50 protein-coding genes and 1 other RNA gene (2 of these 51 running past the window's edge) are annotated in these 57,671 nt (G+C 34.0%); 39 read left to right on the plus strand and 12 right to left on the minus strand.

Features of this window, described 5'->3' with window-relative positions; genetic code table 11:
• The 5 genes from ACOQFO_RS14540 to ACOQFO_RS14560 form a co-directional block, all read left to right on the plus strand.
• On the plus strand, nt 1–208 hold the final stretch of the coding sequence (locus ACOQFO_RS14540) for a pyridoxal phosphate-dependent aminotransferase (RefSeq protein WP_421690382.1). It extends 986 nt beyond the left edge of the window; only the last 208 of its 1,194 coding nucleotides appear in the window; its start codon lies off the left edge, out of view; it ends in the stop codon at nt 206–208.
• Between the two features lie 45 nt (nt 209–253).
• The gene (gene asnS, locus ACOQFO_RS14545; protein ID WP_421690383.1) at nt 254–1,549 is read left to right on the plus strand and encodes an asparagine--tRNA ligase; all 1,296 of its coding nucleotides are present in this window, start codon (nt 254–256) and stop codon (nt 1,547–1,549) included.
• Between the two features lie 128 nt (nt 1,550–1,677).
• Nucleotides 1,678–2,394: a DnaD domain protein gene (locus tag ACOQFO_RS14550; RefSeq protein WP_421690384.1), complete on the plus strand. Its 717-nt coding sequence runs from the start codon at nt 1,678–1,680 to the stop codon at nt 2,392–2,394.
• Nucleotides 2,395–2,407: 13 nt separating this feature from the next.
• Nucleotides 2,408–3,067 carry an endonuclease III gene (nth, locus tag ACOQFO_RS14555; protein ID WP_421690385.1) on the plus strand — a complete coding sequence of 220 codons (660 nt, stop codon included), beginning with the start codon at nt 2,408–2,410 and terminating at the stop codon, nt 3,065–3,067.
• The gene (locus tag ACOQFO_RS14560) at nt 3,064–3,414 is read left to right on the plus strand and encodes a YpoC family protein (RefSeq protein WP_421690386.1); all 351 of its coding nucleotides are present in this window, start codon (nt 3,064–3,066) and stop codon (nt 3,412–3,414) included. Before nth ends, ACOQFO_RS14560 begins: the two co-directional genes overlap by 4 nt.
• 238 nt (nt 3,415–3,652) lie before the next feature.
• Here ACOQFO_RS14560 and ACOQFO_RS14565 read toward each other — a convergent pair whose 3' ends face one another.
• Entirely contained in the window at nt 3,653–6,298 is a 2,646-nt protein-coding gene (locus ACOQFO_RS14565) for a PBP1A family penicillin-binding protein (protein WP_421690387.1), read from the minus strand.
• A gap of 28 nt (nt 6,299–6,326) precedes the next feature.
• Nucleotides 6,327–6,950 (minus strand): Holliday junction resolvase RecU, encoded by a 624-nt coding sequence (recU, locus tag ACOQFO_RS14570; protein WP_421690388.1) that lies wholly within the window; start codon nt 6,948–6,950, stop codon nt 6,327–6,329.
• Nucleotides 6,951–7,109: 159 nt separating this feature from the next.
• Between recU and ACOQFO_RS14575 the strand changes: the two genes are divergently transcribed.
• The 19 genes from ACOQFO_RS14575 to ACOQFO_RS14665 all read left to right on the plus strand — a co-directional run bounded on the left by ACOQFO_RS14575 (nt 7,110) and on the right by ACOQFO_RS14665 (nt 30,011).
• Nucleotides 7,110–7,307: an endonuclease gene (locus ACOQFO_RS14575; protein ID WP_421690389.1), complete on the plus strand. Its 198-nt coding sequence runs from the start codon at nt 7,110–7,112 to the stop codon at nt 7,305–7,307.
• A 165-nt stretch (nt 7,308–7,472) separates the two neighbouring features.
• Nucleotides 7,473–7,844 carry a YppE family protein gene (locus tag ACOQFO_RS14580; RefSeq protein WP_421690390.1) on the plus strand — a complete coding sequence of 124 codons (372 nt, stop codon included), beginning with the start codon at nt 7,473–7,475 and terminating at the stop codon, nt 7,842–7,844.
• Nucleotides 7,831–10,110, plus strand: coding sequence for a DEAD/DEAH box helicase (locus tag ACOQFO_RS14585; protein ID WP_421690391.1), 2,280 nt, complete (start codon nt 7,831–7,833; stop codon nt 10,108–10,110). The genes ACOQFO_RS14580 and ACOQFO_RS14585 overlap by 14 nt, the downstream gene beginning before the upstream one ends.
• Nucleotides 10,111–10,116: 6 nt before the next feature.
• A complete protein-coding gene (locus ACOQFO_RS14590; protein WP_421690392.1) occupies nt 10,117–11,367 on the plus strand; it encodes a ribonuclease H-like domain-containing protein in 1,251 nt (416 codons plus the stop codon).
• 210 nt (nt 11,368–11,577) lie between these two features.
• Nucleotides 11,578–11,871 carry a cell division regulator GpsB gene (gene gpsB / locus ACOQFO_RS14595; protein WP_421690393.1) on the plus strand — a complete coding sequence of 98 codons (294 nt, stop codon included), beginning with the start codon at nt 11,578–11,580 and terminating at the stop codon, nt 11,869–11,871.
• A 62-nt stretch (nt 11,872–11,933) separates the two neighbouring features.
• Nucleotides 11,934–12,315, plus strand: an RNA gene (gene rnpB / locus ACOQFO_RS14600) — RNase P RNA component class B.
• 185 nt (nt 12,316–12,500) lie between these two features.
• Nucleotides 12,501–14,246: a putative bifunctional diguanylate cyclase/phosphodiesterase gene (locus ACOQFO_RS14605; protein ID WP_421690394.1), complete on the plus strand. Its 1,746-nt coding sequence runs from the start codon at nt 12,501–12,503 to the stop codon at nt 14,244–14,246.
• 9 nt (nt 14,247–14,255) lie between these two features.
• On the plus strand, nt 14,256–15,398 hold the full coding sequence (locus tag ACOQFO_RS14610; RefSeq protein WP_421690395.1) for a THUMP domain-containing class I SAM-dependent RNA methyltransferase: 1,143 nt from the start codon (nt 14,256–14,258) through the stop codon (nt 15,396–15,398).
• A gap of 91 nt (nt 15,399–15,489) precedes the next feature.
• Nucleotides 15,490–17,376, plus strand: a complete 1,887-nt coding sequence (locus ACOQFO_RS14615; RefSeq protein WP_421690396.1) for an ATP-dependent DNA helicase — start codon at nt 15,490–15,492, stop codon at nt 17,374–17,376.
• A 273-nt stretch (nt 17,377–17,649) separates the two neighbouring features.
• Nucleotides 17,650–20,838 (plus strand): BTAD domain-containing putative transcriptional regulator, encoded by a 3,189-nt coding sequence (locus ACOQFO_RS14620; protein ID WP_421690397.1) that lies wholly within the window; start codon nt 17,650–17,652, stop codon nt 20,836–20,838.
• Between the two features lie 162 nt (nt 20,839–21,000).
• On the plus strand, nt 21,001–22,272 hold the full coding sequence (locus tag ACOQFO_RS14625) for an ABC transporter substrate-binding protein (protein ID WP_421690398.1): 1,272 nt from the start codon (nt 21,001–21,003) through the stop codon (nt 22,270–22,272).
• A 210-nt stretch (nt 22,273–22,482) separates the two neighbouring features.
• A complete protein-coding gene (locus ACOQFO_RS14630) occupies nt 22,483–23,256 on the plus strand; it encodes an ABC transporter ATP-binding protein (protein ID WP_421690399.1) in 774 nt (257 codons plus the stop codon).
• Nucleotides 23,234–23,941, plus strand: a complete 708-nt coding sequence (locus ACOQFO_RS14635; protein ID WP_421690400.1) for an ABC transporter ATP-binding protein — start codon at nt 23,234–23,236, stop codon at nt 23,939–23,941. Before ACOQFO_RS14630 ends, ACOQFO_RS14635 begins: the two co-directional genes overlap by 23 nt.
• A 12-nt stretch (nt 23,942–23,953) precedes the next feature.
• On the plus strand, nt 23,954–24,817 hold the full coding sequence (locus tag ACOQFO_RS14640) for a branched-chain amino acid ABC transporter permease (RefSeq protein WP_421690401.1): 864 nt from the start codon (nt 23,954–23,956) through the stop codon (nt 24,815–24,817).
• A gap of 4 nt (nt 24,818–24,821) precedes the next feature.
• The gene (locus ACOQFO_RS14645) at nt 24,822–25,841 is read left to right on the plus strand and encodes a branched-chain amino acid ABC transporter permease (RefSeq protein ID WP_421690402.1); all 1,020 of its coding nucleotides are present in this window, start codon (nt 24,822–24,824) and stop codon (nt 25,839–25,841) included.
• Nucleotides 25,838–26,848 carry a 3-oxoacyl-ACP synthase gene (locus tag ACOQFO_RS14650; protein WP_421690403.1) on the plus strand — a complete coding sequence of 337 codons (1,011 nt, stop codon included), beginning with the start codon at nt 25,838–25,840 and terminating at the stop codon, nt 26,846–26,848. Before ACOQFO_RS14645 ends, ACOQFO_RS14650 begins: the two co-directional genes overlap by 4 nt.
• A gap of 12 nt (nt 26,849–26,860) precedes the next feature.
• Nucleotides 26,861–27,757 (plus strand): alpha/beta fold hydrolase, encoded by an 897-nt coding sequence (locus ACOQFO_RS14655; protein ID WP_421690404.1) that lies wholly within the window; start codon nt 26,861–26,863, stop codon nt 27,755–27,757.
• A gap of 13 nt (nt 27,758–27,770) precedes the next feature.
• Nucleotides 27,771–28,511: a 3-oxoacyl-ACP reductase FabG gene (gene fabG / locus ACOQFO_RS14660; protein WP_421690405.1), complete on the plus strand. Its 741-nt coding sequence runs from the start codon at nt 27,771–27,773 to the stop codon at nt 28,509–28,511.
• A gap of 15 nt (nt 28,512–28,526) precedes the next feature.
• On the plus strand, nt 28,527–30,011 hold the full coding sequence (locus tag ACOQFO_RS14665) for a class I adenylate-forming enzyme family protein (protein ID WP_421690406.1): 1,485 nt from the start codon (nt 28,527–28,529) through the stop codon (nt 30,009–30,011).
• Between the two features lie 82 nt (nt 30,012–30,093).
• Here the strand turns inward: ACOQFO_RS14665 and ACOQFO_RS14670 are convergent, their stop codons facing one another.
• The 4 genes from ACOQFO_RS14670 to ACOQFO_RS14685 all read right to left on the minus strand — a co-directional run bounded on the left by ACOQFO_RS14670 (nt 30,094) and on the right by ACOQFO_RS14685 (nt 33,125).
• Complete coding sequence (locus tag ACOQFO_RS14670) at nt 30,094–31,797, minus strand: b(o/a)3-type cytochrome-c oxidase subunit 1 (RefSeq protein ID WP_421690407.1); 1,704 nt, start codon at nt 31,795–31,797, stop codon at nt 30,094–30,096.
• A gap of 1 nt (nt 31,798) precedes the next feature.
• The gene (locus ACOQFO_RS14675) at nt 31,799–32,275 is read right to left on the minus strand and encodes a cytochrome c oxidase subunit II (RefSeq protein ID WP_421690408.1); all 477 of its coding nucleotides are present in this window, start codon (nt 32,273–32,275) and stop codon (nt 31,799–31,801) included.
• A gap of 34 nt (nt 32,276–32,309) precedes the next feature.
• Nucleotides 32,310–32,441, minus strand: a complete 132-nt coding sequence (locus ACOQFO_RS14680; protein ID WP_421690409.1) for a hypothetical protein — start codon at nt 32,439–32,441, stop codon at nt 32,310–32,312.
• Between the two features lie 225 nt (nt 32,442–32,666).
• Complete coding sequence (locus ACOQFO_RS14685; RefSeq protein ID WP_421690410.1) at nt 32,667–33,125, minus strand: chemotaxis protein CheX; 459 nt, start codon at nt 33,123–33,125, stop codon at nt 32,667–32,669.
• Nucleotides 33,126–33,461: 336 nt separating this feature from the next.
• Here ACOQFO_RS14685 and ACOQFO_RS14690 point away from each other — a divergent pair, with 336 nt between their 5' ends.
• From ACOQFO_RS14690 to ACOQFO_RS14705, 4 genes are all read left to right on the plus strand, one after another.
• Nucleotides 33,462–37,082, plus strand: a complete 3,621-nt coding sequence (locus ACOQFO_RS14690; RefSeq protein WP_421690411.1) for a dynamin family protein — start codon at nt 33,462–33,464, stop codon at nt 37,080–37,082.
• A 2-nt stretch (nt 37,083–37,084) separates the two neighbouring features.
• Nucleotides 37,085–37,894, plus strand: coding sequence for a sulfurtransferase (locus tag ACOQFO_RS14695; protein WP_421690412.1), 810 nt, complete (start codon nt 37,085–37,087; stop codon nt 37,892–37,894).
• A gap of 161 nt (nt 37,895–38,055) precedes the next feature.
• Nucleotides 38,056–39,012, plus strand: coding sequence for a stalk domain-containing protein (locus ACOQFO_RS14700; RefSeq protein ID WP_421690413.1), 957 nt, complete (start codon nt 38,056–38,058; stop codon nt 39,010–39,012).
• Between the two features lie 415 nt (nt 39,013–39,427).
• On the plus strand, nt 39,428–40,663 hold the full coding sequence (locus ACOQFO_RS14705; protein WP_421690414.1) for an NAD(P)-dependent malic enzyme: 1,236 nt from the start codon (nt 39,428–39,430) through the stop codon (nt 40,661–40,663).
• Nucleotides 40,664–40,746: 83 nt separating this feature from the next.
• Here the strand turns inward: ACOQFO_RS14705 and pepF are convergent, their stop codons facing one another.
• Nucleotides 40,747–42,543, minus strand: coding sequence for an oligoendopeptidase F (pepF, locus tag ACOQFO_RS14710; RefSeq protein WP_421690415.1), 1,797 nt, complete (start codon nt 42,541–42,543; stop codon nt 40,747–40,749).
• Between the two features lie 236 nt (nt 42,544–42,779).
• Nucleotides 42,780–44,153, minus strand: coding sequence for an NADP-specific glutamate dehydrogenase (gdhA, locus tag ACOQFO_RS14715; RefSeq protein WP_421690416.1), 1,374 nt, complete (start codon nt 44,151–44,153; stop codon nt 42,780–42,782).
• Nucleotides 44,154–44,323: 170 nt separating this feature from the next.
• On the opposite strand from gdhA, the gene ACOQFO_RS14720 reads away from it, so the two are divergent.
• The 3 genes from ACOQFO_RS14720 (at nt 44,324) to ACOQFO_RS14730 (ending at nt 47,254) form a co-directional block, all read left to right on the plus strand.
• Complete coding sequence (locus ACOQFO_RS14720) at nt 44,324–44,791, plus strand: YaiI/YqxD family protein (protein WP_421690445.1); 468 nt, start codon at nt 44,324–44,326, stop codon at nt 44,789–44,791.
• The gene (locus ACOQFO_RS14725; protein ID WP_421690417.1) at nt 44,788–46,110 is read left to right on the plus strand and encodes a D-serine ammonia-lyase; all 1,323 of its coding nucleotides are present in this window, start codon (nt 44,788–44,790) and stop codon (nt 46,108–46,110) included. The genes ACOQFO_RS14720 and ACOQFO_RS14725 overlap by 4 nt, the downstream gene beginning before the upstream one ends.
• 271 nt (nt 46,111–46,381) lie before the next feature.
• Nucleotides 46,382–47,254 carry a nuclease-related domain-containing protein gene (locus ACOQFO_RS14730; protein ID WP_421690418.1) on the plus strand — a complete coding sequence of 291 codons (873 nt, stop codon included), beginning with the start codon at nt 46,382–46,384 and terminating at the stop codon, nt 47,252–47,254.
• Between the two features lie 618 nt (nt 47,255–47,872).
• On the opposite strand, the gene ACOQFO_RS14735 is transcribed toward ACOQFO_RS14730, so the two are convergent.
• Entirely contained in the window at nt 47,873–48,700 is an 828-nt protein-coding gene (locus ACOQFO_RS14735) for a squalene/phytoene synthase family protein (RefSeq protein WP_421690419.1), read from the minus strand.
• A 229-nt stretch (nt 48,701–48,929) separates the two neighbouring features.
• On the opposite strand from ACOQFO_RS14735, the gene ACOQFO_RS14740 reads away from it, so the two are divergent.
• On the plus strand, nt 48,930–49,985 hold the full coding sequence (locus ACOQFO_RS14740) for an exonuclease domain-containing protein (RefSeq protein WP_421690446.1): 1,056 nt from the start codon (nt 48,930–48,932) through the stop codon (nt 49,983–49,985).
• Nucleotides 49,986–50,076: 91 nt separating this feature from the next.
• Nucleotides 50,077–50,907 (plus strand): type II pantothenate kinase, encoded by an 831-nt coding sequence (gene coaW, locus ACOQFO_RS14745; protein WP_421690420.1) that lies wholly within the window; start codon nt 50,077–50,079, stop codon nt 50,905–50,907.
• A 145-nt stretch (nt 50,908–51,052) separates the two neighbouring features.
• On the opposite strand, the gene ACOQFO_RS14750 is transcribed toward coaW, so the two are convergent.
• Nucleotides 51,053–51,442 carry a ribonuclease HI family protein gene (locus ACOQFO_RS14750; RefSeq protein WP_421690421.1) on the minus strand — a complete coding sequence of 130 codons (390 nt, stop codon included), beginning with the start codon at nt 51,440–51,442 and terminating at the stop codon, nt 51,053–51,055.
• Between the two features lie 167 nt (nt 51,443–51,609).
• Between ACOQFO_RS14750 and ACOQFO_RS14755 the strand changes: the two genes are divergently transcribed.
• The 5 genes from ACOQFO_RS14755 to ACOQFO_RS14775 all read left to right on the plus strand — a co-directional run bounded on the left by ACOQFO_RS14755 (nt 51,610) and on the right by ACOQFO_RS14775 (nt 55,026).
• Nucleotides 51,610–51,801, plus strand: a complete 192-nt coding sequence (locus tag ACOQFO_RS14755) for a zinc-finger domain-containing protein (RefSeq protein ID WP_421690422.1) — start codon at nt 51,610–51,612, stop codon at nt 51,799–51,801.
• A gap of 195 nt (nt 51,802–51,996) precedes the next feature.
• Nucleotides 51,997–52,881: a LysR family transcriptional regulator gene (locus tag ACOQFO_RS14760; protein ID WP_421690423.1), complete on the plus strand. Its 885-nt coding sequence runs from the start codon at nt 51,997–51,999 to the stop codon at nt 52,879–52,881.
• A 37-nt stretch (nt 52,882–52,918) separates the two neighbouring features.
• Nucleotides 52,919–53,593 carry a phosphopantothenoylcysteine decarboxylase gene (locus ACOQFO_RS14765; protein ID WP_421690424.1) on the plus strand — a complete coding sequence of 225 codons (675 nt, stop codon included), beginning with the start codon at nt 52,919–52,921 and terminating at the stop codon, nt 53,591–53,593.
• 95 nt (nt 53,594–53,688) lie between these two features.
• Nucleotides 53,689–54,204, plus strand: a complete 516-nt coding sequence (locus ACOQFO_RS14770; RefSeq protein WP_421690425.1) for a YbaK/EbsC family protein — start codon at nt 53,689–53,691, stop codon at nt 54,202–54,204.
• A gap of 63 nt (nt 54,205–54,267) precedes the next feature.
• Nucleotides 54,268–55,026 (plus strand): VOC family protein, encoded by a 759-nt coding sequence (locus ACOQFO_RS14775; protein ID WP_421690426.1) that lies wholly within the window; start codon nt 54,268–54,270, stop codon nt 55,024–55,026.
• A gap of 78 nt (nt 55,027–55,104) precedes the next feature.
• Here the strand turns inward: ACOQFO_RS14775 and ACOQFO_RS14780 are convergent, their stop codons facing one another.
• On the minus strand, nt 55,105–55,344 hold the full coding sequence (locus ACOQFO_RS14780) for a cold-shock protein (RefSeq protein ID WP_421690427.1): 240 nt from the start codon (nt 55,342–55,344) through the stop codon (nt 55,105–55,107).
• A gap of 163 nt (nt 55,345–55,507) precedes the next feature.
• On the opposite strand from ACOQFO_RS14780, the gene ACOQFO_RS14785 reads away from it, so the two are divergent.
• Nucleotides 55,508–57,181 carry a formate--tetrahydrofolate ligase gene (locus tag ACOQFO_RS14785; RefSeq protein ID WP_421690428.1) on the plus strand — a complete coding sequence of 558 codons (1,674 nt, stop codon included), beginning with the start codon at nt 55,508–55,510 and terminating at the stop codon, nt 57,179–57,181.
• A gap of 116 nt (nt 57,182–57,297) precedes the next feature.
• On the opposite strand, the gene ACOQFO_RS14790 is transcribed toward ACOQFO_RS14785, so the two are convergent.
• Nucleotides 57,298–57,671: the 3' portion of a hypothetical protein gene (locus tag ACOQFO_RS14790; RefSeq protein ID WP_421690429.1), read on the minus strand. The gene runs 205 nt beyond the window's last position; the window shows 374 of its 579 coding nt (coding positions 206–579); its start codon lies off the right edge, out of view; the stop codon is at nt 57,298–57,300.

Genomic DNA, 57,671 nt, shown 5'->3' on the forward strand with positions numbered 1-57,671 from the left:
CGTGAGTGAAGCAGCTGAAAAAACGGGTTACTCATCTGTAGATGAATTTGCAACTGCGTTATTAACTGAAGCAAACGTTGCAGTTATTCCAGGATCAGGGTTTGGTGTTCCAAATACAATCCGTTTAAGCTATGCAACATCATTAGAGTTATTAGAAGAAGCGGTTAAACGCATTGACAATTTCGTAAAATCTAAATGGCAACAATAATGACCAACTAATCATTATTAATATTTCATATTTTTTGGAGGCACTATGAAAAAAATTACAATTTCTGAAATGCCAAATCATATTGGTGAAACAGTAAAACTAGGAGCTTGGCTAGCAAATAAACGTTCAAGTGGTAAGATTGCTTTCTTACAACTACGTGACGGTTCAGGATTCGTCCAAGGTGTCCTTGTAAAAGAGGAAGTTGGAGAAGAATTATTTACAACTGCTAAAGGCTTAACACAAGAATCCTCTATGTATGTAACAGGTGTAGTTAAGGAAGATTCTCGTTCAAGTTTTGGTTGTGAATTAGCAATCACTGGAATTGAAGTTATTCATATTGCTCAAGATTACCCAATTACACCGAAAGAACACGGTGTTGAGTTCTTAATGGACAACCGTCATCTTTGGTTACGTTCTAGAAAACAACACGCTATTATGAAAATTCGTAATGAAGTAATTCGTGCAACATTCGAATTCTTTAATAATAACGGTTTTGTTAAGATTGACCCACCTATTTTAACTGGGTCATCTCCAGAAGGTACATCAGAGTTATTCCATACAAAATATTTTGATGAAGACGCGTATCTTTCTCAATCAGGTCAGCTATATCTAGAAGCTGCTGCAATGGCGTTAGGTAAAGTATTTTCATTCGGACCAACATTCCGAGCTGAAAAATCGAAAACTCGTCGTCACTTAATTGAATTCTGGATGATGGAACCTGAAATGGCTTTTGTTGAGCATGAAGAAAGCCTAGAAGTTCAAGAACAATACGTTTCTTACATCGTTCAATCTGTATTGAAAAATTGCAAAATCGAACTAGAAAGACTGGGAAGAGATACTTCAAAACTAGAAAATATCAAAGCACCATTCCCACGTATTACGTATGATGATGCAATTAAATTCTTACATGAAAAAGGCTTTACTGATATTGAGTGGGGTGATGACTTCGGAGCACCACATGAGACTGCAATTGCGGAAAGCTATGATAAACCAGTATTTATCATCCACTATCCAGTTGGTATTAAACCGTTCTATATGCAACCACATCCAGAACGCGATGATGTTGTATTATGCGCGGATTTAATCGCTCCAGAAGGATATGGAGAAATCATTGGTGGATCTGAACGTATTTATGACCATGAGCTATTAAAACAACGTATTGCTGAACACAATTTAGATGAAAAAGCATACTCATGGTATTTAGATCTTACAAAACATGGAGCTGTTCCACACTCAGGATTCGGTCTTGGTTTAGAAAGAACAGTCGCTTGGATTAGTGGTGTAGAACACGTTCGTGAATGTATTCCATTCCCACGTTTACTAAACCGACTTTACCCATAATAATAAAATAATCTATCAAATAAAGCGTCCGTTAATAGCGGACGTTTTTATTAGCAACAGCTAATAATATACTAACAACTCGTGCTCTAGTTGCATTGTGTTTTCTAACAGGAAGGAGAGAAATCATTGTGCATGAAAAAAATCATAGACTTCGTTTATGGACGGGACAAGAAACAGTATTAATTCCACAGTTTTTCTTTAAGCATTATAAGGAATTAAAAATCACGGATGATGAAGCAATAATTCTCCTGCATTTAATTGCTTTTCATGCAGAAAATAATGACTTTCCAACACCAAACGATCTAGAACAACGATTGCATAAAACAAATAATGAAATCGCTATTCAATTACAGAGATTACTACAAAAAGGCTTCCTTGAAATTACACAAGGTGTAGATGGAAGTGGTAAACTCTTTGAGAAGTATTCTGTCTATCCTCTATGGGAAAGAATTCTAGATTTATTAGAGTCCAATGAAAGATCGAATGAAAAAGTCGCGAAAAAAAATGAAGAAGGCAAATTGTTTACTTTATTTGAACAGGAGTTTGGCAGGCTTCTCTCACCTATGGAGATCGAAACAATCTCAATGTGGCTTGATGTAGACCGCCATACACCTGAACTAATTAAAGCAGCCTTGAAAGAAGCGGTGCTTGCTGGAAAAGTAAGTTTGAGATATATTGACCGTATATTATTTGAATGGAAAAAGAAGAATATTACTTCACTCAAACAAGTAGAGCAACATACACAACAATTCCATTCCAAAACGACAATAGCAACTACAAAAACAAATCAAGAACAACCAGCTCCAAAAGTTCCTTTTTATAACTGGTTAGATGAAAGAGAATAGGGGGGGAACGAGAGTGCTTACGAAAAAACAGTGGGAACATTGCTTAGAAGAGATGGATAAAATGTTTCCTGATGCACATTGTGAGCTCGTCCACGATAACCCGTTTGAGTTAACGATTGCTACTTTACTTTCAGCTCAATGTACTGACGTATTGGTAAATAAAGTAACAAAAGATTTATTTAAAAAATATAAAACACCAGAAGACTATCTGGCGGTTTCGCTAGAAGAACTTCAACAAGATATTCGATCCATTGGTTTATATCGTAATAAGGCGAAAAATATTCAGCTTCTCTGTGAGAAATTGATTAACGAGTTCAACGGAGAAATACCACAAACTCGTGAGCAGTTAGTTACATTACCTGGTGTAGGTAGGAAAACTGCAAACGTTGTACTTTCGGTTGCATTTGATATTCCTGCTTTAGCCGTTGATACACATGTTGAACGTGTTTCTAAAAGACTTGGTTTATGTCGATTAAAGGACTCGGTTTTAGAAGTTGAAGAGACGATCATGAAAAAAACACCAAAAGAAAAATGGTCAAAAACCCACCATCAATTAATCTTTTTTGGTCGATATCATTGTAAAGCACAAAATCCTCAATGCGGTACGTGCCCATTACTAGATCTTTGTCGAGAAGGTCAGAAAAGGTTGAAAAAAGGATTGGTGAAAATATGATTTCATTTAATGCGGCCAACATTCAAAAAGAAGTAGTGGAGCCATTATTTTTAGAATGGGAATCATTGAGCCAACAAATTCATCAAGCACACGATGAGAGAAATGGGCTTGCTCACACGTTGATGGAGCAAGGGATTGCCCTTTATGAAAGATTAATCGTTACGACATCAAGTGACTCATCTGAGGAATTAATCGAAGGTGAAGATTATGAAGTTTTACCATTAAATGGGAAGGAACGTCTTTCTTTCATTAAAGCAAGACCTGGTCAATATGCATGTTACAGGCAGTTAGATGAGTTATTTAAAGAAACAAAAAAGCGACTAGCACGTTTACGATTGAAAAAATAAATTGAAAAACACAACTCGATCAAGATGGATTGGGTTGTGTTTTTTTGTATCGAATCGGAGGGGTATTCGTGACGGTAATGTAGGTAATATAACTTGGGGTTCGTTGTTTACTAGACAATTTCATGAGGATTTGAAAAAAGTTGTCTAGAAAAACGTTTAAATTAACCTTCTACTCAAACTTAAGCGAACAAAAAAATACGGAAGTTTCATCAATATGAAACTTCCGTATTTTACTTTATCAGTTATTGTTGTTATTTCCGCGTCCTGGTTTGGATGGTGGAGTAGGGTTAGTTGGTTGATTTGCACCTTCACCTTCGTTTCCTCCATCTGATCCTTCAGTTGAACCATCATTATTTCCGCCATCATTTTCGTTATTGTCACCGTTGTTACCTTCATCATTCCAATCGCCATCTTCGCCATCTTCGCCATCTTCAGAATCTCCATCATCGATATTTGGATCTTCGATGGTAGGTTCTTCTATAGGGTCTTCCAGAACAATTGAAGTGGAAGCTGGTTCACTACGTACATCATCTGATATTGCTACAACAGAGAATGTGTAGTTCTTTCCATATTCGAGATTTGGAATTGTAACGTGTTTCGATTCAGTTGGTTCGAAGACTATAGTTTCGCCACCATCAACTGTCATAGTTACTTCGAATGATATTGGTACGGTTTGTTGATTTTCTCCATCATTTGAATCAGAATTCTCAATTGTTGGAGGTGTATAATCCCACATTAAATCAACTAATCCGCCAACTTCATTCGGCACTGCTTGTAAATTAGAAGGTGGATCTAATTCAAGTTTTTTGTATTTATCTGATACTTCAGTTGGTTCTGTACCTTTAACAAATAATTCTGTTGATTTTAATTCATCAGGTGTATACTCGCTTGCTATTTTTAAAGGATCTGTCCCAACTTCAATAGTAGCTTCAACTACACTGCTTGGTTTACTAAAACGTGGTGTCTCCACATTTGCCGAAATTTGAGACATTATAGACTTAAATAAATATTGTGGCAGCCAACGTTCTTCCCACGTAGTGATAGGCTCTTTATGATCTTTATAACCGCTCCAAATGGCAATTGAATAATTTGTCGTATATCCAGCGAACCAAGAATCTGGAACTGCAGAACTTGGTAAATCATATTTCTCAAAATCTTCAGAAGAATAGTTTGTTGTTCCGGATTTACCTGCAATATCTAATCCTGAAACATTCGCTCTAGAACCAGAAGCACCTGGTTTATTGCTTAATACGTCACGTAAAATATCTGTAACCATATATGCCGTAGAGTCTGCCATTGCTACAACTGATTCATTGTCATAAGATTTCTTAGAACCATCACGGTATATAATTTCTTTTACAGCATGTGGATCATTGTAAACCCCGTTATTCCCGAATGCAGCATATGAAGCAGCCATTTGAATAGGAGTAAGAGTAATATCTCCACCACCAATTGCATCTGATTCATAAACATTTTTAGCTTGAATACCTAATTTGGAAACGAACTGTTTAGCTTGATCAGTACCTACTTCTTGAAGTGTTTTTACAGCAGGTACGTTTCGAGAAGTATAAAGTGCTTCACGGATGGTCATTTTACCTAAATATTTATTATCCCAGTTTGAAATTGGTTGATTTGTACCTGTATAGGTAATTTTCTCGTCAACTATTGATTGACCTGTTGACCAATTTAAATATTCAATAGCTGGACCATAATCAAGTAAAGGTTTCATTGTTGAACCCGGTGATCTCGTTTTTAAATCATCTGCGAAGTTGTAACCACGTTCTCCATAATTACGACCCCCACCAATTGCTCGAATTGCACCAGTTTTTGTATCAATAACTGCAACACCAGATTGAATCGTTTCAGTAGGGAAGTTTGCCGCATTATTCATGACATTTTCAACTACTGTTTGAGCGTCTGGATCGAGTGTTGTGTAAACTTTAATACCTTCACTTAGCAGTTCGCCATCACCATTTTCTTCAAGTTCATTTAATACAACATCAAGGAATGCGTCATATTGTGAACCTGCAACAGATTCGCGGTCTTCTTCTGGTACTAAGCGTGTAGTTACGTCAATTTCTTTAGCAGCTGCAGCTTCTTCTGGTGTAATTTTTTCATGTTGTACCATTAAATCTAGAACTAGATCACGACGTTGTTGTGCACGTTCTGGATTTTTAAATGGATTATATCTATTTGGACTTTGTGGCATACCTGCTAGTAATGCCATTTCATCTAACTCTAATTCACTTAACTCTTTACCAAAGAAATATTCGGCTGCCGTAGCAAATCCATAGATTCTACCAGACATTAAAATTTTATTAAAATACATTTCGAAAATTTCTTCTTTTTCGTACTGTTGTTCTAATTGAATAGAAAGCCATGCTTCTTGTGCTTTACGTTTTAATGCCTTATCGTTACTTAAAAATGAATTTTTTACAACTTGTTGAGTGATTGTACTACCACCTTGTGCACCAAACCCATCTCTAAAGTTAGCTAGTACAGCACCCATTGTACGCCAAACATCTACTCCAAAGTGTTGGAAGAAGCGAACGTCTTCAGTCGCTAATATCGCATCGACTAAATCTTGCGGTATGTCCTTGTATTCGACATACTTCCTGTTTTCAGTCCCAATAGTTGCAAAAAGTTCACCATTTTTATCGTAGAATTCAGCAGATATTGGGTCTTTTAATAATTCATCATTTAATTCAGGTGCAGAGCTTGCATAGTATACGAAAAGTCCAACACCAAATAAAAATCCTGCTAAACCAATTGCTAATACTGATAAGATAATTCGTTTAATCCAAAGTTTTGCAGGTGTTTTTTGTTGTCTTTTTTTTGACGCGCGTTCTCGCTTTAGCTCTTCACGGGTCTTTCTTTCAGACATATTTATCTCCTCGCTTATATATAAACTACTATTCTTTTTCTATTATCATTTTTTCTATTGCAGTTAAATAATCAATACGGGGATTGAATCCTGGAGTAATTTCCATAGTACTAGATTCAAAGACTTTTAAAGGTATTGATTTTGATCCGCCACTTTCCATTTCTTTCCACGCACTCATTAATACTGTATATGGTAGAACAAAGTATCGGTCTAACTTTGAGAATCTTACAATCGTAAAAGCAATTCCATTCTGTAATGTGACATCTTCCATATGTTTGATTTGATGGGGGTGCATGTTTTTCAAAGGAAAGGATGTTTTACTCTCGGTCTCCTTTGCTTCAAAATCGATATAATAGCCATTCCAGACGCCATTGTAATCCGTTGTAGAAGCGGTGCGGAAATAAGCTTCTCGAATAACAGCTGCACTTCTTTTCGGATACTCTACTTTGACGATTTGAATCGGAACAGGTTTCTTATGAATAACAGCAATTTGTTTATTTAGGTAATAAATATTCGTATCATTGATTTCATCTTCAAGAGTTTTCCCACGATTACTAAAAGAAAGCTCTTTATCTTGTCTTTTAAGCTTATTTTCACTTTTCATTTCACCAGATCTCTTGTATACTTTGCCATTCGGATAGCGTATAGTCATGAAATCACCCTTATCAAAATGATAACCATTTTTTAGAATAATATTAACATAAAAGAATATCGAAATTCTTCTTCTTTTATCAACCTATGTCTAGTTTTGACACCACGAAAGGAATTTCCTTCTTTGCACTGAATGATATAGCAAAGGAGGTTGGTTAAGTTGAATAGATTACAGATGCTACTATCACAAATTGATTGTATCGATCAGATGCTGACCGCAAAAATTGAAAACGAACGTAATACTTTAAATGAAGCTTTACTATCAAGAATAGTAAACACTCACCAGAAAGTAAGCTTAGCAGAAAAGCAATTTCATGTAAAGAATACGTGTTCCCCTTATAGTAGTGATTTACGATAGTTTTTGGTAAACTAGAAACATCATAAAATAAAACTTTCTATCAGGTAATGATGGATTGTTCCTTTGCGGACAGTTTAGTCTCTCCTTGATCTTTAAAGAGGAAATAGGGCTTAATTGTCCGTAAAGAATTCATAAAATATGTTAATAGTTTGGGGTAACCAAAAAATGAGTTTAATAAATCAAACAAAACAATTAATCGAAGAGTGTGATGCTTCAGTCAATCGCTTCTTTAAAATGCGAGAGATAGATGCAGAACCTTTATTTTTTGATGAAGTAAAACCTTATGCTGATCAAATTCAAGCATTATTAAAAGAATGGCAAGATGAAGCAAATACTTGGATTCGAAAAAACCAGCCAAAATATATTCATGAAATTCAAATATCAAATGCAGTGGATGCGATGAATCAATTTGTAGTGCAATCTTTTTACAAAGAAACGAGCAAAAAAAGACTTTTGCAATCGATCCAATCTGTTCACTATACATTATCAAATTTATTACGCACCTTAGAGGAAGGAGATAAAGATGCAGCTAAATAGAAGTAAGTCAGTGGATGAGCTAATTCAAAGCTGGAAGAAAGATGAAGATATAAAAAATAATATTCTACATATGGAAACGATTGAAGCGAAGCCCGCTAAATATGCTTCATTTCCAGATCATCTTCATCCTTCTATTAAAAAAGCTTTAACAGAAAGAGGAATTGCTCAACTTTATACACATCAACGCCAGGCATTCGATTATGCAACTAGTGGGCAATCCTTTACTGCTGTTACACCAACTGCATCAGGGAAGTCACTTTGTTACCATTTACCTGTATTGCAAAAAATTTTAGAAGATTCTTCTAGTAGAGCAATCTATTTATTTCCTACTAAAGCACTTGCCCAAGATCAAAAGACAGATTTAAATAATTTAATAGAAGGTATGGGTGAGGAAATCTTCAGTTATACATATGATGGGGATACATCACCAGCGATTCGACAAAAAATACGAAAAGCAGGACATATTGTTATGACGAATCCTGATATGTTACATTCAGGAATTTTGCCACACCATACGAAATGGGTTTCGCTTTTTGAGAACTTAAAATATATTGTCATTGATGAATTGCATACATATAAAGGTGTCTTTGGTAGTCATGTTGCTCATGTAATTAGAAGACTAAAAAGAATTTGTGAGTTTTATGGAAGTAATCCTATTTTTATATGCACTTCTGCTACTATAAAAAATCCAAAAGAATTAGCAGAGAAGCTAACCAATACAGAACACCAACTGATTGCGGAGTCTGGTGCACCTGTTGGGAAAAAAACTTTCCTATTTTATAACCCACCAATTGTACATCCAACTTTTGGTGTGAGAAGAAGTAGTGTTCTAGAAGTTCGTGATTTAGCAACAAGGTTGTTTAAAGCAGGTATTCAAACAATTGTTTTTGCAAAGTCTCGTGTTCGTGTAGAAATGCTTGTAACATATTTAAAAGAATTAACAAAAAAGAAAATACAAGATGAAACTATACGTGGTTATCGTGGAGGTTATTTACCTACTGAACGCCGAGCCATTGAAAAAGGACTAAGAGATGGTACTATTCAAATAGTTGTAAGTACAAATGCCCTTGAACTTGGAGTGGATATCGGGCAATTACAAGCATGTATAATGACAGGGTATCCAGGTAATGTTGCAAGTGCATGGCAACAAGCGGGAAGAGCGGGGAGAAGACAAGATTCTGCATTAATTATTTATGTTGCCGGTGCAACAGCGCTCGATCAATATGTAGTAAATCACCCTATGTATTTATTAGGCAGCTCTCCAGAAGAAGCGTTAATTAACCCTGAAAATATTTTGATCCTAATGGAGCATTTAAAGTGTGCTTCTTTTGAATTGCCGTTTTCAATGACCGACACATATGGTGAATTTGAAGTACAAGAACTATTAGCCTTTTTAGAAGAAGAAGGGGTTTTAATTAAAACTAGTACGAACTGGCATTGGATGAGTGACCGATTCCCAGCACATGAAATCAGCTTACGTTCAGCTGCTCAAGAAAATGTAGTCATTATCGACTGGTCAACACCAGGAGCTACAAAAGTAATTGGTGAAATGGACACTTATAGCGCTATGACTCTTTTACACGATGAAGCGATATACCTTCATCAAGGAATTCAATATCAGGTAGAGAAATTAGACTGGGAAGAAAAGAAAGCATTTGTACGTGAGGTCAATGTAGATTATTTCACAGATGCCAATTTAGCAGTTGAGTTAAAAGTGTTAAGTGAAGACAAGCAAAAAAACTATCAATCTGCTACAATAGGTTACGGTGATGTAAGTTTATTAGCTATACCAACGATTTTCAAGAAAATCCGTTTTAATACTCACGAGAATATTGGTTCAGGAAAAATTCATATTCCACCACTTGAAATGCATACAAATTCTACATGGCTTTCTTTTGAAATGCCTGAAAATTGGTCGGAAGAAATGCTAACTGATGCTTTAACAGGTGCGGCCTATGCAATTGGGTCATTCATTCCATTATATATTCAATGTGATCGGAAAGATTTGTCCGTCGTACCACAAGTAAAATCGATCCATAATGAAAAACCAACTTTATTCATTTATGATAGCTATCCTGGAGGAATCGGTCTTAGTGAAAAAGTCTATGATATTTTAGACACCATCTTAGATGAATCCATTAAACATGTTGAGGCTTGTCCATGCGAAAATGGTTGTCCATCATGTATTGGCGCGCAAGACAGTTTGTTAAATGGGAAAGAAAAAGTATTAAAAATATTATCTTTATTGATCAATGAGATGAAGTGATTGGATATGTCGTATGAAAATAAAATAATGCAATTGAAGAAGATGCTTGGTGGTAAAAAGGAGAAAGTCGAACAAAAACCGTTTTTCCAAAAACCACCAAAACCCGATCATTTAACAAGTTGGAAAAATTGTGGGTTAACAGCAATTGAAAATGATTTTGGCGTTGTGTTAAAAAGAGAAATTGAGTATCCACTCGAGTATCAACATGGTTCCTATATGTTAGGAGCCTTTTATGACGCAATCGAGAAATGGGAGAATTCTAGTTTGGATCATCCATTTTCTCTAACATTTGATGAGGACATTTTGTTTTTTGATACAGAAACAACAGGTTTAAAGGGTGTTGGAACTCAAATTTTTCTTGTAGGTTTACTCGAAGGAAATGACAACGGCTTTCTTTTGACCCAATATGTATTAGCGGATCCTTCAAACGAGGCAGCTCTTTTATTTGAATCGAAGTTTTGGCAAAAACCGAAAACGATTGTTACGTATAATGGGAAAAGCTTTGATTGGCCACAGCTCGAATCTAGATGGACATTACATCAACGATTTCTACCGAAGCTAAGAGAACATAGACAAGTTGATTTATTTCATAGTTCAAAGCGTATTTGGAAGAAAAATCTCGAAAAAATGAAGCTAACAACTGTAGAAGAGGAAAAATTAGGATTCAAACGTAAGGGAGATATTCCTGGGTTTTTGGCTCCAATAATCTACGCAGATGCATTAAAAAGTGGAAATGCAGATACATTAATGAAGGTTTTATATCATAATGAGTGGGATTTATTATCTTTAATTACCCTTTATATTCATTCAACGAATTTGTTGTTTGATACAACTATGGGGGAAGCTGCTACAACTTTAACTAATGTAGGAAAATGGTATGGAGATTTAAAATTTGGCGATGAAAGTGAACGATTTTTACGAAAAGTGACAGATGATTACGGTGATAAGGAATCTTGTCTAGCTTATTTTTATTTAGCGATAGATCAGAAAAGAAAAGGCCAATTTGAAGAAGCAGCAACTTATTTTGAAAAAGCAATTATAAATCTAGAGGATAGAAAATTATTAAAAGCATATGAGCAATTAGCAATTCTATACGAGCATCAATTCAAATCATTTGATATAGCATTAAACTATTCATTAAAAGGAATAAGTTTAATTTCAAATTCAATCATTTACAATACAAATCAAAAAATGAACTTATTGGAACGTTGGGAAAAGAGAGTTCAACGAATAGAAAATAAAAGAAATATTTCCTAAAGAAATAAATTTCATTTCCCAGGTAAGCGCAGAATTTGACAAGAATATTCTACTTTAATGCGAAATTTTGACATGATTCCCGCTGAAACTGATAGAGGAATCTATTAAGAGATTGTGAAATTTTTGGTTGCCGTGTGTTTTCCTTCACTTTTCAACATGTTCATATGATATAATAAGTTTACGTATGTATTGTATGGAAGGGCGATGTGAATGGAAATAAAATTAAATTCAAAAATAATATTAGAGAAAGAATTTAAGAAAGTGATGAAAGGTTATAGTGTTGACCAAGTTGATCAGTTCTTAGATCAAATTATGGAGGATTATGACACTTTCGAGAAAATTCTGTCTGAACTTCGCGCTGAAAATACACGTTTAAGAGAAGAATTACAAAATACTACTAGAAGGTCTCAACCAACACCATCAGTTGGAAATACTAACTTTGATATATTAAAGAGACTTTCAAATTTAGAAAAACATGTATTTGGTAGCAAATTATATGAGTAATTAATTTAGTTACTGTCATTGAAATTAAAACAGTTTTCTAGTATAATGAGTTTATCAATGTGAAATTCGAGTAATCGCTGCAACTCTTCGAAGTTGTAGAGGAAAGTCCATGCTCACACGGATCTGAGATGACCGTAGTGTTCGTGCTTACTGAAAAAATAAGGTAAGGCAAGGCTCAGCCTTGACGGCGGAAGGAAAACCTAAGTCCTAGGATATGGTTGACACTTCCTGAAAGTGCCACAGTGACGGAGCTTCATCGGAAACGTTGAAGGTGGAACGAGGTAAACCCCACGAGTGAGAAACCCAAATTATGGTAGGGGCACTCTCCTGAAGGAAATGAACGGATGGAGGGACGCGGTCATTCGCGTAGATAGATGATTACTACCCGGTTCGTACGAGGCTTTGGCCGATTGAGTACTCGGGAACAAAACATGGCTTATTGAATTTTACTTGATTTAATTGATATACTATCTTTAAAATTAATCTAATTATTATTTACTAAGAAGACGATATGTAAATTTAATGCTATACTTGTCTAACGTATAGTTTGAAGGAGCAAAAAATACGCTCAAGTCTTGAAGGCTCTCCATAACAGTGGAGGGCCTTTCTTTTGGATAGGAGTTATTATTATGGAAAGTCATAAAAATTTACCACATATTGAACCGTGTGAGCCCACTTTTAATTACACTAGTGAGGTTGTAAAAGTAATATTAGAAAATGTTTCACAAGGTATTATGATCACAGATCATCAACTAAAAATTGTTGCAGTTAATCCTGCATTTGAATTTGTAACAGGATATAATCTGGAAGAAGTTAAAGGGAAAACTCCAAAAATACTTCAATCCGGTATTCATGATAAAAAATTTTACATAGAGATGTGGGAAAACTTAAAAAAGCATGGAATTTGGCGTGGTGAAATTTGGAATAGACGAAAAACAGGGGATGTCTACCCAGAACATCTAACCATTACTGAAATTAAAGACCAAAATGGAAATATCACAAATTTTTGTGGGATTTTTACTGATTTATCCGAAAGAAAAATGGTTGAAAATGAATTAGAGAGAAGAGCATTGACGGATGCTTTAACAGAAGTATATAATCGCTTTGCTTTTCTTGAAAGAATGAATAACCTATTGGAATCCTCTAAAAAAGTTTCCCATAAAGTATTTCATGCAGTGTTCTTTTTAGATTTAGATCGGTTTAAGCAAGTAAATGATACACTCGGTCATTCTATTGGAGATCAACTACTTGTTGAAGTTGCGAAACGGTTAAAAGGTTTATTAAAAAACAAAGACATTTTAGCAAGATACGGTGGGGACGAATTTGTTATCACTCTCACAAATATCACACATCCAAGAGAAGCAGCCCACTTTGCAGAGACAATCATCCGAATATTAGAAGAGCCTATTAACATCCACGGACATGAAATTTATATTTCAACAAGTATTGGTGTTAGTATTTTCCCCAATGATGGTAAAACTACAGATGAATTAATCCATCGGGCAGATAAAGCAATGTATTATTCCAAAAATACGAGACAAAATGGTTATTCGTTTTATTTTGATGATTTAAGTAATGATTCTAGACGATTACTTAAGTTAGATAGTGAACTAAGAAAAGCTATAGAAAATAAAGATTTTGAATTGTATTATCAGCCAAAAGTATGCTTAAAAACAAATGAAATTAAGGGAATTGAGGCGCTTGTTCGTTGGAACAATGAACAATTTGGTTATGTTTCACCTGCTGAATTTATACCGATAGCTGAGGAAACTGGACTGATCATTCCAATGAGTGAAATAATACTTGAAAAAGCTTGTGAAGATTTAAGAACGTTAAGATTAGCCGGATTCTCCAATATACTAATGTCGATTAACATTTCGAGTATTCATTTTCATCAAAATTCCTTTTTACAATCAATTAAAGAAATTTTGGAAAGAAATAATACGTCAGCACATAATTTTGAAATCGAAGTTACAGAAAGAACCATAATGAATAATGATTCTGAAACAATCAATAAGTTAGTTCGATTAAAACAACTTGGTTTTAAAATTTCAATTGATGATTTTGGAACGGGTTATTCTTCTTTAAGTTACTTAGTTCGTTTCCCATTAGACTATCTAAAGATAGATCGTAGTTTCATTCAACATTTAGGAAGTCTAGATGAAAAACAAGCGATAGTCGATGCCATTATTCAAATGGCACACCGTTTAAATGTGGAAGTTGTTGCAGAAGGTGTAGAAAGTGTACAACAAGTAAAAAAATTACGTGAATATGGTTGTGACTATATCCAAGGATATTATTACTCAAAGCCATTACCAATGGAACTGTTAATCGAGTTTTTACAGTTTTGGGAAGTTGAGTTGAAGGAAGGATAGAATAAAATAATGACTAAATTTCAATTAGTAGCGACTAGCGCAATGGGTTTAGAATCAATTGTAGCAGAAGAAGTCCAAAATTTAGGTTACGAAACAAGAGTAGACAATGGAAAAGTATATTTTGAAGGCGACGAAACAGCTATTGCAAGATGTAATCTTTGGCTACGTGTTGCAGATCGTGTGAAAATTGTTGTCGCACAATTTCCAGCAACGACTTTCGATCAATTATTTGAAAGTACGAAAAAAATTGAGTGGGAGCGCTATTTACCGGTAGACGCATCTTTTCCTGTATCAGGTAAATCAGTTAAGTCTAAATTATTTAGTGTTCCTGATTGCCAAGCAATTGTTAAGAAGGCAATCGTAGAGAGAATGAAATTTCACTATAAACGATTAGGGTTTTTAGATGAATCTGGAGCAACTTTTAAAATTGAGGTCTCAATTTTGAAAGATTTGGCAACAATTACAATTGATACCTCAGGTGCGGGACTACATAAACGTGGATATCGTACTTCACAAGGTGAAGCACCATTAAAAGAAACTCTTGCTGCAGCACTTGTAAAAATATCTAAGTGGAGTCCTAATAGACCGTTTGTAGACTTATTCTGCGGTTCTGGAACTATCCCATTAGAAGCGGCGATGATCGGTCAAAATATTGCACCAGGATATAATCGTGAATTTATTTCTGAAGAATGGAATTGGTTCAAATCAAAAATTTGGGATGAAGCTCGCGATGAGGCAGATTCATTGGCTAATTATGATCAAGAACTTATGATCTATGGTTCAGATATAGATCATCGAATGATTTCAATTGCCGAATCAAATGCCATTGAGGCAGGTTTTGGTGATCTCATTCAATTTAAACAAATGCAAGCAACAGACTTTACGACGAAGCTAACAGATGGCGTAATCATTTCTAACCCTCCTTATGGAGAACGTATTGGTGAGAAAGTAACGATCGAACAAGTCATTAAAAACTTAGGATTAGTTATGAAAAACTATCCTACTTGGTCTGTCTATATGTTATCTTCAATGGAAAATTTTGAAGAACTATATGGCAAGAAGGCTACAAAAAAACGCAAGTTATTTAACGGATTTATTCGTACAGATCTTTATCAGTTTTGGGGTCAAAAATCAAAACGAGAAGAAATATAATCTACTATCATGTGAGAATTAACATGGAAGGAGAAACCATCTCCTTCCTTTTCAATGTCTAAGATGGACATTTACGAAGGAGAAAACTTAAATGAGAAAATCTTTACCATTTGAATTATCAAAAGAAAAATCCTTTTTCGAATCATTAAGTGATTGGATCGGAGATGTTCTTTATGACGAATTACCTGAAAAAGGGTTGGAATGTCGTGATGAACAAATTTTTATGGCTTATCAAATTGAAAAAGCTTTAAAAGAAAAAAGTGTATTGTTTGCTGAAGCAGGTGTAGGAACAGGAAAAACAATAGCTTATTTACTACCCGCAATTTCTTATGCTCGCTATACTGGGAGACCGGCTTTAATTGCATGTGCTGATGAAACATTGATTGATCAGCTTGTTAAAGAAGGTGGAGACATTGAAAAACTTGAGAATCTCTTACAATTAAATATTGATGTTCGATTAGCTAAATCAAGAGATCAATATTTATGCTTAAAACGTTTTGAAGAAGCGGAAAAAGTGGAAGTCGATGATTGGATTGACGATATTGCAATGTCAATTCCAGAAAGTGTCTATGCAAAGGGTTCTATGCTTTCTACACAACCATACGGTGCACGAAGTGATTATCCATCAATAAGTGACGAGTCATGGCAAAAAGTAAACTACAATTCTCTAATGCAATGTGGTGTTTGCGAAATGCGTAACAGATGTGGCCAAACATTACACAGAGCGCATTATCGTAGTTCTAGTGACTTAATTATTTGTTCACAAGATTTTCTTATGGAGCATTTAGCAACGAAGGAATCACGTGAAAGGGAAGGTCACTTACCATTACTACCAGAGGTATCGATGATCGTTTTAGATGAAGGTCACTTGTTAGAATATGCTGCACAAAAGGCAATGACGTACAAAGTACAGAACTATACAATTGTGAACTTGTTAGATCGTCTAATGGTGGATGGTGTGCGTGAAAGTACACTATATGCAATGGAAAAATTACAAGAAGATCATGAGTTCTTCTTCGACCAGCTTCGTGAGGATATCATTCCATCTGAAGAGAATCGTAAAAGAATCAATAAATCCGATAGATTATTATCCTATGGAAAGCAATTAATTGCTGATGTTGATAAATTACTAGAGGAATTTGTATTCGAATCAGAACTTTATATGATTCCAGAGTATGAGTTAAATATGGCAGAAGAATTTTTAGAGCAATATGAAGCAGCCATAAAGATATTTACTGCGAAATCAGATGCGATTGATTGGTTAGAGGAGACGGACGGAGAAGAAACTTTAGTCATCATGCCTCGATTAATTACGGAAGTACTTGAGGAAAAACTATTTTCTAAAAAGTTACCAATCATCTTCTCTTCTGCAACATTATCGGTTAAGAAAGATTTCTCGTTTATTGCATCTAGTTTAGGAATTAAAGATTATATGTCATTTAGTGTCCCTTCTCCATTTGATTATGAAGAAGTGATGAAAATCTTTTTACATGAAAAGAATGAGAAAGATACTAAAGTGAAAGATTTACTGAAAAGTAAGCAGAAGACTTTAATTTTATTTAAATCAAAGCATTCAATGTTGAAATTCAAAAATAGTTTGTCATTAATGGACCGATTATCTATAGCTTTCGAAGGAGATCAAGAGTTATCCTCGACAATAAGAGAATTCCAAAGCGGTTCAATTAATACATTATGTTCCTATCATTTATGGGAAGGTTTAGATTTGCCTGAAGAAAGTCTAACAAGAGTCATTATTTATGATTTACCATTCCCACCTCAAGACCCATTGTTTGATGCGAAACGTGCCTTTTCAAACAATCCTTTTGAGGAAGTAGACTTACCATTTATGTTATTACGTCTTCAGCAAGGAATTGGTCGTTTAATAAGAACATCAAATGATTATGGTGAAATTCATATATTATTAAATGAAAAAGAACAATCAGTTAAGAATCGATTTTTAGATATATTACCAGTTTAATAAAAAATACCAGTACCCAACAATTTAGTGCATACGAATTGTATTGGGTAACTGGTTTTTTTAGTGTAAAAAGGTATATTTTTCTAAAAAGTATTTTTTCATTATTGAAAAAAATACAGAATATATTAATAATAGATAATAACTACATATTTTAATAGTAAGTATCAGTACATATATAGCCGCGGATAAAAATTATTGAATACAAAATGTTTAATCTAGTTTACAAAGCTCGAAGATTTTTACTATAAATTTTAGGCAAAGGAGGTTTGTGAAGTGCACAATGTTTTAATGTCCAAAATTATTCCACCAGATATATCTAATCATTTTATGCGACGAGCTAATTTGGCAAAAAAACTATCGAAAATATCACAAGCCAAATTAACTATACTTCAGAGTGGAGCGGGATATGGTAAAACTTCAGCATTAACACAACTTACTTCAGACCAAAATTTACTTTTCTCATGGTATCAAGTGTCCGAAGAAGATGATGATATATTACCTTTCATGAGGCACTTATTTTATAGCATAAAACGTGTTTATAGTCAGTTTGGGGCGAATTTAAATAATTGGGATAATCTATCAATGTTTCCTAAATTAGAGGAATTAAATAGATTATATAAGATGTTTGTAAACGAATTATATAAAATTGATAAACCATTATTTATCATTATTGATGATTATCATTTAGTGAACCATGTATTCCAAATCAATTATGTATTAAACAAAATTATAGAAAATTTACCTACTCATATACACTTTATTGTTGCAACTAGACAAAAAATAAATTGGAATTGTCTATTCCAATTAAAAATAAACGGACAACTAATCGAATGTACTGAAGAAGACTTTGTTTTTTCAGAAGAAGAGATTCAAGTTCTGTTTGAAGATTACTTTGAGTGTTTCTTAACGAATGAGCAAGTTAAAAAAATCTTAACGGTTACTGAAGGTTGGGCTATTGCTATTATATTACTTGCTTTACAGATTAAAGATTCTACATTAACAATTGATGAAATTACGAATCAATCATTAGATGATTTCTTTTCTTATTTATCAGAAGAAGTGTTTGAAAATTTGAGTGAAAAACAGCAGGAAGCCTTGTTAAAGTTTAGTATATTCCCTACATTTTCAAAAGAACTAATCGAACATTTTTATAGTAAAGAAATGGCTGAACTATTAATGGACCTCGTGAAAATACAAGGGTTTATCCAACCATTAATTGGACAAAAGGAATTTCGTTTCCATGCTTTATTTCAACAATTTTTAGAAATGAAATTGAAGGAAATAGATGAAGTTGAATACACAAACCTTCATATTAAGGCTGCTCATTATTTTATTGAAGAAAATAAACCGATGTTTTCACTTCACCATGCCAATAAAGCAAAAAATGAAGTACTCATGGCAGAAGTGCTCGTAAAGTTTGCTTCAAAATTTATCGAAGCTGGTCAGTTTGACTATTATTTAGAGCGGTTAAAAGAATTAACAAACGAAACAAAGGAACATTATTATGCTTTATATTTATATGAAGCAGAATGTTTACGTTATAAAGCGCAATACGAAAAAGCGAAAAAAACTTATGATCAATGTTTACATTTCGCCGAAAAAAAAGGTGATTTGTATTATGTATTAAAAGCTTATGCGGGGATTGCTCATATCTATCTAGATACGATTCAACCTGCATTTGCTGAAGATTATTTGAAAAAGGCTTTAAAAATTGCCCAAAATGTCAACATGAACAAAGATGAGCTTTATCTTTTACAAAGGCAGTATGCAGAAAATCTTGTAAACTTAGGAAAAGCTTACGAGTCTGAACAATGGGTTAAGAAAATGAACTTACCTGAAGAGGTATTATATCAAGGAAATTTAGATGTAAGAACTATGTTAAGACAAGGTAAGTTAAGCGAAGCAAGAGTATTGATAAAACTTAGAGAAGCAAAGGGTGTATTACCTTTAGATGCACATAGGGAATCTGATGTACTCAATTCACTGATTCTTTCTATGCTAGGGGAAATAGATGAATCATTTGTTCGGGCAAATACATGCGTGAAAAATAGTGAACGTGATTTTTCTCAATATGCAGAAGCAGTTGCGTATTTACGTAGAGGCCACGCATTACTTCTTCTCAATCCATTTGATGCGAAAGCTGCTGAGAAGAGTTATTTGAAGACTATCGAAATTATGGATGAAATTCACGTTACAAGAGCTAAAGCTGAATCTTATATGGGATTAGCATTAGTTTACAGCAGGATGGGTAATATTGAAAAAGCAAGATCCTACGCTGAGCTTGGATTATATGAAACAGAAAGAGTACAAGACACTTGGGTATCTGCGCTATTACTAACTACTTTTACAAAAATTTGTTTGGAAAACCAACAGTTAGCTGAAGCCTTACAATTTGCAAAGCGTGCTAAAGAGTCATTTATTCTTTGTAAAGATCAATACGGACAAATGGTTGCTTACTTTTGGTTATCTTATATTTATTTCTTACAAGATAAGAAACAATTATTTACAGAGGCCAATCGGCAATTTATTGAGTTATGTTTGAATAATCAATATGATTTCTTTTTACAAAAGGTCACATTACTTGGACCTAGAAATCTATTAATATTCCAACAATTGTACAACTATCAATTAGCTATATCTGACTTTAATGAAATGAAGAAAGTTGCACATCTAATTAAGTTTAAAGAGTCAGAGACCGTTCCGAAATATTATATTTCAGTAAACCTATTAGGTCCTTTTAGTATTAGTAGGGATTTTCAAGAAATTGACGATAAAGAATGGAAGCGAGAAAAAGCAAAGGAATTATTTTTATACTTGTTGTTAAACAAAGATCGCTATGTTTCTAAAGACGAATTATTACATGTACTTTGGCCAAATGGTAACGATGTAGCAATGGCACGGGATTTTAAAGTAATCTATAATGCTTGTTTAAAAGTATTAGAGCCTGAAAGAAATGCGCGGGAAGATAGTGCCTATATTTTACGAAAAAATTCTATGTATCAACTACATCAAAGTGTTGGTAGTTCAACAGATATTGATTATTTCAAAAGATTTGCGAACTTCGGATTAGAGGAAAAAGATCCTTATATTGCGATTGAATGGCTATTAATGGCAGTATCGTTGTATAAAGGGAATCTTTTAGAAGAGTATCCACATCTAGAATGGATTCAACCAAAAAGAGATGAAATATTCAACTTATATATCTTAGTGATAGAACGACTTGCTCAAAGTTATATGAGATTGAAAAAATATCAAGATGTTGTATTTTGGGCTGAAAAATTAACTCAATTAGATAATACGTGGGAAGAAGGTTACCGTCTTCTCATGCTAAGTTATTATCATTTAAATAATCGTCCGCAAGCTGTGAAATGGTACGATAAATGTGTTGATGTTTTAAATAGTGAATTAGGCATTCAACCAATGGAATCAACCTACGAAATTTATGAAATGATTAAACGTTAACGATTGAACAGGAGAGTGATTACTCCTTTTTAATCATTAACGTCTTTTTTTTCTACATTATGTATGATTTATTCACAAATTTGTAACTTATTTGTAACTAGGGTAGGTTATTTTATATTCAAAGCAAATGAAAGCGCTTTAAAACACAAAGGGGGTTATCTCATGAAAAAGTTATGGTATCTGTTTATGATGGCATTTCTAATTGTCATCCTTGCAGCTTGTGGTGGTGAACAGTCATCTACTAATACACCAAACACTTCTACTGATCCGGGGAAAGAAACATCAGAAGAAACTGAAGAGACAGAAAAAGAAACAACTGAATCTGGCGGCACTATTAAAATCGGTGTTCTAGCTTCATTAACTGGTGCTCTTGAGTCTTATGGAAAACAAACACAAAAAGGATTTGAATTAGGTCTTGAGTATGCAACTGGGGGAACAATGGAAGTTGCAGGTAAAAAGATCGAGGTAATTTATGAAGATACTGAAACAAAACCAGAAGTAGCAGTGCAAAAAGCTACGAAACTATTAGAAGATGATCAAGTTGATTTCTTAGTTGGATCATCAAGTTCTGGTGACACTTTAGCTGTTCTTCCATTAGCTGAAGAGTATGAAACAATTATGGTTGTAGAGCCTGCAGTAGCTGATAGTATTACAGGTTCTGAGTTTAATGAATTTATCTTTAGAACAGCTCGTAACTCTTCACAAGATGCATATGCTGCGGCTGCTGCAATCGCTGGTGAAGGTGTAAAAATTGCAACATTTGCTCCTGACTATTCATTTGGTTGGGATGGAGTAGCAGCTTTCAAAACTGCTGCATTAGAATTAGGTGCTGAAATTGTTGCTGAAGAATATGCTCCTGCAGATGCAACTGACTTCACTTCTAACTTACAAAAAATTATTGATGCAAAACCAGATTATCTATTTGTTGTTTGGGCTGGTGCAAACTCGCCTTGGGGACAAATTTCTGACATGAAGCTTCAAGAAAATGGTATTAAAATTTCAACAGGTGCACCTGATATTCCAGCTTTAATGACTATGGGTCAATTAGTTGGTATGGAAGGATTCTCTGTATACTATCATACTCTTCCAAACAACCCAATTAATGATTGGTTAGTAGAAGAGCATAAAAAACGTCACAATGGTGAAGTTCCTGACTTATTTACACCAGGTGGATTTGCAGCTGCAATGGCTATTGTAACTGCATTAGAAAAATCAGGTGGAGATGCTGATGGAAATAATTTAATTCCTATTATGGAAGGTATGTCATTTGAAACGCCAAAAGGAACTATGACATTCCGTGAAGAAGACCACCAAGCATTACAACCACTTTACTCAGTTCGATTAGAAGAAGTGGAAGGATTCGATTACCCAGTACCGGTTCTAATTCGTGAGCTTTCACCTGAAGAAACTGAACCACCAATTATGAACAACTAAGGGTTAATAATTGGAAACAGGCCAAATCATTATTTGGTCTGTTTCTCTTAAAATCTATTAGTGGATTCATTTAAAGAATATCAATTCATGGAGTATGAACCATATGGAGCTGCAAATGCTAGCTCTTTTAACGCTTCAATAGGTGATTGAGCGTCTTTTGCAAGCATTTCGTATTAATAGGTTTTAAGAGAAGCAGATAGGAGGAGAAAAATGGAACCAATTATTCGTACAGAAAATTTAAGTATTAGTTTTGGTGGCCATAAAGCCGTCGACGGGATAAATTTTGAAATGCCAGAAAAACATTTTAAATCGATTATCGGTCCTAATGGTGCTGGTAAGACTACTTTTTTCAATTTAATAAGTGGGGAATTAAAAAATACGGAAGGTGACGTATTTTTTAAAGGAAAATCGATTAATAACCTTTCATCTGTTGAACGAACAAGAATTGGGTTAGGGAGATCATTTCAAATTACAAATGTATTTCCTAATTTAACAGTATTAGAGAATGTTCGTCTTGCAGTACAGTCTAAAGAAAAAATTCGATTTAATCCTTTTAAACACTATTTACAATATAAAAATATTACTGAAGAAGCGTTTTCTATATTAGAACAAGTACTGTTATCCAATAAAGCCCATCACATTGCAAGTCAATTAGCTCATGGAGAAAAAAGGAAATTAGAAATTGCGATGTTACTAGCACTTGATACAGAAGTGTTATTACTAGATGAACCAACAGCAGGAATGTCTTTAGAAGAAGTTCCAGCAATTCTTGATGTTATTAAATCGATCAAGAATAGAGGAGATAAGACGATTCTATTAATTGAACACAAGATGGATATGATTTTAGATTTATCAGATTCAATTATGGTACTTTTCAACGGAAAACTTCTAGCTGATGGAACACCAACTGAAATTATGAATAATTCAACAGTTCAAAATGCTTATTTAGGGGGTCACTACGATGGAGAGCTTATTGAAACTTGATAATGTCAATACACATATAGGCCAGTACCACATACTTCAAGGTGTTCATTTTGAAGCTAAAGTAGGGGAAGTATCTGTTCTACTAGGTAGAAATGGTGCAGGAAAAACAACAACATTAAAAACAATTATTGGGTTAACACCTGCAACAGGTGGTTCCGTTACATTCATAAATCAGGACATTACGAAAAAGCCAACTTATGATATTGCCAATCTTGGAATCGGATATGTACCTGAAGACCAAGGAATCTTTGCTCAATTAACCGTTGAAGAAAATATTAAAGTTGCTATGAGAAAAGAAACAGATGAGAGTAAAGAAAAATTAGATTACGTTTTAGAACTTTTTCCAGACTTAAAAAAGTTTTGGAAAAAAGCCGGTGGAAATTTATCTGGTGGACAAAAACAAATGCTTGCAATGGCAAGAGCTTTTGTTAATGATAGTAAGCTTCTATTAATCGATGAACCTTCTAAGGGTCTTGCACCAATCGTTATTGAAAAAGTAATGGAAGCCATTATGGAGATGAAAAAACGTACAACAATTGTACTGGTAGAACAAAATTTCTATATGGCTAGTAAAATTGGTGATTCCTTTACTTTAATTGATGATGGAAGAACTGTTCATCATGGCGATATGAAGGAACTAATTGAAGACGATGAAATGAAGCATAAATACTTAGGGATTGGCTAAGGGGGGAATTACATGGATTTATTTATTAGTTTAGTTATAAATGGTCTTGCAACAGGTATGTTAATTTTCCTACTTGCTGCTGGTTTAACACTTATATTTGGTCTTATGGATGTTCTAAATTTTGCCCATGGTGGATTATTCGTGTGGGGGGCATACGCGGGAATATTTAGTTATGCTTTCACAGGTAGCTTTATCGTAGGTATTATAGCGGCAATACTAACAGGACTTATCTTAGGTTTTGTAATGGAGAAGCTCATTATTACACCAGTTTATGGAAACCACGTGCAGCAAATTCTTATTACTTTAGGATTTATGCTCGTCCTTCAAGAGATGATCAAAGTATTCTTTGGTCCGAATGTTGTTGCGGTAAAGGTACCTGAACTTTTAGCAGGAAGTTGGCAAGTGGGAGATATTATTATCATTAAATATCGTATCTTCATTATTATCTTTGGATTCATTGTATTTGGTTTATTCCACTACATTTTAACACGTACGAAAATTGGTTTAATTGTTCGTGCTGGTGTTATGAATAAAGATATGGTGCAGGCACTTGGTATTAATATTAAAAGAATTTTCTTATTTGTCTTTATGACAGGGGCTGCTTTAGCGGCGGTTGCTGGGGTTTTAATGGCACCTTATTCAGGCTCGATTTATGCGGAACTTGGTATGGAATATGCGATTCTAGCATTTATCGTAGTAGTAATCGGGGGAATGGGTAGTTTCCAAGGGTCACTATTTGCAGCTATTTTAGTAGGTTTAGCAGGAAGTTTTATGGCTTACTATGTTCCATATTTATCACTAGCAGTAAATATGATTATCATGGCTATTGTTTTAATATTCCGTCCTCAAGGATTGTTTACGGCGGCGAAGGGGTGAGAAGATGAACAAACCAATTTTACTTTCTAGATCAAATATTATTTTATTTATTATATTCCTATCCCTGATTGCATTTCCATTTGTATTGGACTCTCGTACATTAACCATTTTAGTTACTCAAATATTAATTTTCGGTATTTTAGCTATGAGTTATGATATTTTGCTAGGTTATACAGGCATAGTATCTTTTGGCCATGCAATGTTCTTCGGGATTGGTGCATATTGTACTGCCATAATGTTAAAAGATTTTGATTCAACGATTGGAATATTCATCGCATCAATTATCGTTGGAATGTTAATAGCTGCAGTTCTAAGCTTTATTGTAGGATTGCTAACTTTACGTTTAAAAAGTCACTTCTTTGCAATGTTAACAATGGCAATTTCGGGATTATTATTAGTCGTTGCTGAAAAGTGGCGTGATGTAACAAAAGGTAATGATGGTTTCACATTTAAAGCACCAGATGTATTTAAAGATCGTGTCGTATTTTACCTTGTAGTATTGGCTCTATTAGTTTTAGTCTTTATTGCCTTAAAACGATTTGTTAGTTCACCTTTAGGACGTGTACTCATTGCCGTTCGTGAAAATGAACAAAGAACAAAATCATTAGGATTTAAAACACTCTATTATAAAGTGATTGCTTCTATCGTAGCAGGTGTAATCGCAAGTTTAGCAGGTTCGCTTTATGCTGTTTCACTACGATTTGTTAATACAAGTGTTTTAACAATGGAAATCACCTTGGATGCATTATTAATGACGATTATAGGTGGAGTTGGTACATTAATTGGTCCACTAGTAGGATCGGTTGTAATTGAATCAGCTCAACACTATTTATCGGGATTAGCTAGAGATTTTCCTATCTTTGAAAGATGGATTATTTTCTTCGGTATCATCTATATTTTAGCGGTTATCTTCTTCCCTAAAGGAATTGTTGGTACTCTTCAAACGAAGTATTTTCAATGGAAAACAAAGAAAAGCAAATTAAATGTCGTTCCACTTTCAAAAAATAAGGAGAATTCGAAATGAATGTAGGGATTATCGGAATCGGGTTATATTTACCAACAGAAAGAATGACAGGGGAAGAAATCGCAAACATAGCAGATATACCTGTTCATATTGTGAAGTCTAAGATGGGTATAAACGAAAAAGTAATTGCTGGTAAAGATGATCATACCGTTCAAATGGGAATACGTGCAGCAAAAGAAACGATTCAAAATGCCAATATTGATCCAAAAGAGATTGATGTAATCATATATATTGGCGAAGAACATAAAGAATATCCATTGTGGACTGCGGCTATTAAAATCCAGGAAGAAGTAGGTGCCATGAATGCATGGGCATTTGATGCTCAGCTACGTTGTGGAACGACTATCATGGCAATGAAGTTAGCGAAAAGCTTAATGTTATCAGATGAAAATATTAAGACTGTTCTTCTAGCTGGCGGTTACCGTAATCATGATTTCATTGATTATAAGAATGAAAGAACGAGATTTATGTTTAATTTAGGTGCTGGTGGTGGTGCACTTATTCTTCGAAAAGATGTGAAAGAAAACATTGTATATGAAAGTGAAATTATTACAGATGGGTCTTTTTCTGAAGATGTATTAGTACCAGTTGGCGGAACGAAAGAACCTTTAACAAATGAGCATTTAGAAAAAGGGTTGTATCGCTTAGATGTTTTAGATCCTGAAGGGATGAAGAGTAGACTTGAACAAAAGTCGTTAGATAATTTTATCAAGGTTATTCGAAATTCGATTATTAAAAGTGGTTTTAATGAGAGTGATTTATCTTATATCGGAATGCTCCACGTGAAAAAATCTGCTCATGACTATGTGTTAAAAGCATTTAACTTAGATGAAGATCATTCAATCTATTTATCTGATTATGGACATATTGGTCAAATCGATCAAATTTTATCTCTTAAACTAGCACTAGAAAAAGGGAAAATTAAAGATGGCGATGTAATTACTTTAGTAAGTGCTGGTATTGGTTATGCATGGGGTGCAATTACAATACGATGGGGAAAAGAATAGGAGTGGGATGAAATGAAAGTGATCGAACAATTAAAAGAAGTGACTTTACCAAATGGTGAAACATTAACTTATCGCATGAGACCAGGTGGTGAAAAACTTGTTCTATTTATTCACGGGAATATGACTTCATCGAAACATTGGGACGTTTTAATGGAGGCATTTAGTGAAGAGTTCACAATCATTGCTCCAGATCAAAGAGGTTTTGGTGGCTCCACTTATAACAATAGAGCAAGTCATGTAAAAGATTTTAGCAATGATATTAAACTATTTGCAGATGCATTAAACTTGAAAAAATTCAGTTTAGTTGGTTGGTCTTTTGGTGGAACAGTCTGTATGCAATTTTGTGCTGATCATCCAGAATATTGCGAAAAGTTAGTGTTGCTAGCTTCAGGCTCCACACGTGGCTATCCACATTATAAGACAAATAGTGATGGTTCACCGGATTTGTCGAATCGATTTACTACAATTGAAGAAATTGAAAGTGATGCGATGAGAACTATTCCAATGCAGTCACTTTATGATGGGAAAAACAAAGACGGCTTAAAAATGGTGTGGAATGCTGCGATTTATACTCATAACCAACCAGATGAAGAAAAATACAACGAGTATGTTGAAGATATGATGACTCAAAGAAATTTAGCAGACATTTACCATGTTCTGAACACGTTTAATATTAGCCATGTTGACAATGTAGCTGCAAAGGGAACTGGCGAAGTAGATAAGATTAATATTCCAGTTTTAAATTTATATGGTGATCGAGATTTAGTTGTCCCATTCTTCATGACACAAGAAATTATTGATGATTTTGGTGATAAAGCAAAAAACGTACAACTTAAAGACTGTGGTCATTCACCATTAATTGATAATTTACACCAGTTAAAAACAGAAATTGAAAATTTTTTACAATAGGGGCGGTGATCTTTTGAGATTAAAAGATAAAGTAGCAATTATTACAGGTGGTGCCAATGGTATTGGTAAAGCTGCTGTTGAAGTATTTGTAAATGAAGGCGCAAAAGTTATCATTGCCGATTTTGCAGAGGAGCAGGGGAAACAATTAGAAAGTGAACTTCTTGAAAAAAATCATGATGTTCTTTTTGTTCAATTAAATGTTGCAAGCAAAGAAAGTGTTCAATCTATGGTTGATACTGTTCTATCAAGATATGGCAAGATTGATATATTAATCAATAACGCGGGTATTACAAAAGATGCCATGCTTGTTAAAATGACTGAAGAAGACTTTGACCGTGTATTGGACGTTAACTTAAAGGGTGTCTTCAATTGTACACAAACAGTTGTTCCACATATGGTCGCACAAGGTTATGGGAAAGTCATAAATACTTCATCTGTAAGTGGTGTATATGGAAATGTCGGTCAAACAAATTATGCTGCAACGAAAGCAGCTGTTGTTGGGATGACAAAAACATGGGCGAAGGAATTAGGTAGAAAAGGTATTAATGTAAATGCAGTCGCTCCTGGATTTACAAGAACATCAATGACAGAAAAGATGCCTGAAAAGGTATTGAGCTATATGGAGTCAATCATAAGCTTACAACGTTTAGGTGACCCAAAAGACATTGCAAATGCTTATTTATATTTAGCTTCAGATGAATCTAGTTATGTAAATGGGCACGTTTTACACGTTGATGGAGGAATTATGATGTGATTTGGGGTGTGTAATATGTTGAACGAGCAAACCTGGATATTAAATCGAGCAAAATTAACCCCTAAAAAAAGCGCGTTAATTGATATTCAGACAAAACGAACTTGGACTTATGAAGAACTAGCTTCTAACATATTAAATTGTTATAAGTCTTTTCATTCTTATGGACTTAAAAAAGGGGACCGGGTTGCGGTATTAGCTGAAAATTCGATTGATTTGTTCCCATTATTATTTGCATGCAGTTTAGGTGGATATATTTATGTCCCCCTAAACTTCCGATTAAGTGAAGAAGAACTCCGACATATTTTACTAGATTCAACACCGAGTGTACTTTTGACAGATAAGACTTATCAAGAGGTTGGAGATCGAATTTTTCCAGGTAACAAATCTATCATAAGTGAACTGATTAAAAGAAATGTAGAGTCAATCAGTCTTCTTGAACCAGCGAATTGTGACACTCAGGATCCTTGGCTAATGATTTATACTGGCGGTACTACGGGAAAACCAAAGGGAGTCGTTTTATCATTAGATGCAGTAAATTGGAATGCCATTAATACCATTTTAAGTTGGGGATTAGAAGAAGGTGATTGCACATTAAATTATATGCCTTTATTTCATACTGGTGGGATCAATGCTCTTTCAATTCCTATATTAATGGTTGGTGGGACAGTCGTCATTGGGAACAAGTTTAATCCTGAAGAAGCAATAAGGGCTCTTGATGACTATCAAACAACGATCTCTCTTTTTGTTCCAACAATGTATCAGGCCATGATCGAAACAGAATATTTCAATCAATCTAATTTCCCTTCAGTCAAACTTTTCCTTTCGGGAGGGGCACCTTGTCCTAAAACGATCTATCAACATTTTTTAAAGAAAGGATTAAAGTTTAAGGAAGGTTATGGATTAACTGAAGCAGGACCTAATAATTTTTATATACCTCCTGAAAATTCAGCTATCAAACATGGCTCCGTCGGAAAAAGTATGATGTTTAACTCTATCAAAATTGTGAATAAAAACGGTGAAATTTGTGAGCCTAATGAAGTAGGAGAGTTATATGTAACTGGTAAACATATGTTTTCATACTATTGGAATAATCCAGAGGAAACAAATAAAACAATTATTGATGGCTGGTTAAAAACAGGGGATTTGGCCAAAATGGATGAAGATGGGGATGTATATATTGTTGGGCGTTCTAAAGATATGATTATCACTGGTGGAGAAAATGTCTACCCTCAGGAAGTTGAACAATGTATCATCACACATCCAAATATAAAAGAAGTAGCTGTTGTTGGATTAAAAGATCCAAAATGGGGTGAAGTAGTTACGGCAGTAGTTGTAAGTGTTCAAAGTAGCGATACGTTATGTGATGAAATTAAATCATACTGTCGTAAGCAACTTGGTGCATATAAAGTGCCGAAAAAAGTATTTTTTACAAATGAATTACCAAAAACCTATGTTGGCAAAATTGATAAAAAGAAATTAGTAGAGATTTATGAACAATAAAAAGCCCTCCCAATCTAGTATGAGACTAGAAGGGAGGGTTTTCTACTAGGAAATGAATGGCTATTTAATTTTAAAGTATATATTATCGACCAATTAAGTGAGGATATCCAACTGATCCTAATGGAGCTCCATTAATCATTTCAAAAATTGGAACAGTATATGCGATTAGGATTAAAGCAGCTAGGATAATACCCCAAACTTTGAAGTTTTCTAAAATAGCAGGTGTTTTTGTTGCGCCTTCTGCAACTTCTCCAACTGGGAATTCTTGATCTCCTTTTGGAGCGTACCATAATAAATTAATGACAACACCAACGATAATAATAATTGCAACGAATAAAATCGTACCACCAACTGCTTGAGCAATTTGATAAGAAATCCATTCAGCAGCTTGTTCTGAACCACCATAAGTGGAATATTCAGAACGACGAGGTGCACCGAATAAACCAGCGATATGCATAGCACCAGACATGATAAGCATACCGATTGCCCATAAAATACCAGCAGTATTAGCCATATGGTTAATTCTTTGTGTTAATTTACGTCCAGTTAAGTGTGGAATTAACCAGAAAGCTGCACCAAAGTAAGTTAATACTACAGTTGTTGCTATAGTTAAGTGGAAGTGACCTGTAACCCAAATTGTGTTATGAATTAATTGGTTCATTTGGTAGGAAGCGTTTACAATACCACCAGCTCCACCAGGGATGAAAGCAACCATACCGATAAATGGTAATAAGAAACGGCAATCGTTCCAAGGTAAGTTTTTAAACCAACCGAAAATACCTTTTTTACCAAGTTCGCGTCCTCTCATTTCAAATGTAGCGAACATAGAGAAAGCAGTCATTAATGATGGAACAACAACAAATAGAGTTAATACTACTTGTAAGAATTTCCAGAATGCGTCAATACCTGGCTCTACTAATTGGTGGTGAATACCAACTGGAATAGATAGTAATAAGAACAAGATAAACGATAGACGAGCTAGTGCATCTGAGAAAATTTTACCACCGATAATTTTGGGAATTACTACGTACCAAATCATGTAAGCTGGTAATAACCAGAAATAAACTAATGCATGACCAAAATACCAGAATAGAGTACGAGATAATAATACGTCAACACGTTCTACAAAACCTAATGACCAAGGGATTAATTGTAATAATACTTCAGCAGCTACTCCTAATGTACAAACAAACCACATTAAGTTGTTAATAACAACCATGAATGATAATAGAGGAGTCGTTTGTCCTTTATGTTCTTTACGCCATTGAACGAAACGTATTCCTTGAGCTAAAGATAAAATCCAAGATCCTACGATAACTAGTGCTAACCCCGCATAATAAATCCAGTGTGCTTGAAGTGGAGCATAGAATGTATAAAGTACAGAAGCTTCATTTAACAGTACCATTACTGCAGCAGCTGCAGTACCAATTGTCATAATCCAAAAACCAATCCAACCAAGTTTACGTTGGCCGTTAGATAAAGCACCACAAGTACGACTTATTGCAGCAGTTTGGAAGCCCATAATAAAGAATGTTGTTAGAACTAAACCTAATAAAACACCGTGAACAGTTAAAACTTGATAATAACCTATACCCCAAGGTAATTGGAATTTACCAGAACGCACTAATACTTGAAGTAATCCACAAAGTCCACCAATGAATAATGCGATAAATGCGACATAAAGATTAGCTAGTGCGAGTTTTGCGTCTTTGCGGTTTACTTTTGTAACCGCTTCCTTAGAATTTGTGGATTTAAAAACTTTTGTTTCTTTAATTGCAGTTGTCATCTTACTCCACCACCTTTAAAGTTGAATACATCATTGCGTGACCAACACCACAGTATTCGTTACAAACGATTGTATATTCGCCAACTTTATCAACTGTAGTGATATATTCAGATACATAACCAGGCTCTAACATCATATTGATATTTGTTTCTGCAACCTGGAATCCATGAATAACGTCTTTAGTTGTAGCAATGAATCTTACTTTTGATCCGACAGGAATTTCAATTTCCATTGGGTTATAGTTAAATGCCGAAGCAACTAAAACTACTTCATAATCCCAATCCTTACCTTCAACTTTGTGAACACCAGGATTGTCGAAAGGTGCAATAGTATCCACTTCTTCGTAATTAATCGTCCATTTTGAATTGTTTGGATGAGTACTGCCGTGAACAGCGCTCACACCCACGATTGCAAGAAAAGCAACTAGCATTGCTGTACCGAATGATAGCCACCACTTTTCATATTTATGTAAGTGCATGTTTTTTTCCCCCTCTTAAATAAAGGATTTTAAATTAGAATCGATCAAGAAATAAGTTAAAGCAAAGTGCCCAAACGATGATAATAAAGAACCCTAACCCGAAAGTCATATAAAGAGTTCCTTTTAAATTATCCTCTGAATGTTTTTTATTGTTATTACCAGCCATTGTCTCTCCCTCCTAGTTAATCAGAATGGTAATCTACGCATTTATCTTATTAAAATTTCTTTTTCCGAGATGTGATAAAAATCACACTTACGTATTGGAATTGTGAAATAAGTGTGAAAGTAAAAAAGGAAATAATTACAAAAGGGCTGTTAGGAAAATTCTTTTCCTAATAGCCCTTAATGTGCTTTATTTGTTGAATTTTGTTAACACCACAGCGAAGAATTTTTAATCTTCATCATCAATTGTAAATAAAATCGTTAGCTCTCCAACTCCATCAATCGTTACAGGTAAATGGCAAGCTTTCTCGAATCCATATAGTTTTGTATTACCTACCATTACTGTTGGTGGGGTAATATCGATATTAATATTTTGAGAACCAACATATGTACATATGTTACCGGCTAACATATTACCAAACTCACCAGTAAACGATTCTAATATTTCCCCTTCAATTGGCATGCCGAACATATTAGCAGCTAATTGGCTAAAACTTGTTTGAAGACCATCAATAATTATTCTTCCTCGTATATCTCCTATAAAGCCGATCAATACGCCAATTTCTTGCTGGTTATAAGGTTCATTCATAAAAAAAGATGGATGAATGTTCATATTTAATGGAATGATTGTTCGTATGGCATTGCTGGTTCCATCTAATATTAATTGATTGTGAATTGAATTTTTCATTTAAGCTGCACCTTTCACCGTTTTGTTCTATAAAATAGTCAAAAATTTAAATGTAACGTTATGTGTTTAATGATTAAGCGCTTTTGTGTTATTTTATTATAACTTGAAAAGATAGAATAGTATGTGTATTTTTAGTAAAAATTGTCGGTTTTTGTGTAATTGTTTTTATTAACCATTTTTGTATCGTATTATTTCCTATAAAAAAACCAAACTTTTTCTTATAAAAAGTTAATAATTAAACTTTTCTATTATTTTTTAAATAGCAGGCGATTTTCATTTAATTTCATGATAGTATATAATGATTGTGACAAATTTAAGACAAAGGGGTATTAGTCAATGAGTTCGTTTGATGAAAAATTACAGCAACTATTTTCACAAACTGCTGTGCAATACATAGTGTATAAAAAAAATGACGATACAGCTCGTATGGAGAAACTGCAATTATTTGCACGAAAATTATTAAAAAAAGAATATACAATCGCCTTCGCTGGACATTTTTCTGCAGGAAAATCGAGCATGATTAATGCACTTTCTGGTGAAGATATTTTGGCAGCTAGTCCGATCCCAACTTCTGCTAATATCGTAAAAGTGCATAAATCTGACGAGGATTATGCCATTATTTATATGCACCATGAACAACCTATTAAATTTGAAGCAGGATATGACTTTAAAACTGTAAAAGAGTTAAGTAAAAATGGTGAGCTAGTATCCCTAATTGAAATTGGACATCATGATTCTACTTTACCGCCTGGTGTTACTGTAATGGATACACCTGGTGTTGATTCTACTGACGACGCACATGCAATGTCTACGGAATCCGCATTACATATAGCAGATATCGTATTTTATACAATGGACTATAACCATGTCCAATCTGAGTTAAATTTCCAATTTACAAAACAATTATTAAAATATAATCCAAATCTTTATCTTATCGTGAACCAAATCGATAAACATAAAGAAAATGAATTATCTTTTGAAGAATATAAGCAATCAGTTTATCAGTCATTTGCAGCATGGGGTGTTGAGCCGAAAGGAATTTTCTTCACTTCATTAAAGCAATTAGATCATCCACATAATGATTTTTCAACTGTTAAGAAAATTGTTGCTGATTCTATGAACAACTGGCAAGAACAACTGCTTTTAGCAGCTGAAAGTACATTAAAGAAGATGCATGACGAGCATATCAACTATTTAAATGAAGAAAAAGTTCAATTACTTGATGGATATGATGAAATTCTCTCAGAAGATGAATGGGAAAATCGACAAGATTTACTAGAACAATATGAAAAACTGAAACTACAAACGGAGTTATTTTCATTTGAAAACTGGAATGACACATTTAAAGAAAATAGAAAAGAACTTTTAGACAATGCTGCGATTATTCCAGCTGATTTCAGAGATAAACTACGCTCTTATTTAGAAAGTCAGCAACCAGGATTCAAAGTTGGCGGATTATTCTCTGCGAAGAAAAAAACAGAAGAAGAAAAAATTCGCCGTAAGAACGATGTTTATGAACAATATAAATCGATTGTTCAATCTCAAATCATTGGTCATTTGAAAGCATTAATGAAGCAATCTTTAAAAGATGTTGGTGCATTGACAGAACAAGCAGCACAACAAATTGATGCGATTGAATTTTCTTTACCATTCTCACTAATAGAAGACCAAATCCATCAAGGAGCACTGATTACCGGAGATGCTGTCTTGAACTTTGCGAATCGGGTAGCTGAAGGGACAAAACGATATTTTGTTCAGGAAACAGAGAACTGGAAAGATAATCAAAAAGAAGTGTTAATCGAGGTTGCTCAAAATGCAGAAGCACCTGTTTCAGATAAATTAAACACACTTTCAAAGAAAGTTTCTGCTATTGAAAGTATTTTAGATATGGATCGTCGCAAACAATTTGCGGAGAAACAAATGAAACAAGTAAATAAAGAAACAAGAGACGAAGCCAATAAACAAAGTAACAAATGGAAAAAAGAGTTAGAACAAGACTTAAGTGAAATCCGTTTATTTGATCCATCTATGTTGAATCAAAGTAAAAACGAAGTAGAGAATTTTGAGGATCTTTCGAATCATACAGTAGTAGAGAAAATGAATGGAGAAGAAGTGATACATGCTGCGATTAGAACTGCTAATGCAGTAGGAAAAATCAACGGATTTGAAGAAGTATCAAGCTTCTTAAAGAAAAAGGTAGAACGTCTTAAACAACAAGATTTTACAATAGCCCTTTTTGGTGCATTTAGTGCAGGTAAGTCTAGTTTTTCAAATGCATTATTAGGAGCTAAAGTATTACCGGTTTCACCGAATCCTACAACTGCAACGATCAATAAAATTCGCCCTGTAACTCTTGAACATCCACATGAGACAGCTGATGTACAGTTAAAAACAGCAGATCAATTACTAGATGATATACGAAACGCTTATGAATCTATCGGGCTAAACATTTCATCATTAGAGGAAGCTTACGATCGAGCTGAAGAAGGCTTAAATGTAAAGTTAACCGATGAACGATTAAATGTTCATAAATCATTTATTCGAGCTTATGCGAAGGGCTATTCGACTTTTAAGAGTCAGTTAGGACAAAAAGTCCGTGTAAACCGTGCTGATTTTGAATTATTTGTTGCAGAAGAAAGTCGTTCTTGCTTTGTAGATAATATTGATTTTTACTATGACTGTCCATTAACTCGTATGGGCGTTACACTTGTAGACACGCCAGGTGCTGATTCGATCAATGCAAGACATACTGGGGTAGCTTTCGATTACATTCGTAACGCGGATGCCATTTTATTTATTACTTATTATAATCATGCATTCGCAAAAGCAGATCGTGAGTTTTTAATTCAATTAGGTCGTGTAAAAGATGCCTTCGAATTAGACAAAATGTTCTTTATCGTAAATGCAATTGACTTAGCAGCTACAAAAGATGAAGAAGAAGACGTAAAAGATTATGTAAGAAATGAATTACAACGTTTTGGAATTCGATTCCCTAAAATTTTCGGTGTTTCAAGTTTAAATGCATTGCGTGAAAAAGTGGAAAATAGTGATTACCAATCTGGTATGAAGCCATTTGAAGAATCCTTCTATCAATTCTTGAAAGAAGATTTAACATCTATTGCAATTCAAGCTTTAAATGAAGAAGTGGAAAAGACTCACCAGAGATTATATTCTTTAATTACACAAACGGAAGAAAATCTACTTAGAAAAGATGAGCGTCTTGCTGAACTTAGTCAGCTAGAAGACAAAATTAGGAAAATTTATGCTACTGTTTCAACAACAATGCTTGAAAGTGATGTTAAACAAGAATTAGATGAGCTTTTATATTATGTGTTACAAAGGGTTTATTACCGATATCCAGATTTCTTTAGAGAAAGCTATAATCCTTCTACATTTGCTTCTAAACAAGCGCAAGTAGCACTAAAGCAGGCTTTAACTGAAACGTTAGATGCATTAAAATTCGACTTCTCACAAGAATTACGTGTAACGAATTTCCGTTTAGCGCAGTTTATACAAAAGAAAATTAAAGAACGATATAAAGAAGATGTCCGTACACTGAAAGAAATGAATAATAGTTTTTCGTTCATCGCATATGAGTCAAACGAACCAAACCTATTGGAATTCGTTGGACCGTTTAAACAATATGAAAAATATGAATCGGTAAAATCTTATTTTAAAAATACAAAATCTTTCTTTGAAAAGAATGAGAAAGAACAGCTGAGAGCAGCTTTAGAAGAATTAACTAAACCTGATGCTGAGAGTTATTTAAATGAAGAGAAACAAAATCTACTTTCTTGGGCTAATGGCTTTATTAAAGAAGAAGCAGAAAGACTTAGAGAACATATTTCACATGAAGCTATAGCACAAATTGAAACGGAACGATTATTACTACAAGAAGAAAGTCGATTATCAGCTTGGAAAGAAATCTATTCAGATTTACAAAAAGCGGGGGTATAAAAATGGGGAGAGTATTTGTTGACGCAAACGAAGTAAAAAAAGAGGGGCGTTTCATTGATACGCGATTTAATTTGCAAGATAAAACATGGGGACAAACAGTATTTAATGAAGGACATATCGAAGGTGCAGTTTATTGGGGTTTAGAAAGTGATTTGTCTGATATGTTAGGTAAAGAAGGTCGCCACCCAATGCCGACAAAAGAGCAATTAACAAATTTGTTTGAATCGGCAGGATTACAATTTGAAGATACTATCTATATTTACGATCAAGGTGCTGCACCATTTTCTGCTCGAGCATGGTGGATGTTAAAATACGCTAACTTCCCGAATGTTTATATTGTAAATGGTGGGATGATTGCTCTTACTGAAGTTGGATTTGGTGTGACAAGCGAGACTAAGACGTATCCGAAATCAACCCTTTCGATTCAGTGGAATGATAAGATTTATGCAAATCGAGACGATGTGAAGCAAATTGTTGATGGAAAAGAGCAGGCTACTTTACTTGATGCTCGCGCGGCAGTTCGTTATAAAGGGGAACACGAAACGATCGATGTAAAAGCTGGCCATATTCCGACAGCAAAAAACTTTGATTGGGAGCAACTGAAAGTCGATTCAAATTTAAGTGCCAATGAAGAGTTGCTTAATCGATTTAAAACTGATGATTCGATTGTCGTTTATTGTGGATCTGGAGTTACTGCTTCACCACTTTATGCTGTGCTAGCTGACTCAGGATATGAAAATATTCGACTTTATGTCGGAAGTTTCAGTGATTGGATTACACAATATGAAGTGGAAACAGGCGAAAATGAATAATTAATGTAGAGATAGGATTGGAGAAGGTGACTTTTCTAATCCTATTTTCTTTAGCAAATTAAGAAAACTAACCTGAAAAAACAAAAATATTTTCATTTTCAAGAAACTTTTTCCAATCATGGCCGACTAATGTTATGTACAGCTTGAAAGGAGAGAGAGAAATGAAGAAAAAATCATTATCTATTATTGCTAGTTCATTATTAGCAACTTCTATTATTGTGCCGACAGCTTCAGCTCAATATATAGAGGGTCAAGAGATTACAGAAACAGAGGGATTAGAATATCATACTCTAATTGTAGATGATAGCGGGTATGAAACAATCTCAGTTGAAGATCAAGTAGAATTTGAAAGGTTTATTCAAATTAGTGGAACGATCAGCAAAATTACAAAAGAAACGAGTGGTAATTACTTTGTAACTGTTGATGGGGAAGAACCATTCGGGTTTTATTTCGATGAAAAAACGACTATTTTAAACAATATAGGTGAAAAAGTGATATTGAAAGAAGGTATGGAATTTACTGCCTTTGTTGATGGGAATAAACCAATGATCATGATTTACCCTCCTCGATATTCACCAGAAGTAATCATTGCACAAACTGAGGAAGTAGGAACAGTTCAATTAGATCAATTTGACGATAAGTTCTTAAACAAAAACAAAGATTTAGTCATTAATGTTGATGAGAATACACCAATTACAAATTTATCTGGGGAAAAACTAACTGCAAAAGATATCGTAAATAAGGATGTTATTATTTTTTATGAGTTCGTGCTTGAAAGTTTCCCAATGCAAACTGGTCCATCAAAAGTAATTGTCTTAGAACCATCTAAAGAAAAAGTTGCGAAACAAATTGCAGAATATAACAATTTTGAAGTGAATGGAGTAAAAATGATTCCATTACGTTTAATTGCTGAGCAATTAGGCTATGAAGTAGACTTTACTGGTGATGGCGCATTCATTACAAAAGGGCCAGTTAGTTTTACAATTGCGATAGGGCAAAAAATGTATGGATACAACAAATCATTACGTTATTTTGAAGAAGCTCCAGTTGTTTCAGAAGAAGGCGCGACGTATGTATCATATGAGTTTTTAGAATTACTACTTGAACTAAATAAGTAAATGATGAAAATCTATGGGGTTATTCGCTCCATAGATTTTTTATGTGTTTTAAAATATGAACATTTTGTGAATTTCCATCTATGTCCTTATATTAACTCATCCGTGTAGATTGTGAAACTTTTCATATTTCATATAAAAAGTAAAACGTGTTTTTTTTCACAAAATAATAATATGTCTTATATATGTTTCGAATACATAATATATAACCTATTTAATATACTAAGATAATAAAAATGTTGATATAAATGTACTCTCAAAGTGTGTGAAGTTCTGCACTAATGACGATAAAATGCATAATTAAACAAGGATGACTAATATCTTTATGAATTTTCAGAAAATTATATTGACTTTAATTAACTAAAGCAATATTATACAAAATTATATATCGGTTTTTATTCTGGAAGGGATGATTGGAATGGATCTAATGAAAAAATCAATCGAAATGCATGAAATGAATAAAGGGAAAATGGAAATTCAATCTAAAGTTCCAATTGAAAGTACATTTGATTTAAGTTTAGCCTATTCACCTGGAGTAGCAGCACCATGTATAGAAATTAAAAAGTATCCATCAAAAGTTTATGACTATACGACCAAAGGAAATTCTGTTGCTATTGTAACAGACGGTACTGCAGTTTTAGGACTTGGTGATATCGGACCAGAAGCTGCATTACCGGTAATGGAAGGAAAAGCACTACTTCTTAAACGATTTAGTAATGTCGATGCATTTCCGATTTGTTTAGATACAAAAGATGTTGATGAAATCGTTCGTACAGTAAAAGCAATTTCACCGACATTTGGAGCAATTAATCTTGAAGATATTTCTGCACCACGTTGTTTTGAAATAGAAAGCCGTTTACGTAAAGAATGTAATATTCCTGTTTTCCATGACGATCAACACGGAACAGCAATTGTTGTTGCAGCTGGATTAATGAATGCATTGAAAATTGTAGATAAGAAAATAGAAGTCATTAAAATTGTTATTAATGGTGCAGGTGCAGCAGGTATTGCAATCTTAAAATTATTACTGCAAGTAGGTTATAAAAATGTAATAATGTGCGATTCATCTGGAATTATATACAGTGGTCGTCCTTACGGAATGAATCCAATAAAAGAGCAAATTGCTCAGCATACGAATATAGAAAATCTACAGGGTAGTCTTGACGAGGCATTAAAAGGTGCAGATGTATTTATAGGTGTATCTGTTGCAAATCTTTTAACAGAAGCACATATTCAATCGATGAACGTCGACCCAATTGTATTTGCATTAGCGAATCCGAATCCAGAGATTACTTATGAAAATGCGAAAGAGTGGGGCGTTAAAATTATTGGAACAGGAAGATCAGATTATCCAAACCAGGTAAATAACATGCTAGCATTTCCAGGTATATTTAGAGGTGCATTAGATGTAAGAGCTTCTGATATTAATGAAGAGATGAAGTTGGCAGCAGTTAATGCAATAGCATCCATTGTTTCCGAAGAAGAATTAAGTGTAGATTTCATCATCCCAAAATCATTAGATGAAAGAGTAGCAAAAGCAGTAGCAAAAGCAGTAAGTCACGCTGCAATTGAAACAGGTGTTGCAAAAATAGATTTAGAAACTAACAAACTTGCTGAAGTTAAGGAGCATAGATCTAATATTAGTACACGCTAGCACTTAGCGGATAACCCACGTTGTTGGTTTAACTAAAAAAGAGATGTAAAAGCACTTTATTCTGCTTTTACATCTCCATATAATTATCCTTCGATTTCTTCAGTTAATTGTTCTAATTGGTCAATTAAAGAACCGATGAAAGCAATTGTATCTTTAAGTGGTTGATCTGTTGTAATATCAACACCAGCCATTTTTGCAAGTTCAACTGGATTTTTAGTTCCACCTGTTTTTAATACTTGAATCCAGTCTTCAACAGCTTTGCTACCTTCTGTTTGAATACGTTGGTAAACTTGAGTAGCGATAGTAAGACCAGCTGAATACGTATAAGGATATAATCCCATATAATAATGTGGTTGACGCATCCAAGTTAGTTCTGCACCTTCGTTGATTTCAACTTCGCCACCCCAGAATTCTTCAAGCACACCTTTTTTCAAGTCATTTAAAATGGAAGCATTAACATTTCCACCTTGGTCGATGATTTCGTACACTTTTCTTTGATAGGCAGCTTCAAGTAAGTGAGTAACAAAGTTATGATAATAAGTTCTAGCAATAATTGTTGAAATAACCCAACGTTTAAAACGAGCATCTGTTGAGCTGTTTAATAGATAATTAGCCATTAACATCTCATTCATTGTTGATGGAGCTTCAATGAAGTAAAGTGATGGTCTTGAGTTGAATACATTTTGATTTTGATGTGCTAAATAGAAATGTCCTGCGTGACCTAATTCATGAGCTAAAACAAACACTTCGTTCATACGGCTTGTCCAAGAAATTAATACATATGGATGGTAACCATAAGGGCTTGAACAAAAGGCACCAGTAGATTTTCCTTTATTTTGAGCGAAATCAATCCAACGTTCATCAAATGAACGATCAATCATATTTACATAATCTTCGCCCATAATAGATAAACCATCTTTCATATATTTACGAGATTCTTCAACCGAAATCGTAGGTTCGTAGGATGGGTCTAAAGGAATTTTCAAATCAGCAAAAGTCATTTTGTCTAAGCCATGTACTTTCTGTACAAGTTTTGCATAACGGCGCATATGTGGTGCAAGTTCTTTCATAATGACATCGATTTGGCGATTATATAAAGATCGATCTACTTCTTGACTAAATAGTAATGATTCAAAGATTGATTCATAACCTCTTAAGTCAGAATTTGTTTTTTCGATTTGTAAGTGCATATCATACGTTTTCGCTGTCGTATGTTGATAGTCTCTTAGTTTTTCTGAGAAGGCTTTGAAAGCAGCTCGACGTTTTTCTGTATCGTGCTCTAATTCCCAATCACCTTCAAACAAATTATAGCTTAAAGGATATTTCGTTCCGTTCACTTCAAAGTCATCAAATTTCATATCAACTAGTTTTGTTGTATTGTATAATTCATATGGTCCGTTAAAAGTTGTCCCAAAAGCAGCTAGAGCTTTTTCAGCTGCTGGGTGTAATTGATAAGGTTTTTTGCGGATTAATTCTTGAATCATAACAGCAAATTCTGGTGCTTTGTTACTTGCTTCTTTTAATAAAGACTCATCAAGTTCAAGTAATTCACTTGTTACAAATGAAGTATCTGCGCTAATGGAAGCCATTACTTGTCCTACTTTTGCAGCACGAAGCGCCGCAGCATCATTTGTTTGATCGACACTTAATGAAAGATTGGCATATGTTCCAATTGGAATTAGCTTCTCATATAAATTCTTATATGCAGATATTACATTTACAACTGATTCAACATCCGTAATCTTACCTTTGTAAGAATCTACTAATGTTGAAGTTTCTTCTTTAATATCTTCCAATGCTTTCTCAAAATCTTCGTTTCTTTGGAAGAGGTGGGTTAAATCCCAAGTTTCTTCAATCTTCACGTCACTACGATTAATCATACAAATCCCCCCAATAAAAGTTACTAGAATTTAATTCTAACAAAAAAATGGAAGTACTACCATGAAAATTTATGAAAATTTCAGAATAATAGAAAAAGGTGAGGGCAGGAATCCTTCTAAGACTCCATACTAAAGTTTCGCGACGTTAGATTTGAGTAGAGCATAAGTGGTGGTAAATCCGTAAAAAAGTAAAGGGGTTGTCTTGAAAGTTTATTTTCAAGACAACCCCACATTTATTAATAAACCCCTTCTTTTAATAACCCATCTGCCACTTTTACAAACCCTGCGATATTAGCTCCAACAACTAAATTGCCTGCATAACCATATTTCTCTGCAGCTGTTTTACATTGTGTATAAATTGATTTCATAATGTCATGTAATTTTTCATCTACTTCATTAAATGACCAATAAACACGACTTGAATTTTGCGCCATTTCTAATGCTGAAGTTGCAACACCACCTGCATTTGCAGCTTTAGCTGGACCAAATAGAACTCCGTTATTTAAGAATTCATTGATTGCTTCAATATTTGAAGGCATATTTGCACCTTCTGCAACTACTTTTACACCATTTGCAATTAGAGTACGTGCAGCTTCACCATCAATTTCATTTTGTGTAGCACATGGTAAAGCAATATCACATGGAATTGTCCATATGCCAGAACAGCCTTCTGAGTATACTGCGTCTGGTCGATAGTTCACATAGTTGCTAATGCGTTCTCCGTTTACTTCTTTAAGCTCTTTCACAACTTTAAGATCGATACCGTTTGGATCGTAAATATATCCGTTTGAATCAGAGCAAGCTACTACTTTAGCACCGAAATGTTGTGCTTTTTCCATAGCATAAATCGCTACATTACCTGATCCTGAAACTACTACCGTTTTGTTTAAGAAAGATTCTTTTGCATCTTGAAGCATTTCTTCTACGAAATAAACTAACCCATATCCTGTTGCTTCTTTACGAGCAAGAGAGCCACCGTAGCCCGGTTGTTTACCAGTAAGTACGCCTGCTTCATGTGCACCGCGAATTCGTTTATATTGGCCATATAGGTAACCTACTTCACGTCCACCAACTCCGATATCTCCAGCAGGAACATCGACATCTGGACCAACATAACGGTATAATTCAGTCATGAAGGCTTGACAGAATCTCATAATTTCTGAATTTGATTTTCCTTTAGGATCAAAATCTGATCCACCTTTAGCTCCACCAATCGGAAGAGTTGTTAATGAGTTTTTGAAAATTTGCTCAAAAGCAAGGAATTTCATAATGGATTCATTAACAGTAGGGTGGAAGCGTAGACCGCCTTTGTATGGTCCTACAACATTACTAAATTGGACGCGATAGCCTCGGTTTACGTGAACGTTGTTTTGATCATCTTGCCATGTTACTCGGAATGAAATAATGCGATCAGGTTCAACGATGCGTGATAATACGTTGTTTTTAATATATTCTGGGTGCTGCTCAAATACAGGAACTAAAGAAACAAAAACCTCTTCCACTGCCTGTAAAAACTCATTTTGGTGTGCATATTTCAATTTTAGTTGTTCAAAAACTGAGTCAATATAAGTTTGAGCTTCTGATTTTGCATTTACATATGGTGTCGTCATCATGTTACCTCCAAGTGATTGATGACTGTATCGTACAGATAATTTTCAAACTATTCAATCTTGTTTTTAGATAAATATAATATCGAATTTAGATATACCCTGAAACGGTATTATATTAATATAAATTAAATTCCTTGTATTACCAAAATTCTAATAGGATGGTGATTATCATTTTACAGTTATTAATAGATGCTGATGCATGTCCAGTTATTGATTTTGCACTTTCCATTTCATCTCGTTATGAGATAAAACCTATCCTGTTTTGCGATACTTCTCATAGAATTGAAAGAGAAGGTGCAATAACAATTATGGTGCCGAAGGGTCCCGATTCGGTAGATTTTAAGCTAGTGAATGCGGTTACAAAGTTTGATATTGTTATTACTCAAGATTATGGATTAGCTGCCATGTGTCTTGCAAAAGGTGCACTTGTAGTGGATCAAAATGGAAGGGAAATGACAACAGATAATATCGATCAACTATTAGCATTTCGATATGAAAGTGCAAAATTTAGACGTGCTGGTGGAAGAACAAAAGGTCCTAAAAAACGAACTAAGGAAAATAATTTAAAGTTCGTAAGGAATTTTCAACAAATTTGTGAACGCGCGATATTATTGAAAAGTGAGGTCGAAAAAGAATGAACGAAACGAATTTGAAAAAATTATTACAAAAATTCCCACTAATCAATGATTTAATCGAACAAAAGACTGTGTTATGGGAGAATGACAAGTATTTAAAAAATCCATCTTCATCTACACAAGTAGGTTTGAATGATGTGACTGATGCAGCTAAACGTCTCGAAAGATTTGCAGCGTATATTCAATTAGCTTTTCCGGAAACGGAAAAAAATAATGGATTAATAGAATCTAGTATTATCGAAATACCTAACATGAAGATGTTAATTGAAGGAAGACGAGGTCTTAGAATTCCAGGAAAATTAATGTTGAAATGTGACCACGCGTTACCTATTTCGGGTTCAATTAAAGCACGAGGTGGAATATATGAAGTATTAAAACATGCTGAAACTCTCTCAATTAATAATGGCTTATTGAATTTAGAAGACAATTATTCAAAACTAAACGACGATTCTTTTAGACAATTCTTTAGTCAATATAAAATAGCAGTTGGTTCAACAGGTAACTTAGGTTTGAGTATTGGAATAATGGGAGCAAAATTGGGGTTCAATGTAACTGTGCATATGTCTAGTGATGCGAAAGAATGGAAAAAGGCATTACTTAGAGAAAAAGGGGTTACGGTTATTGAATATGAAAGTGACTATAGTAAAGCCGTAGAAGAGGGTAGAAAACAGGCAGAAAGTGATCCGATGTGCCATTTTATCGACGATGAAAATTCAAAAGATTTGTTTGTCGGATATGCTGTAAGTGCATTTCGTGTACAGCAACAGTTAAAACAATTAAATGTTAAAGTCGATAAAGATCATCCTTTATTTGTCTACTTACCATGCGGTGTAGGCGGTGGACCTGGTGGAGTAGCATATGGACTGAAACAAATTTACGGTGAAAATGTGCATATATTCTTTGCGGAACCAACTCAGTCACCATGTATGCTACTTGGCATGATGACAGATCTACATGACAAAATAGCCGCACAAGATATAGGTCTTACAAACAAAACTGAAGCAGACGGATTAGCTGTTGGTAGAGCTTCATCTTTTGTAGGGAAAGAAATGGAGCCAATTTTGAGCGGTTGTTACACAGTAGATGATAGTTTTCTTTTTAGAAGTTTAAAAGGTATGTATGAACAAGAAAATATCTTTATGGAACCATCAGCCCATGCAGGAATTTATGGACCAATTATTCTATTGAATGAAGGAAAAAGTTACTTGGAGAAACACGGTCTACTATCTAAACTGGAAAATGCAACCCATTTAGTTTGGTCAACGGGTGGAAATATGGTTCCACAGGATCAGCGTCAGTTATATTTATCGGATAGGATTTAATAGTGATGAATTTTAAATGCTCAGATTTTAACTCTGAGCATTTTTGATGTTTTATGGAAGTTTAGAGTAATAAAGATTATTCCCAAACTATTAGGAAATATAGTTATAATAGGTAAAATATGTTATATTATTATTTGGATAATCTATATGGAGGTGAAAAAGAAAATAGATTGTTAGTTTTATTTGGATAGAAGGCCAATCGAGAATGAAATTCTTTAGGGAGGAGATTAAATTCTACAAATCTAGGACCGAATCAAATGAATTAAAGATAATGAGATCATTAAACAATCGTATGAAACTATCTAAAAATGATAAACAGTACTATTACAATTTAAAAAAGGGATATGAAGGAGAAGTACTATTTGATTCTTACTTAGATAATCTGCAGTGTGATTGCCTAATATTAAATGATTTATTGTTTAAAATAAATAAGAATACTTTCCAAATTGATTCTCTCATTCTAATGTCTGAAATGATCTATTTGTTTGAAGTGAAAAATTTTGAAGGAGACTATATTTACAAATTAGAATCTAATCAAATCATCCCCAAGTCTAGAGAAATTGAAATTCAAAATCCGCTGATTCAGTTGCAAAGAACTGAATCATTATTACGTCAACTCCTTCAGAGTCTCGGAATAAAAATTCCAATTAATTCTTCAGTTGTTTTTGTTAATCCAACTTTCACTTTATATCAAGCCCCAATTAATAAACCGTTCATATTACCAACCCAAATCATTCGTTATATAAAACAAATTGAAACAAAACCAACAAGAATTACAAATAATCAAAAGTTTTTAGCAGATAAATTAATCTCTCTACATAGGAATGAGTCAGATTATTCACAAATTCCTACATATGGATACAATGAATTAGAAAAAGGAATCACATGCGAAAAATGCTATTCATTTTTAGTGTATATTGAAGGGCACAGATGTATCTGTAAGGAATGTGGAAATATTGAATCTGCTGCATTATCGATTATTCGAAGTGTAAAAGAATTTAAGTTACTTTTCCCAGAGCGGAAAATTACAACAAATGAGATTTTTGAATGGTGTAAAGTGATTGGGTCTAAGAAGCGGATTCTTAGGGTACTTGAAAGCAACTTTAAGCTTGTAGGTAAAAATCGTGGGGCATATTTTGAATAAGTAGTTGATGTTTATTTATAAAATATTATAAGTTTAAATTTTTACGAGACATTTGGGGCTGTTTAACAAACCGAAATGTCTCGTTATTTGATTATAAACGAAATTTCCGGATGGTTTTTTAGGGGAATTTAAGTGAGAAGAATATTTGTGGCTTTTGGGTGTGCAAAATTTTACAAAAAATTCTAAACAAAGAGTGGTTGAGACATTTTGGATTGATTATTACCTCAAAATGTCCCAAACCCCAAGGAAATGGGACATTTGGGATCAATCCGAATCTTAAAATGTCTCAAAACCAATGGAAATGAGACATTTGGGAACGAGCCCAGCCTCAAAATGTCCCAAAACCCGAGGAAATGGGACATTTGGGATCAATCCGAATTCCAAAATGTCTCAAAACCAATGGAAATGAGACATTTGGGAACGAGCCTAGCCTCAAAATGTCCCAAAACCCGAGGAAATGGGCCATTTGGGATCAATCCGAATCTCAAAATGTCCCAAAACCAATGGAAATGAGACATTTTGGAACAAGCCTAGCCCTGAAATGTCCCAAAACCAAAGAAAACGAGACATTCGGGAATGATTCAATCTCCGAAATGTCTCGTTTTCTCCAAACGGTTCTTACTCTCCTTGAATCTCATGGACAGTTTGTTCAACTTCAGCTCGGGACATTTTTTCTTTTCCTTCTTTTAACGCTTTTAACGTTTTATGTGCTAAAGCAAGTGGAAGTTTGCAGAATAATAAAATCGATTTTTTATTAATATCTTGAATATATAGGTTTGCTTTTGCTAAATTTTCTTCTGCATATTCAAATAATTGATCACGAGTCCAACCATCTGGAACAAAACTAACTCCACGTTCAGTTAAATCTTCATGTTGATTCCGAAGAATATTAACAGCTTGTAATCCGCGACCAAAACCAACTGCTAAATCTTTATCTGTTTTGACACCAGCATTCCATTCCCATAAATCTGAAAGCATAACACCAACAAGTCCAGCAACGTAATATGTATATTCATCTAAATCTTCTCGTGTTGAAACTTGCCAATTTTGTTTTGACCATTTTGCCATTCCACAAGCCATTTCACTAGTTGAGCGCTTAATTAAATGCTCTGCACCAGTTGGAATTAGGCGGATCCAATCTCCTAAACGCATCGTTACTTCTGGCATGAACTGTTCATAAGGAGCAAGTAGTTCTAAATATTTTTTCTCATCAAAAGTAGATGCTTCTATTAATCCTGAGACTTCATTTAACAATTTAAATTTAACGTCATTTGTCACTTCAACGTGTTCATTGTCTTCAATTTCATCAATGGCACGCATCATTAAATAAGCTGTTACTACTGCCATTTTCAATTCCTTTTGTAAAAATGTAATTGGAATAAAAAACGTTCGACTTGTTTCTTTTAATACGCGCATTGCTTCCTTTTGGAGTTCTTTTTCATTCATTTATTGTTCCTCCGATCTTACACCATCTGTATTATGGTACATTAATTTTCAAGGAATTTAAAATAGAAACGTTTATTTATTATTAATTTTTCACCTTTTCACACTTAATTGAACATAAATTAAGTAGAAAGGGTGTCTAATCTATGAAAGTTAGGTACAATATGAAAGGAAAAATAAATAAGTAGATAAATAGAAAACAGAAAGATGAAGGTGTATCATTTTGCATCATATGGACACATTTATATTTTTGGATATTGAGGCGACGTTAATTAACGGAAAGCAACACATCATTGAAATTGGTGCAATAAAATGGATGCCTAACAATACATTTGAAACATTTGAACAGTTAATAAAACCTATAAAATTTAAAAGATTAAATCGACATATTCAAGATTTAACAGGGATTACAACAGAAGAGTTACAAAATGCCAAACCATTTAAAGTGGTTATCCAAGACTTTATTGAATGGTGTGGAGGATATGAAAAAGAAAAAATTTTCGTCACTTTTGGGGAATTTGATCGCAAAGTATTAGAAGAAGAGTTTTCACGCCATCAATTGATGAAAGAGTTTTTATATCCAATTGTAGATTATCAACAAAAATATATGATTGCACACCATGAAAAAAATCAACCTAGCTTGAATCGTTTAATGGAGACTTTTAATTTAGAAAATGAGCAACAACATCGCGCGCTAGCTGATGCAAATAGTTTATTAAAAATATTTCTTGCAACAGATGGTCTTCGATTGGTTGAAAATCAAAAGACTAATAATTTTTCTTGTATACTATGCGATATGGTACAAAAAGAAAATTTTTATGAAGTGTATTTAACTTATATAACTGGTACTATTGAAAACGAATACATAAAGATAAATGAAATAAAATCATTAAAACGTCATTTAGTCTATCAAATTCAAGAAGTAGAAAAAGTATCGCCCGATGGAGAATTGTCAATTGCTCAAGTCTATAACTTCCAATCTAATCAGGAAATTCAGAGCTTTTTACATCAATTTACCGAACATTTAGAGAACCATGTTCTTATTACACTTGGTGGATTAAAACATCTCTCTAAAATAGTCCGAATTCATGGGATTTCAATTCCAAAAACGGAAACGATGACTTTAAAGCAGCTCATTAATGATGAAAACGAATTAAGTCAATTTAAGTTGTGTAACGGTTTAGAAAATGATGAATTAAAATATCTTCGATTATTTGAAAAGTTCCAAAATGAGATTATAGATGAATTTAAAAGACGAAATTTGTTCAAAGACGAAGTTAAAAAATAGAATTGATTACTAGTAAAACTGGAAAGTAATGGTTGCAATATTATTTTTAGAAAGTTAAAGTTTATATGGGAGAAACTAAAAGGAGAAAATTATGAGAAACGTTGTAGGAATAGACGCTGGTGGAACTTTGACGAAAATTGCATATACGGATGCAAATCAAGAACTTCAATGTAAAATTTTCCCATCGAACAATTTTTCATTAGTGAAAGAATGGATTGAGGAAAATCCACAAATTGAAGAAATTGGATTAACAGGTGGACGTACTGAGCAATTACTAAGCGTATTAAAGACAATGAAGTCAATGAAATATATTGTTGAATTTGAAGCAACGATCAAAGGGGTTAATTATTTATTAGAACAAGAAGGGTATGAAATCGATAGAAGTATTATTACGAATATCGGTACAGGCACTTCTATTCATTATATGGACGGCGGTCATCATATTCGAGTTGGTGGTACCGGAGTTGGTGGAGGTACATTAACAGGCTTATCTTCTATTATGACAGGTGTTACAGAATTTGATGAGATTATTGAGAAGTCTCAATTAGGTAGCCGAGAATCCATTGATTTATTTGTTAAAGATATATTTCAAGGGATGGATGCTCCTATTGAAGGTCACTTAACAGCTAGTAATTTTGGGAAAGTAAGTATTTTAAATGGTGCTCGTCATGATAACAACGACTTACTAGCTACAATTCAAGCACTTGTCGGTGAAGTAATTACTACATTAAGTATTCAATATGCGGAACAAAAAAATACAGAGCACATTATCTTTATAGGCTCAACATTAACAAATAATGAGCATTTAAAAAAGGTGATTGGTAACTATACAATATTAAAAAAACGTAAGCCTGTATTCTTAAAAAATTGCGGATTCTCTGGAGCTATTGGAGCTTTGTTAAATAAATTAGATGATCGTTAAAAAAGGACTGGGGAGATTGAAAAATACATTCAAAACTCCCCAATCTCATTTTTTTAAACTATTTTTTATTTGTTCTATACATTTTGACTCACTTTTGCATAGCATATTTCAAAAGGGTTTTAACATACTAAAATTAATTTATGCATTACTTACCTTTTTGAATTGCTTGTCTCGCTAGTGTATCTGCTGCTCTATTTTCGTTATCCGGTATCCATTTAATAAAAAATAAATCAAAGCTATTTATAAGTTCTATTGCCTTTTCTAGAAACGGCTTATACTCTTCATTTTTAACATATTGTTTATCAATAGATGCCACAACAATTTTAGAGTCAGAACGAACTGAAACTAACGTTGTATCTAGCTTTTTTGCCTCTTCCAAACCACGTATTAATGCTGTAAACTCTGCTAAATGATTATTCGTTACACCAATAAATTCACTTATTTGCACCGAATGACCTTCTCCTTTAATAATTACACCTATTCCACTCGGACCAGGATTTCCAGCACTTGCACCATCAATATAAACTTCTAACATAAAAAATCCCTACCTACTTTTACTTGATATAAAAAACAAATTCTTAAGCATATTATAACTTACTTGAATTAAACTACATGACAAATTTTACTATAAAAGTTTTTCGCTTTTGACAAATAAAATTAGCTAATTGTAATATAGTAGTACGCTTGAAAAGGGGGAGCCTTGTGAATAAAAACACAGTTATAAAAGATATAGATGAATTAACTGACACATATTGTAATGATTGCCCAATAAAACGAGAATTAAGAAATATTCGTGGAAAGTCTGGAGCACATCGTTTCTGTATTGAGCAATGTTCTGTTGGGGCACAGTTAAAGTTTTTAGGTAATGAATTAATGAAAATATACGAAAAGTGATTGTTCTCAAATCACTGTTAATATATAGACTGCACATGATTGTACGGATTTATCTACAATCGAAGTGCAGTTTTTGTTTTTGAGTGGAATAATTCCCCTATTTTGTACCTTCGTTGGAATGAATCATATATAATAGATTTACCTAAAGAATTTACAAATATATAGATAAATAACTTTCAAAATTGAGGGAGCAAAATGAGTTTATTTAAATATGAAATCTTTAATAAAGTTGCCGAAATTGGAAGCTTTACTAAAGCAGGAGAGATTCACGGTTTAACACAGTCTGCTGTAAGTCATGCCATTTCGAGTTTAGAAAAAGAATTTGGTTTTGAACTAATACATCGAAGGAAAAACGGATTAACATTAACAACTGAAGGTCAACTTATGTTAAATAAAATTCGACAAGTTCTTCAAGCTCAAGAATTATTAATGCAAGAGGCTGCAAATATTGTAGGCATCACAAAAGGAACGGTAAGAATTGGAACATTTTCAAGTATTTCTACAAAGTGGTTGCCAATAATAATTCAAAAAATGGAACAAGAATATCCAGGAATTCAAATTCATTTACGCGAAGGAGATTATTATGAAATAGAGAAAATGCTAGCGGATGGGGAGATCGATTGTGGTTTTGTTAATCGAATGTATTCCAATCAATTTCAATATAGTCCTTTATTCCGTGATCGTCTTCTATGTATCGTGTCAGATAAAAGTCCGTTATACAATAAGAATATTGTAGATATTGAAGAGGTTGAATTAGAGCCGTTTATATTGACTTCTTATAATGGTACGAATGATATTGAAACGGTTCTCGATTATTATAATATTAAAGTAAATGTAAGATTTGAATTACATGATGAAACTAGTGTAGTCTCAATGGTGGAACATGGACTTGGGATAACTATATTACCTGAACTCGTATTAAATAAACTACCAATGAATGTTAAGACGATTCCGTTTAAACAAGATTGTTTTAGGACAATTGGTATTGCAACGAAGCAAACATTATCTCCTGCAACTGAGAAATTTATCGATATTCTAAAACAATGGTTAAACATTAGTACAATGGAAATAACAAAATAATAATACAAAATAATATATTTAATAGATGGGTGATTATGTGGATAGCTTACAAGGCAAAAAAGTATTAATAACGAGTGGAGGTACACTTGAAAAGTGGGATCTTGTTCGTGGACATACGAATTTATCTAAAGGAACTATGGGATGTTTTCTAGCCGAAGCTGCACTATCAGCAGGTGCTGAAGTTATTTATTTACATGGATATTTTGCAAAACTTCCTTCTAATTCAAATTTGATGAGAACGGTTATGTTTGAGGGAATAGAAGATCTGGGTGAAAAAATAAAAACAATTGTACAATCAGAAAAAATTGACTTTGTCATTATGGCAGCAGCAGGATCTGATTGGGTTATCGATAAAGTGTACGATCAATCTGGAAATCTGATGGAGGAAAAAGGTAAAATGCCGTCAGATGAGCCACCTATTATTCACTTTAAAAAAGCTCCAAAAATATTAGGACACATAAAAGAGTGGGCACCAGATACAACATTAATCGGATTCAAACTAGAAGCAACCGATGATTTAGACTATTTAATTCAAAGAGCTAGACTACGAATGGATTCATCAAATGCAGAGTATATGGTGGCAAACAGTTCGAATTCACTTTATGGTGCAGATGTACCGCATTTTATCGTTTCAAATGATGGTGAAATTACTCGTATCGAAGGTAAAGAAAACACTGCGAAAAAATTAATGGATTTATTGTCTAAACGTTAAGCGAAAAATCCAAATTTGTTGCTCAATTCAAAATTTTCTTAGTATAATGAGATTTAATCAAAGTAACTATCTAGGAAAAGAAAGGATTGTTTCGTATGTCATTGCAAAGTGTACGAGAGCATTTAAGTAAATATAATCGTGAACAGGACATTTTAGAATATGAGCAAAGTAGTGCAACAGTAGAACAAGCAGCAATTGCATTAAATGTCATTCCTGCACGTATTGCAAAAACTTTATCTTTTAAAGATAAAGAAGAGAATGCATTTCTAGTTGTAACAGCAGGCGATGCGAAAGTTGATAATCGAAAATTCCGTGATCAGTTCCAAGTAAAAGCGAAAATGTTAAATGCCGATGAAGTCGTAGAACAAACTGGACATGTTATTGGTGGAGTTTGTCCATTTGGACTAGCTAATGATTTACCTGTTTATTTAGATTGTTCTTTGAAACGATTCACTACGGTATTTCCTGCATGTGGAAGCATAAATTCCGCAATCGAATTAACATTTGATGAACTTTATGAATATTCTGGTGCTGTTTCATGGGTAGATGTAAGTAAAGATTGGGACGAACAATTAAATGACTCTTCTCAATTCGATACTGTATCTAAGTAAATGGGTATCCTCTCAAATAATAGATAATTAACCTCTCTAAGAGGAGAAAAGGGGAATGAGATCGTGTATAAGCTTGATCACGTTGTACATTTTGTCAGTCGACCAGAAAATTTAGTCGATCAAATGAATGAACTCGGTGTACATACTGTGCCGGGTGGTAGACATGAAATGTGGGGAACCTATAATTCTTTAAGTTATTTTCATAATCTATCCTACATTGAGTTTATTGGTATTTTTGATGAAGAATTATTCCGACAATCAGCAAAAGAGCCTTTTACATTACATGAGACATATGAAAATAGGCTTCGCAAAAACGGGTTGAATCGAATTGCACTACGAACAAATCATATTGAAGAAGACGCAAAAAGGTTAAAAGCAGCAGGATATTTTGTAAATGGACCTGCAACCTTTTCTAGAAAACGTCCAGATGGCTCTATTGTTTCATGGAAATTACTTCATTTTGGAAACATTGGACAAGAACTTGAATTTCCATTTTTAATTGAATGGGAAAATGATGATCAAACAAGATTTGATGAATTAACGAATAGTGGGACAATAAGTGAGCATGTATTAGGGAAATTAACTATTAAAGAGGTTATTTTTAACGTATCAAATTTAGAATTGGCAAAAGAATGGGCTCAAGTATTCGATTTTAAAGTTGAATCAACCAATACGAAAATAAAGATTTTATCACCAAATTGCAACTTTATATTTATCACAAATGTTGATGAACCAAATCATATAAAAGAAGTTGTAATTAGTGGTGCATCTAAAGAATTCAATATTGAAATTGAAAATGCACAATATAAGTTTATATCTTAATTAAACTCTTCCTCTGAACGGAAGGGTTTTTTTGTGGATTTTTAGAATCGACGATAGTAATCTGCATAGGAAAGAACATTAACACAACCTGTTTTGGGTCGAATTGTGACTTTCTAAAGATAATGTTGAAACACTAGTTGCTTGTGGTCCACGATTCCCTTCGACAATCTCAAATGAAACTTCTTGACCATCCTTTAAAGAACGAAATCCTTCACCGTTTATGCCAGTAAAGTGAACAAAAATATCTTCTCCATCATTAGTTTCAATAAATCCGTAACCCTTGTCGTCGCAGAACCATTTAACTATACCTTGATGCATGATGTTAAGTTCCCTCCTTTTTTCGGGTCAATTACCTATAGAATATTCATTTTCATTGAAAAATGTACACATACGATAAGAATTGTACCAATTCCTTCATGGGTTTTTAAGAAGGATATGTGTATAATAATATTAATTACATCACGAAAGTAGGTAGCTTTTGATGGCGGTTACAAAAACATTATCAGATATCGAAATAGCTAATAGTGTTGAAATACAACCTATTACAAACATTGCAAAAATAGCAGAAATTCCAGAAGAATCTCTTGAGCACTACGGCAAATATAAAGCAAAAATTGATCCATTAAAAATAACTGGTACAGAAAAAGGAAAAGTTGTACTTGTAACAGCAATCAGTCCAACTCCAGCAGGAGAAGGAAAATCTACTGTAACTGTTGGGTTAGCAGATGCATTAAAAAGATTAAATCAAAAAGTAATGGTTGCCCTTCGCGAGCCATCTCTAGGACCTGTTATGGGTATTAAAGGCGGTGCTACTGGTGGTGGCTATGCACAAGTATTACCAATGGATGAGATAAATTTACATTTTACAGGCGATTTCCACGCAATAACTACTGCTAATAATGCATTATCTGCTTTCATTGATAATCATATACATCAAGGGAATGAATTAAACATCGACCCTAGAAGAATAATTTGGAAACGTGTTGTGGATCTAAACGACAGAGCATTACGAAAAGTAGTTGTTGGATTAGGTGGCCCTACACAAGGAATGCCAAGAGAAGACGGCTTTGATATAACAGTTGCCTCTGAAATAATGGCAATATTCTGTTTAGCAACTAGTATTAAAGACTTAAAAGAGAGACTTGCAAACATCTTAATTGGTTACACATTTGATAGAGAGCCTGTATTTGTACGTCATTTAGGAGTAGAAGGTGCACTTACACTATTATTAAAAGATGCATTAAAGCCTAATTTAGTGCAAACAATCGAAGGAACACCAGCAATCGTTCATGGTGGACCATTCGCTAATATTGCACATGGTTGTAATTCTATTATGGCAACACAAACAGCACGAAAACTAGCTGATATTGTAGTGACTGAAGCAGGATTTGGTGCAGACCTTGGTGCTGAGAAATTCATGAATATTAAAGCAAGAAAAGGGAATTTCTCACCATCAGCGGTTGTTGTAGTCGCGACGATCCGAGCGCTAAAAATGCATGGTGGTGTTCAAAAAAGTGATCTATCAAACGAAAATGTGAAGGCACTTCAAGATGGTATAGTTAATTTAGAAAAACATATTGCAACTGTACGTGAATTTGGCGTTGAACCAGTTGTAGCATTAAATCGTTTTATAACAGACACAGAAGCAGAGATTGAATTTGTTTTGGATTGGGCAAAAAATAATGGTATTCGAATCGCTCGTACAAATGTATGGGAACAAGGCGGTTTAGGTGGCATCGAATTAGCCGAACAAGTTCTAGAAGTTTTAGAGCAACCTCAAAACTTTAATCAATTATATGAGTTAACTGATTCAATCGAAGAAAAAATTAATACAATCGTTCAAAGGGTTTATGGAGGACAAGGAGTACAGTTTACAGACAAAGCGAAAAAGCAAATTGCTCAAATTGAACAGTTTGGTTGGGATGTATTGCCCGTTTGTATGGCAAAAACACAATATTCATTATCTGATCAACCAAGTCTGATTGGTCGTCCTAAAGGATTTACAATTACTGTTCGTGAAGTAATTCCAAAACTAGGTGCCGGTTTCCTTGTTTGTTTAACTGGAGACATCATGACAATGCCTGGACTTCCTAAAAATCCAGCTGCACTTCGTATGGATGTTGATGAAAATGGAAATGCGGTTGGTTTATTCTAATAAGATGATAAATTAACATTTTAATTTTATTCGTTTTCTGACAAGAAAAAGTGGTGATTAAAATATAAAAAGAACTCTTCTAAGACAGTGCGTATTTTAGGAGAGTTCTTTTTGTATTATTCAATCACTGTAAAAATAATTGAAGTCTCTAAATTCACTCGCTCAGTCATGATGTCTTCACCAATTGCAAAATCCGTTCTTCCTTTAATTTCATATTGTCCTGGTGGAAATTTACCTTCAGCCATCTTCATTAATAGCTCTTCACTATAAGGTTTACCAGGTGCCCCTTCATAGTAAGAGCCTCCGGAGAATTGATACTCTTGGACAAATGGAACGTCTTTTTTAAGTTCTGTAAAAATTAGCGGTTCATTCATCGCTGCTTCGAATTGATAATCTTCTGTCAAATTGGTAGTTAATAGCCAGATAGGTGAAGCTGCATGTGAAATTTTCATAGAATCTTCATCGCCGATATAAGTAAGCTCTGCTTTAA

The sequence above is a fragment of the Ureibacillus sp. MALMAid1270 genome (assembly GCF_049202975.1).
Lineage (GTDB): Bacteria > Bacillota > Bacilli > Bacillales_A > Planococcaceae > Ureibacillus.

Excerpts from the sequence above, each read along its gene's own strand:
- asnS (WP_421690383.1), top strand. The coding sequence starts at position 254 with ATGAAAAAAATTACAATTTCTGAAATGCCAAATCATATTGGTGAAACA.
- ACOQFO_RS14560 (WP_421690386.1), top strand. The coding sequence starts at position 3,064 with ATGATTTCATTTAATGCGGCCAACATTCAAAAAGAAGTAGTGGAGCCA.
- ACOQFO_RS14565 (WP_421690387.1), bottom strand. The coding sequence starts at position 6,298 with ATGTCTGAAAGAAAGACCCGTGAAGAGCTAAAGCGAGAACGCGCGTCA.
- recU (WP_421690388.1), bottom strand. The coding sequence starts at position 6,950 with ATGACTATACGCTATCCGAATGGCAAAGTATACAAGAGATCTGGTGAA.
- ACOQFO_RS14580 (WP_421690390.1), top strand. The coding sequence starts at position 7,473 with ATGAGTTTAATAAATCAAACAAAACAATTAATCGAAGAGTGTGATGCT.
- ACOQFO_RS14585 (WP_421690391.1), top strand. The coding sequence starts at position 7,831 with ATGCAGCTAAATAGAAGTAAGTCAGTGGATGAGCTAATTCAAAGCTGG.
- ACOQFO_RS14590 (WP_421690392.1), top strand. The coding sequence starts at position 10,117 with ATGTCGTATGAAAATAAAATAATGCAATTGAAGAAGATGCTTGGTGGT.
- gpsB (WP_421690393.1), top strand. The coding sequence starts at position 11,578 with ATGGAAATAAAATTAAATTCAAAAATAATATTAGAGAAAGAATTTAAG.
- ACOQFO_RS14605 (WP_421690394.1), top strand. The coding sequence starts at position 12,501 with ATGGAAAGTCATAAAAATTTACCACATATTGAACCGTGTGAGCCCACT.
- ACOQFO_RS14610 (WP_421690395.1), top strand. The coding sequence starts at position 14,256 with ATGACTAAATTTCAATTAGTAGCGACTAGCGCAATGGGTTTAGAATCA.
- ACOQFO_RS14615 (WP_421690396.1), top strand. The coding sequence starts at position 15,490 with ATGAGAAAATCTTTACCATTTGAATTATCAAAAGAAAAATCCTTTTTC.
- ACOQFO_RS14625 (WP_421690398.1), top strand. The coding sequence starts at position 21,001 with ATGAAAAAGTTATGGTATCTGTTTATGATGGCATTTCTAATTGTCATC.
- ACOQFO_RS14630 (WP_421690399.1), top strand. The coding sequence starts at position 22,483 with ATGGAACCAATTATTCGTACAGAAAATTTAAGTATTAGTTTTGGTGGC.
- ACOQFO_RS14635 (WP_421690400.1), top strand. The coding sequence starts at position 23,234 with ATGGAGAGCTTATTGAAACTTGATAATGTCAATACACATATAGGCCAG.
- ACOQFO_RS14640 (WP_421690401.1), top strand. The coding sequence starts at position 23,954 with ATGGATTTATTTATTAGTTTAGTTATAAATGGTCTTGCAACAGGTATG.
- ACOQFO_RS14645 (WP_421690402.1), top strand. The coding sequence starts at position 24,822 with ATGAACAAACCAATTTTACTTTCTAGATCAAATATTATTTTATTTATT.
- ACOQFO_RS14650 (WP_421690403.1), top strand. The coding sequence starts at position 25,838 with ATGAATGTAGGGATTATCGGAATCGGGTTATATTTACCAACAGAAAGA.
- ACOQFO_RS14655 (WP_421690404.1), top strand. The coding sequence starts at position 26,861 with ATGAAAGTGATCGAACAATTAAAAGAAGTGACTTTACCAAATGGTGAA.
- ACOQFO_RS14665 (WP_421690406.1), top strand. The coding sequence starts at position 28,527 with ATGTTGAACGAGCAAACCTGGATATTAAATCGAGCAAAATTAACCCCT.
- ACOQFO_RS14670 (WP_421690407.1), bottom strand. The coding sequence starts at position 31,797 with ATGACAACTGCAATTAAAGAAACAAAAGTTTTTAAATCCACAAATTCT.
- ACOQFO_RS14675 (WP_421690408.1), bottom strand. The coding sequence starts at position 32,275 with ATGCACTTACATAAATATGAAAAGTGGTGGCTATCATTCGGTACAGCA.
- ACOQFO_RS14680 (WP_421690409.1), bottom strand. The coding sequence starts at position 32,441 with ATGGCTGGTAATAACAATAAAAAACATTCAGAGGATAATTTAAAAGGA.
- ACOQFO_RS14685 (WP_421690410.1), bottom strand. The coding sequence starts at position 33,125 with ATGAAAAATTCAATTCACAATCAATTAATATTAGATGGAACCAGCAAT.
- ACOQFO_RS14690 (WP_421690411.1), top strand. The coding sequence starts at position 33,462 with ATGAGTTCGTTTGATGAAAAATTACAGCAACTATTTTCACAAACTGCT.
- ACOQFO_RS14695 (WP_421690412.1), top strand. The coding sequence starts at position 37,085 with ATGGGGAGAGTATTTGTTGACGCAAACGAAGTAAAAAAAGAGGGGCGT.
- ACOQFO_RS14700 (WP_421690413.1), top strand. The coding sequence starts at position 38,056 with ATGAAGAAAAAATCATTATCTATTATTGCTAGTTCATTATTAGCAACT.
- ACOQFO_RS14705 (WP_421690414.1), top strand. The coding sequence starts at position 39,428 with ATGGATCTAATGAAAAAATCAATCGAAATGCATGAAATGAATAAAGGG.
- pepF (WP_421690415.1), bottom strand. The coding sequence starts at position 42,543 with ATGATTAATCGTAGTGACGTGAAGATTGAAGAAACTTGGGATTTAACC.
- gdhA (WP_421690416.1), bottom strand. The coding sequence starts at position 44,153 with ATGACGACACCATATGTAAATGCAAAATCAGAAGCTCAAACTTATATT.
- ACOQFO_RS14725 (WP_421690417.1), top strand. The coding sequence starts at position 44,788 with ATGAACGAAACGAATTTGAAAAAATTATTACAAAAATTCCCACTAATC.
- ACOQFO_RS14730 (WP_421690418.1), top strand. The coding sequence starts at position 46,382 with ATGAGATCATTAAACAATCGTATGAAACTATCTAAAAATGATAAACAG.
- ACOQFO_RS14735 (WP_421690419.1), bottom strand. The coding sequence starts at position 48,700 with ATGAATGAAAAAGAACTCCAAAAGGAAGCAATGCGCGTATTAAAAGAA.
- ACOQFO_RS14740 (WP_421690446.1), top strand. The coding sequence starts at position 48,930 with ATGGACACATTTATATTTTTGGATATTGAGGCGACGTTAATTAACGGA.
- coaW (WP_421690420.1), top strand. The coding sequence starts at position 50,077 with ATGAGAAACGTTGTAGGAATAGACGCTGGTGGAACTTTGACGAAAATT.
- ACOQFO_RS14750 (WP_421690421.1), bottom strand. The coding sequence starts at position 51,442 with ATGTTAGAAGTTTATATTGATGGTGCAAGTGCTGGAAATCCTGGTCCG.
- ACOQFO_RS14760 (WP_421690423.1), top strand. The coding sequence starts at position 51,997 with ATGAGTTTATTTAAATATGAAATCTTTAATAAAGTTGCCGAAATTGGA.
- ACOQFO_RS14770 (WP_421690425.1), top strand. The coding sequence starts at position 53,689 with ATGTCATTGCAAAGTGTACGAGAGCATTTAAGTAAATATAATCGTGAA.
- ACOQFO_RS14780 (WP_421690427.1), bottom strand. The coding sequence starts at position 55,344 with ATGCATCAAGGTATAGTTAAATGGTTCTGCGACGACAAGGGTTACGGA.
- ACOQFO_RS14785 (WP_421690428.1), top strand. The coding sequence starts at position 55,508 with ATGGCGGTTACAAAAACATTATCAGATATCGAAATAGCTAATAGTGTT.